The 57,413-nt window shown below is 59.0% G+C and carries 54 protein-coding genes (1 of these 54 running past the window's edge); 26 read left to right on the top strand and 28 right to left on the bottom strand.

All coding sequences use genetic code 11. The features are described from left to right. Together AWM69_RS17860 and AWM69_RS17855 are read left to right on the top strand one after the other, a co-directional pair. A protein-coding gene (locus tag AWM69_RS17860; protein WP_218727797.1) for an aldehyde dehydrogenase (NADP(+)) crosses the window boundary here: on the top strand, positions 1-481 show its end. 1,097 nt of this gene lie to the left of the window's left edge; the window shows 481 of its 1,578 coding nt (coding positions 1,098-1,578); its start codon lies beyond the left edge, outside the window; the stop codon is at positions 479-481. Between the two features lie 4 nt (positions 482-485). Continuing rightward, positions 486-1,772: an FAD-binding oxidoreductase gene (locus AWM69_RS17855; protein WP_218727795.1), complete on the top strand. Its 1,287-nt coding sequence runs from the start codon at positions 486-488 to the stop codon at positions 1,770-1,772. 46 nt (positions 1,773-1,818) lie between these two features. Here the strand turns inward: AWM69_RS17855 and AWM69_RS17850 are convergent, their stop codons facing one another. The 3 genes from AWM69_RS17850 to AWM69_RS17840 all read right to left on the bottom strand — a co-directional run bounded on the left by AWM69_RS17850 (position 1,819) and on the right by AWM69_RS17840 (position 4,326). Continuing rightward, on the bottom strand, positions 1,819-2,127 hold the full coding sequence (locus tag AWM69_RS17850) for a class I SAM-dependent methyltransferase (RefSeq protein WP_131653217.1): 309 nt from the start codon (positions 2,125-2,127) through the stop codon (positions 1,819-1,821). A 243-nt stretch (positions 2,128-2,370) separates the two neighbouring features. After that, entirely contained in the window at positions 2,371-2,805 is a 435-nt protein-coding gene (locus AWM69_RS17845; protein WP_131653218.1) for a DoxX family protein, read from the bottom strand. Positions 2,806-2,907: 102 nt separating this feature from the next. Beyond that, a complete protein-coding gene (locus AWM69_RS17840) occupies positions 2,908-4,326 on the bottom strand; it encodes a transglycosylase SLT domain-containing protein (protein ID WP_218727793.1) in 1,419 nt (472 codons plus the stop codon). Positions 4,327-4,562: 236 nt separating this feature from the next. On the opposite strand from AWM69_RS17840, the gene AWM69_RS17835 reads away from it, so the two are divergent. From AWM69_RS17835 to AWM69_RS17825, 3 genes are all read left to right on the top strand, one after another. After that, a complete protein-coding gene (locus AWM69_RS17835; RefSeq protein ID WP_218727791.1) occupies positions 4,563-5,366 on the top strand; it encodes a TatD family hydrolase in 804 nt (267 codons plus the stop codon). Between the two features lie 218 nt (positions 5,367-5,584). Further along, positions 5,585-6,901, top strand: coding sequence for a methyl-accepting chemotaxis protein (locus tag AWM69_RS17830; protein WP_218727789.1), 1,317 nt, complete (start codon positions 5,585-5,587; stop codon positions 6,899-6,901). 132 nt (positions 6,902-7,033) lie between these two features. Beyond that, positions 7,034-7,300, top strand: a complete 267-nt coding sequence (locus tag AWM69_RS17825; protein ID WP_131653222.1) for a terminase — start codon at positions 7,034-7,036, stop codon at positions 7,298-7,300. On the opposite strand, the gene AWM69_RS17820 is transcribed toward AWM69_RS17825, so the two are convergent. From AWM69_RS17820 to AWM69_RS17810, 3 genes are all read right to left on the bottom strand, one after another. Beyond that, on the bottom strand, positions 7,301-8,098 hold the full coding sequence (locus AWM69_RS17820; RefSeq protein ID WP_218727787.1) for an acyl-CoA thioesterase II: 798 nt from the start codon (positions 8,096-8,098) through the stop codon (positions 7,301-7,303). Positions 8,099-8,177: 79 nt separating this feature from the next. Continuing rightward, on the bottom strand, positions 8,178-8,945 hold the full coding sequence (locus AWM69_RS17815; protein ID WP_218727785.1) for a CHAD domain-containing protein: 768 nt from the start codon (positions 8,943-8,945) through the stop codon (positions 8,178-8,180). Positions 8,946-8,974: 29 nt separating this feature from the next. Continuing rightward, positions 8,975-9,253, bottom strand: a complete 279-nt coding sequence (locus AWM69_RS17810) for a hypothetical protein (protein WP_048382396.1) — start codon at positions 9,251-9,253, stop codon at positions 8,975-8,977. A gap of 169 nt (positions 9,254-9,422) precedes the next feature. On the opposite strand from AWM69_RS17810, the gene AWM69_RS17805 reads away from it, so the two are divergent. Continuing rightward, a complete protein-coding gene (locus AWM69_RS17805) occupies positions 9,423-10,466 on the top strand; it encodes a patatin-like phospholipase family protein (RefSeq protein ID WP_131653225.1) in 1,044 nt (347 codons plus the stop codon). On the opposite strand, the gene AWM69_RS17800 is transcribed toward AWM69_RS17805, so the two are convergent. The 8 genes from AWM69_RS17800 to AWM69_RS17765 form a co-directional block, all read right to left on the bottom strand. Continuing rightward, entirely contained in the window at positions 10,463-11,152 is a 690-nt protein-coding gene (locus AWM69_RS17800) for a response regulator (protein WP_131653226.1), read from the bottom strand. The genes AWM69_RS17805 and AWM69_RS17800 overlap by 4 nt on opposite strands. Before the next feature lie 36 nt (positions 11,153-11,188). Then, positions 11,189-13,855 (bottom strand): sensor histidine kinase KdpD, encoded by a 2,667-nt coding sequence (locus tag AWM69_RS17795; protein ID WP_218727783.1) that lies wholly within the window; start codon positions 13,853-13,855, stop codon positions 11,189-11,191. Between the two features lie 81 nt (positions 13,856-13,936). After that, positions 13,937-14,488 carry a potassium-transporting ATPase subunit KdpC gene (kdpC, locus tag AWM69_RS17790; protein ID WP_218727781.1) on the bottom strand — a complete coding sequence of 184 codons (552 nt, stop codon included), beginning with the start codon at positions 14,486-14,488 and terminating at the stop codon, positions 13,937-13,939. Between the two features lie 18 nt (positions 14,489-14,506). Beyond that, complete coding sequence (kdpB, locus tag AWM69_RS17785) at positions 14,507-16,579, bottom strand: potassium-transporting ATPase subunit KdpB (RefSeq protein ID WP_373274336.1); 2,073 nt, start codon at positions 16,577-16,579, stop codon at positions 14,507-14,509. Between the two features lie 10 nt (positions 16,580-16,589). Beyond that, positions 16,590-18,284: a potassium-transporting ATPase subunit KdpA gene (gene kdpA, locus AWM69_RS17780; protein WP_218727779.1), complete on the bottom strand. Its 1,695-nt coding sequence runs from the start codon at positions 18,282-18,284 to the stop codon at positions 16,590-16,592. 8 nt (positions 18,285-18,292) lie between these two features. Next, positions 18,293-18,382 carry a K(+)-transporting ATPase subunit F gene (gene kdpF / locus AWM69_RS17775; protein ID WP_048382389.1) on the bottom strand — a complete coding sequence of 30 codons (90 nt, stop codon included), beginning with the start codon at positions 18,380-18,382 and terminating at the stop codon, positions 18,293-18,295. A gap of 179 nt (positions 18,383-18,561) precedes the next feature. Continuing rightward, on the bottom strand, positions 18,562-19,806 hold the full coding sequence (locus AWM69_RS17770; protein ID WP_218727777.1) for a hypothetical protein: 1,245 nt from the start codon (positions 19,804-19,806) through the stop codon (positions 18,562-18,564). 28 nt (positions 19,807-19,834) lie between these two features. After that, positions 19,835-20,284 carry a YcgN family cysteine cluster protein gene (locus tag AWM69_RS17765; protein ID WP_048382387.1) on the bottom strand — a complete coding sequence of 150 codons (450 nt, stop codon included), beginning with the start codon at positions 20,282-20,284 and terminating at the stop codon, positions 19,835-19,837. A gap of 167 nt (positions 20,285-20,451) precedes the next feature. Between AWM69_RS17765 and AWM69_RS17760 the strand changes: the two genes are divergently transcribed. Further along, positions 20,452-21,045: a nitroreductase family protein gene (locus tag AWM69_RS17760; protein ID WP_131653232.1), complete on the top strand. Its 594-nt coding sequence runs from the start codon at positions 20,452-20,454 to the stop codon at positions 21,043-21,045. A gap of 242 nt (positions 21,046-21,287) precedes the next feature. On the opposite strand, the gene AWM69_RS17755 is transcribed toward AWM69_RS17760, so the two are convergent. The 3 genes from AWM69_RS17755 to rnd all read right to left on the bottom strand — a co-directional run bounded on the left by AWM69_RS17755 (position 21,288) and on the right by rnd (position 23,768). Continuing rightward, the gene (locus AWM69_RS17755) at positions 21,288-22,220 is read right to left on the bottom strand and encodes a D-2-hydroxyacid dehydrogenase (protein ID WP_131653233.1); all 933 of its coding nucleotides are present in this window, start codon (positions 22,218-22,220) and stop codon (positions 21,288-21,290) included. Between the two features lie 124 nt (positions 22,221-22,344). After that, positions 22,345-22,638, bottom strand: a complete 294-nt coding sequence (locus AWM69_RS17750) for a YcgL domain-containing protein (RefSeq protein ID WP_048382384.1) — start codon at positions 22,636-22,638, stop codon at positions 22,345-22,347. After that, a complete protein-coding gene (gene rnd / locus AWM69_RS17745) occupies positions 22,635-23,768 on the bottom strand; it encodes a ribonuclease D (RefSeq protein ID WP_218727775.1) in 1,134 nt (377 codons plus the stop codon). Before rnd ends, AWM69_RS17750 begins: the two co-directional genes overlap by 4 nt. A 256-nt stretch (positions 23,769-24,024) precedes the next feature. Between rnd and ampC the strand changes: the two genes are divergently transcribed. Next, positions 24,025-25,185 (top strand): class C beta-lactamase, encoded by a 1,161-nt coding sequence (gene ampC, locus AWM69_RS17740; protein ID WP_218727773.1) that lies wholly within the window; start codon positions 24,025-24,027, stop codon positions 25,183-25,185. On the opposite strand, the gene AWM69_RS17735 is transcribed toward ampC, so the two are convergent. After that, positions 25,182-25,829, bottom strand: a complete 648-nt coding sequence (locus AWM69_RS17735) for a class I SAM-dependent methyltransferase (RefSeq protein WP_218727771.1) — start codon at positions 25,827-25,829, stop codon at positions 25,182-25,184. The genes ampC and AWM69_RS17735 overlap by 4 nt on opposite strands. A gap of 210 nt (positions 25,830-26,039) precedes the next feature. Then, entirely contained in the window at positions 26,040-27,419 is a 1,380-nt protein-coding gene (locus AWM69_RS17730; protein ID WP_131653237.1) for a glutamine synthetase family protein, read from the bottom strand. A 550-nt stretch (positions 27,420-27,969) separates the two neighbouring features. Between AWM69_RS17730 and poxB the strand changes: the two genes are divergently transcribed. Continuing rightward, positions 27,970-29,691, top strand: a complete 1,722-nt coding sequence (gene poxB / locus AWM69_RS17725; RefSeq protein WP_218727769.1) for a ubiquinone-dependent pyruvate dehydrogenase — start codon at positions 27,970-27,972, stop codon at positions 29,689-29,691. 60 nt (positions 29,692-29,751) lie between these two features. Here the strand turns inward: poxB and AWM69_RS17720 are convergent, their stop codons facing one another. After that, positions 29,752-30,030: a hypothetical protein gene (locus AWM69_RS17720; RefSeq protein ID WP_131653239.1), complete on the bottom strand. Its 279-nt coding sequence runs from the start codon at positions 30,028-30,030 to the stop codon at positions 29,752-29,754. A 253-nt stretch (positions 30,031-30,283) separates the two neighbouring features. Here AWM69_RS17720 and AWM69_RS17715 point away from each other — a divergent pair, with 253 nt between their 5' ends. The 10 genes from AWM69_RS17715 to AWM69_RS17675 all read left to right on the top strand — a co-directional run bounded on the left by AWM69_RS17715 (position 30,284) and on the right by AWM69_RS17675 (position 41,568). Then, positions 30,284-30,544 carry a ParD-like family protein gene (locus AWM69_RS17715; RefSeq protein WP_131653240.1) on the top strand — a complete coding sequence of 87 codons (261 nt, stop codon included), beginning with the start codon at positions 30,284-30,286 and terminating at the stop codon, positions 30,542-30,544. Beyond that, positions 30,541-31,332, top strand: coding sequence for a type I methionyl aminopeptidase (map, locus tag AWM69_RS17710; RefSeq protein ID WP_131653241.1), 792 nt, complete (start codon positions 30,541-30,543; stop codon positions 31,330-31,332). Before AWM69_RS17715 ends, map begins: the two co-directional genes overlap by 4 nt. Before the next feature lie 211 nt (positions 31,333-31,543). Then, positions 31,544-32,305, top strand: coding sequence for an aldolase/citrate lyase family protein (locus AWM69_RS17705; RefSeq protein ID WP_218727767.1), 762 nt, complete (start codon positions 31,544-31,546; stop codon positions 32,303-32,305). Between the two features lie 26 nt (positions 32,306-32,331). Continuing rightward, on the top strand, positions 32,332-34,440 hold the full coding sequence (locus AWM69_RS17700; RefSeq protein WP_131653242.1) for a TonB-dependent siderophore receptor: 2,109 nt from the start codon (positions 32,332-32,334) through the stop codon (positions 34,438-34,440). A gap of 75 nt (positions 34,441-34,515) precedes the next feature. Further along, positions 34,516-35,715: an acetyl-CoA carboxylase biotin carboxylase subunit family protein gene (locus AWM69_RS17695; RefSeq protein WP_218727765.1), complete on the top strand. Its 1,200-nt coding sequence runs from the start codon at positions 34,516-34,518 to the stop codon at positions 35,713-35,715. Next, a complete protein-coding gene (locus AWM69_RS17690; protein ID WP_218727763.1) occupies positions 35,712-37,493 on the top strand; it encodes an IucA/IucC family protein in 1,782 nt (593 codons plus the stop codon). Before AWM69_RS17695 ends, AWM69_RS17690 begins: the two co-directional genes overlap by 4 nt. Then, positions 37,478-38,620, top strand: coding sequence for an MFS transporter (locus AWM69_RS17685; protein WP_218727761.1), 1,143 nt, complete (start codon positions 37,478-37,480; stop codon positions 38,618-38,620). The genes AWM69_RS17690 and AWM69_RS17685 overlap by 16 nt, the downstream gene beginning before the upstream one ends. Further along, entirely contained in the window at positions 38,617-38,916 is a 300-nt protein-coding gene (locus AWM69_RS22915; protein WP_256930411.1) for a hypothetical protein, read from the top strand. The genes AWM69_RS17685 and AWM69_RS22915 overlap by 4 nt, the downstream gene beginning before the upstream one ends. Further along, positions 38,846-40,387, top strand: coding sequence for an IucA/IucC family siderophore biosynthesis protein (locus AWM69_RS17680; RefSeq protein WP_373274335.1), 1,542 nt, complete (start codon positions 38,846-38,848; stop codon positions 40,385-40,387). Before AWM69_RS22915 ends, AWM69_RS17680 begins: the two co-directional genes overlap by 71 nt. Next, the gene (locus AWM69_RS17675) at positions 40,384-41,568 is read left to right on the top strand and encodes a type III PLP-dependent enzyme (protein WP_218727759.1); all 1,185 of its coding nucleotides are present in this window, start codon (positions 40,384-40,386) and stop codon (positions 41,566-41,568) included. Before AWM69_RS17680 ends, AWM69_RS17675 begins: the two co-directional genes overlap by 4 nt. A 105-nt stretch (positions 41,569-41,673) precedes the next feature. Here AWM69_RS17675 and AWM69_RS17670 read toward each other — a convergent pair whose 3' ends face one another. Next, positions 41,674-42,594, bottom strand: coding sequence for a LysR family transcriptional regulator (locus AWM69_RS17670; RefSeq protein WP_218727758.1), 921 nt, complete (start codon positions 42,592-42,594; stop codon positions 41,674-41,676). Positions 42,595-42,710: 116 nt separating this feature from the next. Here AWM69_RS17670 and AWM69_RS17665 point away from each other — a divergent pair, with 116 nt between their 5' ends. The 3 genes from AWM69_RS17665 (at position 42,711) to AWM69_RS17655 (ending at position 44,573) form a co-directional block, all read left to right on the top strand. Continuing rightward, positions 42,711-42,842, top strand: a complete 132-nt coding sequence (locus tag AWM69_RS17665) for a hypothetical protein (RefSeq protein ID WP_256930410.1) — start codon at positions 42,711-42,713, stop codon at positions 42,840-42,842. A 3-nt stretch (positions 42,843-42,845) separates the two neighbouring features. Then, positions 42,846-43,904: an SDR family oxidoreductase gene (locus tag AWM69_RS17660; RefSeq protein ID WP_218727757.1), complete on the top strand. Its 1,059-nt coding sequence runs from the start codon at positions 42,846-42,848 to the stop codon at positions 43,902-43,904. A 117-nt stretch (positions 43,905-44,021) separates the two neighbouring features. Next, positions 44,022-44,573 (top strand): histidine phosphatase family protein, encoded by a 552-nt coding sequence (locus tag AWM69_RS17655; protein ID WP_218727839.1) that lies wholly within the window; start codon positions 44,022-44,024, stop codon positions 44,571-44,573. A 185-nt stretch (positions 44,574-44,758) separates the two neighbouring features. Here AWM69_RS17655 and AWM69_RS17650 read toward each other — a convergent pair whose 3' ends face one another. Next, the gene (locus AWM69_RS17650) at positions 44,759-45,202 is read right to left on the bottom strand and encodes a GNAT family N-acetyltransferase (protein ID WP_218727756.1); all 444 of its coding nucleotides are present in this window, start codon (positions 45,200-45,202) and stop codon (positions 44,759-44,761) included. 813 nt (positions 45,203-46,015) lie between these two features. Further along, the gene (locus tag AWM69_RS17645) at positions 46,016-48,415 is read right to left on the bottom strand and encodes a membrane-bound PQQ-dependent dehydrogenase, glucose/quinate/shikimate family (protein WP_218727755.1); all 2,400 of its coding nucleotides are present in this window, start codon (positions 48,413-48,415) and stop codon (positions 46,016-46,018) included. Positions 48,416-49,282: 867 nt separating this feature from the next. Here AWM69_RS17645 and AWM69_RS17640 point away from each other — a divergent pair. From AWM69_RS17640 to AWM69_RS17625, 4 genes are all read left to right on the top strand, one after another. Continuing rightward, the gene (locus tag AWM69_RS17640; RefSeq protein WP_218727754.1) at positions 49,283-50,575 is read left to right on the top strand and encodes a carbohydrate porin; all 1,293 of its coding nucleotides are present in this window, start codon (positions 49,283-49,285) and stop codon (positions 50,573-50,575) included. Between the two features lie 1,414 nt (positions 50,576-51,989). Further along, a complete protein-coding gene (locus tag AWM69_RS17635; RefSeq protein ID WP_218727753.1) occupies positions 51,990-52,499 on the top strand; it encodes a hypothetical protein in 510 nt (169 codons plus the stop codon). 10 nt (positions 52,500-52,509) lie between these two features. Continuing rightward, the gene (locus AWM69_RS17630) at positions 52,510-53,040 is read left to right on the top strand and encodes a DUF5384 family protein (protein ID WP_218727752.1); all 531 of its coding nucleotides are present in this window, start codon (positions 52,510-52,512) and stop codon (positions 53,038-53,040) included. A 168-nt stretch (positions 53,041-53,208) separates the two neighbouring features. Next, entirely contained in the window at positions 53,209-53,433 is a 225-nt protein-coding gene (locus AWM69_RS17625; protein WP_256930409.1) for a hypothetical protein, read from the top strand. Positions 53,434-53,736: 303 nt separating this feature from the next. On the opposite strand, the gene AWM69_RS17620 is transcribed toward AWM69_RS17625, so the two are convergent. The 5 genes from AWM69_RS17620 to AWM69_RS17600 form a co-directional block, all read right to left on the bottom strand. Beyond that, on the bottom strand, positions 53,737-54,198 hold the full coding sequence (locus AWM69_RS17620; RefSeq protein WP_218727750.1) for a DUF4234 domain-containing protein: 462 nt from the start codon (positions 54,196-54,198) through the stop codon (positions 53,737-53,739). Positions 54,199-55,039: 841 nt separating this feature from the next. Further along, on the bottom strand, positions 55,040-55,492 hold the full coding sequence (locus tag AWM69_RS17615) for a DUF2514 family protein (RefSeq protein WP_218727748.1): 453 nt from the start codon (positions 55,490-55,492) through the stop codon (positions 55,040-55,042). Positions 55,493-55,530: 38 nt separating this feature from the next. After that, positions 55,531-56,076: a glycoside hydrolase family 19 protein gene (locus AWM69_RS17610; protein ID WP_218727746.1), complete on the bottom strand. Its 546-nt coding sequence runs from the start codon at positions 56,074-56,076 to the stop codon at positions 55,531-55,533. A 42-nt stretch (positions 56,077-56,118) separates the two neighbouring features. Then, on the bottom strand, positions 56,119-57,165 hold the full coding sequence (locus AWM69_RS17605) for a phage late control D family protein (RefSeq protein WP_218727744.1): 1,047 nt from the start codon (positions 57,163-57,165) through the stop codon (positions 56,119-56,121). 68 nt (positions 57,166-57,233) lie between these two features. Continuing rightward, the coding region (locus tag AWM69_RS17600; protein ID WP_218727742.1) for a tail protein X at positions 57,234-57,413 on the bottom strand (180 nt) is incomplete at its 5' end.

Below are 57,413 nucleotides of genomic sequence, written 5' to 3'. Positions count from 1 at the left end.
AGAAGCGCCGAACCAGTGCCAGACCCATCTGTTCATCACCCGCGCCGAGGATTTTCTGGCCGACACTGCCTTGCAGGCTGAAGTGTTCGGGGCTGCGGCGCTGATCGTTCAATGTGCCGACGATGAGCAGATTCGTCAGGTGATCGAGTTCCTGGAAGGTCAACTGACCGCCACCCTGCACCTGGATGACGCTGACGTAGAGGCTGCCCGGACGTTACTGCCAACCCTGGAGCGCAAGGCCGGACGCCTGCTGGTCAACGGTTGGCCAACGGGCGTTGAGGTGTGTGATGCAATGGTCCACGGCGGACCGTTCCCGGCCACCTCCGATCCGCGCACGACCTCGGTCGGCACTGCTGCCATCCAGCGCTTTCTACGTCCGGTGTGCTACCAGGACTTCCCGGACACTCTGCTGCCTGCCGCGCTCAAGCACAGCAATCCGCTGCAGCTGCGTCGCTTGCTCGACGGTCAGAGAGAAGCCTGAAACCATGCCCAATCACCCGACTTCAAACACCCTGCACGACACCCCCGACATAGCCGTGGTCGGCGCCGGCATCATCGGCGTCGCCAGTGCCCTGCAGCTGGCACGCCGGGGGCTACGGGTGGTCGTCATCGATCAGCAAGACCCTGGCCACGGCGCTTCATACGGCAATGCCGGGCATCTGGCCACCGAACAGGTCTTCCCCATTGCCGACCTGTCCATCCTGAAACGGTTGCCCGCCATGCTCATGGACCCGATGGGGCCGCTGCGGCTGGACTGGAAATACATGCCGCGCGCCCTGCCCTGGTTCGCACGCCTGCTGCTGAATCTTCGCCCGGCCCCTTACCAGCGCACGGTGGCCGGTATTCGCGCACTGAATGAAAGCAGCCTGGGCGCCTGGGATCGGTTGCTGAAAGAGATTGCCCGCCCTGATCTGTTGAAAGAAGACGGTTCATTGCTGGTATTCGAGCGCCCCGATTCACAGCAAGCGATCGAAGCGCTGCTGGTTCGCCTGCACGGGCAACAGGTGCCGGTCGACAGGTGGCAGGCCAGTGCCGTGCGCGAGGCAGCACCGCAATTGAGCGAGCAGCTCCAGGGCGGGTTGTTCTTTCCGCGTACCGGACATTTTCTCGACCCTTATCAGGTTGTCTGCGAGCTGGTACACGCCGCCAGGCTCAGCGGTGTGCAGTTTCTCAAGCAGCGGGTTGAAGGCGGGCATCTGGCGCAAGGTGGCGTTTCGCTGATCACCGATCAGGGCCGGGTCATTGCCCGCCAGGTATTAATCGCCTGCGGCGCCCACTCGGCGAAGCTCACCGCTGCCCTGACCGGCAAAAAGGTGCCGCTGGATACCGAGCGCGGGTACCACTTGATGCTGCCCCATGAACATGGGCGATTGCCTTTCGCCGTGACCTCGCTGGAGCGCAAATTCATCATGACGCCGATGAACGATGGCCTGAGGCTGGCTGGCACGGTCGAGTTCGCCGGCCTAGAGCGTGCGCCGAGCATGGAGCGCGCCTGGCAGTTGCACCGGCTAAGCAAGGGCCTGTTCAAACGCGACTTGAACGCAGACGCGGCGACGCCCTGGATGGGGTTCCGCCCGTCTTTGCCAGACTCGTTACCGATCATCGATAAAGTATGCGACGGCAAGGTGCTGCTCGCGTTCGGCCATCAGCATCTGGGGTTGACGCAAGCCGCGGTCACCGCCGAAATCATCGGCCAGTTGGCAGCGCCCGCAACGGCTACCGGTACGCAGGGGTTACCGTCGATCGAAGCCTACCGATTGCAGCGTTTTTGAAGACCACCGGCGGGGGCCAGCGGTCTACCGAGTCCCCGCAGGTGCCTCAGCGCAGGGTAATCAACCCTTGTCGAGAGACCCGGGTCAGGTTGCCAATCACCTGTGCGGCCTGCTCGGCGCTCGGCGACTGGATCACCGCCAGGTCAAAGCTGTCATTGGCAAAACGCGCCAACCCGTCGCCCTGCTCGACAAACTGAATCACAAACGCGGTGGCACGGCCCTTGCGGCGCGGCCAGCCGTCGAGATAACGCAGCAGCGTCGGCTGATGTTTACCGCCCAGAAGGATTTTTGGATTGCGTAACGAATGGCCCGCCGTAATCGGCGCAAGACGTACCAGGGGACGTGGTTGACTCATGTATCGGTTCTCCGCCTCAAGATTCTGCGTGGCAGGTGAGAGGCAACACCGAACCAGCGCTTTAGCGGTATTTCGAGGCCTGCTTCAAGCCTCTTAGGTGATCATTCGATGACCTGGCGCCCCGCAAGTAGCTGTTTAAATCGGCGCAAGAAAACATCCTAGATAAACCGGCTTATAACTGTCAAGAATCTCGTCCAACGAAAAAGGCCCGTACTAGACGGGCCTTTGACAGAACGTAGAAGGTTACTTGCTGATTGCTCCGTCGAAAGAGGCTTTGCCTGCACCTTCAATCAGTACCGCAACCGTGCCGCCCAGCAACGCCAGGGCAAACTCGTAACCGTTGTTGGCCATAAACAGACCATTACTGATGTGCACGGTGAAAATTGCCACCAGCAAGGTGAACGTCAGACCCAGAGCTGCAGGGCGAGCCAGCAAACCGATAATCAGGGCCAGACCGCCAAAGAACTCGGTACCGCCCGACAACAGGGCCATCAGCACGCCGGGGGCAAGGCCAATACTTTCCATCCATTGGGCTGTGCCCGCCAATCCGTTACCACCGAACCATCCAAAGAGCTTTTGCGAGCCGTGAGCAGCAAAAATGATGCCGACGAAAATACGCAGAACAGTCAGGCCATAACCGGCGTGAGTGCCTAGAACGGTTTGGGTCAATTTGCTCATGGTGAAATCCTTTAAGTGATCAGCTGGGAATGGCCGCTATATTAATCAATTTTTAAAATGCTAAAAGTCGAATAAACCTGAAATAACAATCGAATAATTCGATTATTTGCGGGAGACAAGCTTATCCCCGGCAGGCTCCAGCGAGCCGCGCTCGCGGTCGAAAGCCAAGTAGTATTTATTCACACTGTTAACATAGCTGACAGCGCCCATTCCCACCTGCTCCATGGCAATCCGTTCCACCTGAAAGAACCATTGATTGGGATTAAGCCCGCGTCGCCGGGCCTCTGCACGCATCCCCTGAACCCTCTCCGGGCCCATGTTGTAGGCCGCCAGCATAAAAGCCATGCGCTCTCGCTCATTGAGTTTTGGGCTGGAAAAAAACTTGCGACGGATCAATGCCAGGTACCTGACCGCGGCCAGTACATTGTTATCGACATTTTGAATGTTGCTGACCCCCACCCGCCGGGCCGCCGATGGGGTAATTTGCAGCAACCCGGTCGCCCCGCCACCGCCCCTCGCATTGGGGTTCAGCGTGGACTCCTTGAACGCCAGCGCTGCCAGGTTCAGCCAGTCCATGCCCTGCTGCCGGGCGTGCTTCTGCAACACCGGTCTCAGCTTTTCAAGTTTTTGGCGGTCGGCCCGGGCCAACGGGTAATGCACCCGATACAACCGGCGATAAACCCGCTCAAACGCTACATCCTGATCGGCCGGGACCTTATAACGGGTCAGGAACCGGTCAATGCTGGCACGCAACATGGAGGCATCACGCCGCACATACCAGCGCATGGCCGCCGGCTCGCTGATCAGCACCTTGCGCTCGAAGCGCAGTTTCGGCATCAGCTTGGCCCACCGCTCGGCAATGGGTTTTTCAACGATGGTCAGGCGAAAAATGCCGGCCTGCACCATCTCCAGCACATCTTCGACGGCCAGGGTCGGGTCCACCCATTCGATCGTGACCGGGGGTAATTTGCGCAAGGCCAGTTTTTGATTGAGCTGATTGATGGCGGCACCCGCGACACTGCCGGTGGTCAACGCGACGGTGCGACCCGAGAGCTGGTCAAAGCGGGTAAAGCGCTTTCCGCCCTTGCCTCCCACCAGCAGCAAAGGCACCTGGTGAATGATCGGGGCGCTGGCGCTGATGCCGCGACTGACTTTGGCGTCGATCAACTCGCCGGGAGCAACCAGATCGCCCTCTCCACGCGCCAGGGCACCCAGCAACTGATCCTTGGCCTTGGGAATGATTTTCAGGGTGATTTCCTGACCGTCCCGGGCCTGGTCATTGAGGTAGCGCTCAAAGGCGCGCAAACGGTGATATTCAACGCCGATATCCTGACCCTTCACCTCACCCGAACTGTTGCGGCTCTGGTTGACCAGAACACGCAGCACCTGGCTGCTGCGGATTTGCGCCAGATCGCGGACCTGACTCGGTTGACCCGCCTGCAAGGGGCCAGCCACACGCGCCAATACCGGCAATGGCATCAGCATGAGGCACAGCACAATCAATAGCGTCGGTCTCGTCATCCGTTCTCCGGAAGGAATACAGTCCAGCACCGTGGCGGATTACCCGACCACCGGTGCCCTTTTTCAGGGCTAATCACGCTGGAAACAGTGTGCGAACGCGTTGCAACAGCCTCGAACACGCTGGGCATTACGCGGTCGCGGCATTCAAAGACAACCATAACTGCCTGTAGTTCTTGGTTTTTCTTATAAATCTACAGCTCTGATATGCTTCCCGGCCTGTGGCCTGAGGTAGCACCATGCAACTCATCGATATCGGCGTCAACCTGACCAACCCTAGCTTCGACAACAAGCACCAGGCGGTTTTAGACCGTGCTTATGCAGCCGGGGTCAGCCAACTGGTGCTCACGGGCACCAGCGTGGACGGCAGCGAACAGGCCCTGGAACTGTGCCGCGCGCTGGATAAAAGCGCTCAGCAACTGTTCTCCACCGCCGGGATTCACCCCCACTCCGCCAGTGACTGGAACGGCGACAGCGCCCAGCGTTTGCTGGCCCTGCTGAAAGAGCCGACGGTGTGTGCCGTGGGTGAATGCGGCCTGGACTTCAACCGCGACTTCTCGCCCCGGCCTCAACAGGAAAAAGTGCTGGAAGCCCATCTGGCGATGGCGGTGGACTTGCAGCTGCCGGTGTTTTTGCATGAGCGCGATGCCAGCCAGCGCCTGCTTGAGATCCTGCGTGACTACCGTGACCGCCTGCCGGCTGCTGTGGTGCACTGCTTCACCGGCGAAAAACAGGCATTGTTCAGCTACCTCGATCAGGACCTGCACATCGGCATCACCGGCTGGATTTGTGATGAACGTCGCGGCACCCACTTGCACCCACTGGTGCGCGACATTCCCCGTGGCCGCTTGATGCTGGAAAGCGACGCCCCTTATCTACTGCCGCGCACCCTGCGGCCGAAACCGAAAAATGGCCGAAACGAACCGGCCTACCTGACCGAAGTGCTGCGCGAAGTCGCCGTGCATCGGGGTGAAAGCGAGCAAGACCTGGCAGAGCACACCACCGCCTGCGCCCGAGCATTTTTTGGTTTGCCACGAATCTGACGTCGCAGCGGTCGAGCAGAGCGAGCCTGCGTCCGGCATGGCCATCCTGTAGCCGCCGCCGAAGGCTGCAACGGGTTGCGCAGCAACCCTGAAAGCCTGCGGGCAGCGGCTACAGAACCTGTCTCGGGTTGACCCACATCAATCCAGCCTGCCCTCGATGACGGCACAATGATGGCACCTTGCCAATATTGTTTGCGCGACCTCAGAGAAGACCTTCCATGGGTGCCTGGCTTAGCAACATCTCGCTTAAATACAAATTCTGGGCCGTCAACGCGGTGGCCTTTGTCACCACGCTGTTGCTGGTGCTGTACGCCGTGCAGCTTGAGCAACAATCGCGCAGCGCTGCCGCTCAGGCCGGTGCCCAGGCTCAGGCGCAATTACTCCAGGCCTGGCCGGCCGGGCAACCGCTGCCCCAAACCCTTCCGGTTGCGCTTGAGGCGCCCAGCCTGGCCCAGGTGTTTTTCGAGCGCCTGCCCAACTATGCCGTTGCGGTGCTGGTGTTAATGCTCGCCATGCTCGGCGCCTCGCAGTTGCTGATCCGCTTCTTGCTCAGCCAGCTCAACACCCTCAAGGACGTGATGCTGCATGTGGAGCAAAGCGGCGATTTGTCTGCCCGCGTGCCGCTGGCCGGCAATGACGAGGTCGGGCAGATGGCCAGCGCTTTCAATGCCATGCAGGCCGGTTACCAGCGCGTCGTGAACACGGTGGCCGACACCGCCGCGCAGCTGGACGCCGGGGCCGAACGACTGGCCCACAGCATGGATGAAGTGCGTCACGGCATGCTCGGTCAGCAGAGCGAAACCGACCAGGCCGCCACTGCAATCAACGAAATGTCGGCCACGGTCTACCACATTGCCCAGCACGCCAGCGCTACCCGCGATCTTTCACAAACCGCCGACAACCTGGCCGGCAGCGGGCAGCAAGTGGTCAGCCGGGTGCAGGACTCCATTGCCAGCCTCTCCAATGGCGTGCAAACCACGGCACACATGATCCAGCAGCTCGCGCAGGAGAGCCAGAAGATCAATGGCGTGGTCAGTGTGATTCACAGCATTGCCGAGCAAACCAACCTGCTGGCGTTGAATGCCGCCATCGAGGCCGCCCGGGCGGGCGAGCTGGGACGTGGCTTCGCGGTGGTGGCCGATGAAGTGCGGCATTTGGCCAAGCGGGTCCAGACCTCTACAGACCAAATCACCTCGATGGTGTCTGCGTTGCAGACCGGCACCCGGGATGCCGTAGACTTCATGCAGGAAAGCTCATTCAAGGCCGATGACTGCGTGCAACTGGCACAAGAAGCCGGCGTGGCCCTGGCCGAGATCACCCATGCCGTGGCGCAAATGCGTGAAAGCAATACGCAAATTGCCGTGGCTGCCGAGCAGCAAAGCCAAGTGGCGGAAGAGATGAATCGCGCCGTGGTCAGCATCCGTGACGTCACCGAGAATACCGTGCAGCAAACAGTTGACTCCGCCACCACCAGCTATCAACTGGCGACCCTGGCCGGAGAATTGAACCGGGCCATAGGCCAGTTGAGACTGTAGATCCTGGCATTGATAGAGAACGCCCTATCAGGCTTATAGCCAGAGTTGATTCGCCCCCTGAACGCCCCGGGCCTATGCTTTGTTTATCCGGTTCAGACAGCCCTGAACCCCGACAAAACAAGGAGTGCACTCATGGGCAAACGTCACCCCAACCTGCCTGCATGGCAATGGCGCTCGAACCCGCAGAGCCATCAAACCCCTGCACACCAGGCACTGAACATGATCGCAGTGCCAATGATCGTTTTGGCCTTTCTGCTGCTGGTCTCAGGGGTATTCAGCAGCAATGCGCCAAGCGCCATCATCGGCCTGGTCGCATTGGTTGCAGCACTGGGCTTGCAGCATCAGGGCCGCCGGCTCGATGCCCGGTCAGAGAGCAGCCGGCAAAGCAAAACCTTTTAATCAACCGAAGACCGCTACGGTCTGGCGACTGATAGCAATCAGCTCGCCTGCCGGGCCCCACAGGTTGGCCGCCACATGGCCGTAGCCGTCACGCGCATGTTCGATGACCGCCAGGTATTTGCACCACTGCAGCGTGCTGACCGCTGGCAACGGCTGCACAAATTCGATGGTCCAGGTCAGCGTACTGCCGGCTACCGGTTTGCTCAGCAGCGGCAACAAGGCCGGTGGCCAGGCATCCACCAGCGCCAGCAGATGCGTCTCGGTCAGAGCCTCGTCTTTGACCTCGCCGGCAAGGCGCACCCAGCCGCCCATTTCCCGCGTGCCCTTGCCGGTAAACGGCAAGGCACCCACCGCCCACCCCATCGACAGATGACGCATGAACTCCGGGGTGATGCCTTTGATATAGGGCAGTAACGGGCATTCTTCGACGGATTTCATCTCTGGCGCAGGCAACGCTTCGACACTCACCACTGACTCACGCGGTGCGCCAAAACTGCCCTGGACCAGGGTCACGACCTGACCGTTCTGTACGGCCCGCCCCAACACCTGACTGACCGCCTTGCCTTCACGCAGCACGTCAACCTCGAAGCGGACCGGAACGCCCGGCTCGGCAGGGCCGACAAAAGTCACCGCCAGCGACCGCAAGGCACGCTCGCTGGACACGCGCGCCCGCATGGCTTCGTACTGCAAGGCCACCATCAGCCCGCCGAAACTGGCACGCCCCTGCCCCCAGTCCTCACCGATCGTTACATCCAGCGGGTTATTGCGCACCGCTTCAACCAACTCTGAAAACTGCATGAGCACCTCGATACAGAAAAATACCCGAGGGATGGTACCCACACAGCCGAGACTGCGCAGCGCCCATATCGGCCAAATCCTAGGAGTGGAAGCAAGCCGCGCTCAATTTGATCAGCGCTTTGTCAGCCTGTTTTTCCCCGCTGACAAGGGCGGCGCGCCATTGCTCAACGCAAGGTTGCAGGTCGGGCTGCTGCTCGGCCTGGAGCAACCACTGCCACGCATCGTGCCACTGGCCCAAGGCTTTTTGAGCCGTTTTGAGTCGAGTCACCACCTGCTCGGGCAAGTGATCCAGCTCGGGATAGGCTTCGCCCGCGTAACGCACCCGCTTGATCAGCAGGCGGACACGATGCCGGTCATGCCCCGGATCGTTGAGGGCTTTTTCGAGGGCTTGCCACTGTTTATCCAGCACCTTTTCAATGCGCTGACGCAGGCCGCGCAGCATGTCTTCACGCTGTGCGGCACGCAGAAAGCGCGGAAAGACATCGAGGATCAGCAGCAACTGCTCAAGCTGCGCGCTGTCGGCAATGGCCGCATACACGCCGGACAGTTGCTCCCGGCGCCGCGCGGCCAGTTGCCCGTGCCCGTGCTGCTGCAAGTAGGCCGCCATGACCTCCAGGTCTCGCCAGGGCGTGGTCAGGGTGCCGACCTGCGAGGCGGCCATTTCCAGTTGCACCACGCCCGGCAAACCGCGCAAGGGACGCAACAGGCTGCGTAACCGGCGAACCGTGGTGCGCAAGTCATGCAGGGCCTCTGGGTCCGTATTGGCCTGCAAGCGCGCCTGGCAGGCCAGCAACCTGACCTCCAGACGCAAAATGTTCGCCACAATCCGGTCAACCAACACTGACATCCTTATCCTCCCCTCGTCACCGCAATGGCTTAACGCCCTGCACGGGACTCACGAATATAGAAACGCGCCTTCTCGGCTTTTTTGCTGCACCCTTCAAACGCTTCGAACTGCTGCTGGGTTTTGGCCCCGGTCAGCAAAGACAACGCTTTCGAGTAACTGATGGTTCCGGCAAAGCCTTCTGCCTTGGCCAGATCAAGCTCATGCCACGCCGCATCCAATTGCGAGGCGCAACTGTCGCGATAAGCTGTTTTACCCGCACAACCGGCCAGCACGACGGCCATCAACGGCACAAAAATCCAGGCTTTCATGGTGTATTCCTCAAATAAAAAACAGTTCAGTGCAAGATAAGACGGGGAACACGTGCAAAAGTGCCCTGCGACCTGATTAGCCTAGCTGGCGAACCCGGGGTGTGAACCCGGCAGGCGCTAGACTACACAAAAAGGCATGATGAGCACCGGTAAGGCGAAGGATCGACTCATGAAAAAACGTATTGCACTGGTATTGGGCTCGGGTGGGGCACGGGGTTACGCGCACATTGGCGTGATCGAAGAGCTCGAAAGTCGTGGCTATGACATCGCCTGCATCGCCGGTTGTTCGATGGGGGCCGTGGTCGGAGGGGTCTATGCCGCCGGCAAACTCGACCTGTACCGTGACTGGATTCAAAGCCTGGACTACCTCGATGTGTTGCGTCTGGTCGACGTGAGCTTCCGCCTGGGTGCCATTCGCGGCGAAAAGGTGTTCGGGCAGATCCGCAATATCGTGGGCGAAATCAACATCGAAGACCTGCGCATTCCCTACACCGCGGTGGCCACCGACCTGACCCACCAACAGGAAATCTGGTTTCAGGAAGGCTGCCTGCACCAGGCCATGCGGGCCTCGGCGGCGATTCCAAGCCTGTTCACCCCGGTGATGCAAGGCAACCGCATGCTGGTGGACGGCGGCCTGCTCAATCCCTTGCCGATCGTGCCGGTGGTGTCCAGTCATTGCGACCTGATCGTGGCCGTCAATCTCAACTCGACCACCCAGAACCACTACCAGTTGCCGGTGCTACAACGTCCTGCCGCCTTCAAAAGCCGCTTTGATCAGGTCATTAACTCACTGGGGTCGCACATCCCGTTCCGCAACAAACACGCCGAGCAGTTGCTTAACCTCGAACAAGAAATGCTCAACCCGCAGCTCGAAGAGGCGCCGGCCAACCCTTGGCTTGAATCGGCATCACCCAAAGCCCAGCAACCGGCGGCAGCCCCCACCCGCGAAGGCGCGCCGAAATCCGCGACGGGTTCAGTCATCATCGATAACGTCGGCCCGGCTTCGTTGCTGGACCTGATCAACCAGAGCTTCGAGGTGATGCAGACCTCATTGGCGCAGTACAAGATTGCCGGTTATCCGCCGGATATCCTGATCAACGTGCCCAAGCGTGTGTGCCGTTTCTTCGAGTTCTACAAGGCCCCGGAGCTGATCGCCCTGGGCCGTCTGATTGCCAAAGACACCCTGGACCGCTACGAAAGCGAAGAGCACTAAGCCTCCAGCAATCGATACCCCACACCGGCCTCGGTGGCAATAAAACGCGGGTGGGTCGGATCATCCGCCAGCTTTTGTCGTAAATGGCCAATCACAATGCGCAGGTAATGGCTGTTTTCGATGTGGGTCGGGCCCCAGATATCCTTGAGCAGCTGCTGCTGGGTGATGACCCGTCCCGGGTGCCGCGCCAGTTGCGCCAGCACCGCGTATTCCTTGCGGGTCAATGCCACTTCAACGTCCTCAAGCAGGACGCGCCGATAGGCCAGGTCGACCGTTAGCGGGCCGATCTGAACAGACGTCTCCCGGGTTTCTCCCTGGGGCGCCTGGCGCAGCAAGGCTCGAATGCGCGCCAGAAATTCCTGAATCCCGAAAGGCTTGGTGACGTAGTCATTGGCGCCGCTGTCCAGCGCTTGCACCTTTTGGGCTTCGCTGGCGCGCACCGAAAGCACCAGCACCGGTACATTTGACCATTCGCGAAATTCGCGCAGCACCTGCTGGCCGTCCATGTCCGGCAACCCCAGGTCCAGCACCAGCACATCAGGCTGCTGCAACGCAGCCATGCTCAGGCCTTCGGCCCCCGTGGCGGCCTCCAGCACGGTATACCCCTGGGAAACCAGGCTGATGCGCAAGAACTTGCGAATCTGCGGTTCATCATCGATGACCAAAATAGTCGCGCACAGGCTCATGGCATTTCATCGCGAGAAAAGAATGGCCGTAGGGTATCAGCCTTCATGTTCTGACTCTTCACGGTAAGGCTCCGGCTGCTCACGTAGTGGCAGATGGAGCGTGATGCAGGTGCCTTGACCGGCAATCCCTTCGCCCACACTGATTCGCCCGCCATGGGCGCCCACCATGCCCTGGCAAATCGCCAGGCCCAGGCCCGTGCCATGCCCCCCGCGATCCCCTCGGGCGGCGGTGTAGAACATGTCAAAAATCTTGCTGCGCTCTTGCTCGGGAATCCCCGGCCCCTGATCGCTCACGGCAAACCACAGCTCATCCGCTGCGGTACCGGCGCTCAACTGCAAGTGCCCGTGGGGCGGCGAAAAGCGCGCCGCATTCTCCAGTACATTGACCAGTGCCTGCTCGATCAGGGCCGCATGCACATGCAGCAACGGCAATTGCGCGGGGACATCGACCTGCACCTGAAGCGGCGCCAGCACCGCTCGCAAGCGATTCAGGGCGCTGCCAGCAATGTCGGCCGGTGACACCCAGTCGCGTGCCAGCTTCAGCGCGCCGTGGCCCAGACGTGTCATGTCCAGCAAGTTCTGGATATAGCGATCCAGACGCTCAGCTTCGTCGCGGGTGCCTTCGAGCAATTCACGCCGGTCCTCCAGCGGAACGGCCTCACCCAAGGCCAGCAGGGTGTCGATACTGCCGCGCATGCTGGTCAGCGGCGTACGTAAATCATGGGACACCGAGGCCAGCAAGGCACTGCGCAACTGCTCGGTTTCGCCATGCAAGCGCGCGGCTTCAAGGTCCTGGGCCAGACGGGCGCGGGCCAGGGCCTGTGCCAGCGGTTGACTGAGCGCCATCAGCAAGCGCCGACGCTGGCCGCTCAACGTCTGCCCTTCCCGTGCGCGCACGCCAAGCAGGCCCAACGGCCCGCCGTCCACGCTCAAAGGCCACCACCACCAGCGACCTGCGGGCAACGTTCCGGTCCCCATTCCTGCCGACTGATCGTGTGCCCAGGCCCAGTCCGCTGCAGCCCGTTCGGTTTCGCTGAACTGGAGCGGGCCACCGGTTTCGGTATTCCAGTCACCGCTGCTGTCGCGATTGAGCAAACACACGCTGAGCTCTTTCCAGGCACTCAAGTGCTGACTGGCAGCGTTGATCACCGCCTGACGATCAGTGGCCGCCGTGAGTTTGCGCGACAGGTCGAGCAGCTCGGTGGTTTCCTGCTGTGTCTCTCGCAATGCCTGCAACTGCCGGCGCTGGCGAGCCGCAAGCTTTCCGGTCAAGGCCGCCATCAGCAGGAAGAACAACAGTGTCAGCACATCTTCTTCACGCTGGATGCTGAACGAGAAGTTGGGCGGGATAAACAGAAAGTCGTAGGCCAGAAATGACAATGCCGCACAGGCCAGCGACGGTCCGGGACTGCTGCGCACGGCCACCAGCAATACGGCGGCCAGAAACACCAACGAAATATTGGGCAAGGCCAGCACACTGGAGACGCCCCAGGCCAAAGCACTGGCCAGGACCGTGGCGAGCAGCGCCAGCCCATAGTCGAACCACACCCACGAGCGCTCGCTACGCCCCGCTTTGACCTCAAGCGTCGGTTCCTGATCGAGTACGTTGATTTCCAGGCCGTGGGCATCTCGCAGCAATCGTACGGCCAGCCCGCCACCAAATAGCCGGCGCCGCCACCCGGGACGCGACTGCCCGACCAACAGCAAACTGGCGCGCCGTTCCGCCGCGTGCTGAATCAGGGTTTTCGCCACTTCCCCGGCGCGCAGCAGCACCACCTCGCCGCCCAGGCGTTCAGCCAATTGTTGAGCACTTTGCAAGCGCAGACGCGATTGCTCGTCACGTACGGTGCCGTTGTCGACGTGCACCAGACTCCAGGGCAAATGCCGTCGCTCTGCGACCCGGCTGGCGTGGCGTACCAGGCGTTCGGCATGCACATCGCCATCCACGCCCACCAGCAGCCGGCCGCGCAACGCAGGCGCTGCCTGACCGAGCTGGCGATAGCCTTTGTCCAGCTCATCGTCGACATACACGGCCGCCGTCTGCATCGCCAGTTCGCGCAGGGCGTTGAGGTTGGTCTGGGTAAAAAACGCATCGATTGCCGCCCGTGCCTGCTCTGGCACGTAGACCTTGCCTTCGCGCAAGCGCTCCAGCAATTCGCGCGGTGGCAGGTCGATCAACAGCAATTCGTAGGCTTCCTGCACGATCCAGTCCGGCAGGGTTTCACGCACCTGCACCCCGGTGATGCCGCGTACCTGATCGTTGAGGCTTTCCAGGTGCTGGACGTTGACCGTGGTGTAAACATCGATCCCGGCGGCCAATAATTCCTGCACATCCTGCCAGCGCTTGGCATGTCGGCTGCCCGGGGCGTTGCTGTGGGCCAGTTCGTCCACCAGCACCAGCCCTGGGCGGGCTTGCAGCAGGCCATCGAGGTCCATTTCCTCGAGTTGCACCCCGCGATACTCAGAGCGCAGCAAGGGCTGCTGTGCCAGACCGTTGAGCAGCGCCTGAGTCTCGGCACGGCCGTGGGTTTCGACCACTCCCACCAGCACCGCCAGCCCTTGCCGAACCTGGGTGTGAGCGGCCTGAAGCATGGCGTAGGTCTTGCCTACGCCGGGTGCCGCGCCCAGGAACACCTTAAGCCGGCCACGTCCTGCCCGTGGCAAATCAGCTAACAGCGCATCGGCGCGACCGGAATCTGTCATGTCGTTACCTATTCACGTGGATAAAACTTGCCGCTCGCAATCCGTTGCAGCGGTCGAGCAGAGCGCGGCCGCTGCACTGTTTCATTTTTCCAGCTGCGCCAGGGCCTGGTTGAGCAGCAATACGTTCACCACCGGCGGGCCCACCAGCGGCCGCTCGATGTGACGTTGCAGCAACTGCTCCAGCGCTTGCAGCGGCAGACCTCGGGCCGTCGCCACACGGGCTAGTTGATAGCGTATTGCCTCTGGTGGCAAGTGCGGGTCCAGTCCGCTGCCGGAAGTGGTCAGCATCGCCAGCGGTACCGGCCCTTGGCCCGGCACCGCCCATTCGGCGGCGCTGTCCTTGATCCGCGTCGCCAGGGCCGGGTTGCTCGGGGCCAGGTTGCTGGCGGCACTGGAAACAGTGGCGTAGGCGCCCGCCGACGGGCGCGGATGGAACCACGTATCGCCAGTAAAAGGCTGGGCAATCAGCACGGAACCGCTGACCGCTCCCCCGGCATCGCGCACCAGACTGCCATTGGCCTGATCCGGGAACGCCAATTGTGCAATGGCAGTAACGCTCAGCGGATAAATCACACCCGTGATCGCGGTCATCAACAGCATCAGGCACAGGGCCGGACGGAACAAAGTAGCCATGATGTTTTCCTCAGAGGTTTAAACCAGGTGCAGCGCCGTGAGCAGCATGTCGATCAACTTGATGCCCGCAAAAGGCACCACCAGCCCACCCACGCCATAGATCAGCAAGTTGCGCCGCAGCAACTGCGCCGCGCTCGCTGCCTGGACCCGCACCCCGCGCAGCGCCAGCGGGATCAGCACCACGATGATCAGCGCGTTGAACACAATGGCCGACAGGATTGCGCTTTGCGGGCTGCTCAAATGCATCACATTGAGCACACCCAATTGCGGGTAGACCGAGGCGAACAAGGCGGGCAGGATCGCAAAGTACTTGGCCACATCATTGGCAATCGAAAACGTGGTCAGCGCCCCCCGGGTGACCAGCAATTCCTTGCCGATTTGCACCACATCCAGCAGCTTGGTCGGGTCGCTGTCGAGATCAACCATGTTGGCCGCTTCGCGTGCCGCCTGGGTGCCGTCGTTCATCGCCATGCCGACATCTGCCTGAGCCAGTGCCGGCGCGTCATTGGCACCGTCGCCACACATGGCAACCAAGCGGCCATCGTTCTGTTCGTGCCGAATGCGCGCCAGTTTTTTCTCGGGCGTGGCTTCGGCCAGCACGTCATCGACTCCCGCTTCGGCGGCGATGGCGGCAGCGGTCAACGGGTTGTCACCCGTCACCATCACGGTACGGATCCCCAGTTTGCGCAGCTCGGCAAAGCGTTCGCGAATACCGGGCTTGACCACGTCCTTGAGGTGAATCGCGCCCAGCAGGCGGCCCTGGACACACACCAGCAAGGGGGTGCCGCCACTTTGGGCAATGCTGTCGATTTCCCGCGATAACGCCGGGAGGACTTCGCTGCGTTGCAGACCTATAAAGGCCAGCACCGAATCCACGGCCCCTTTGCGGTAGGTCCGTCCCTGATAATCAATACCCGACAAGCGTGTTTCAGCGGTAAACGGCACCGCGTCAAATTCCGCGGCGGCCGGCTCCGTCCAATGACCCTGGGCGCGGATAAACTCGACAATCGACTTGCCTTCGGCCGTCTCATCCGCCAGCGAAGCCCGCAGCGCACCTTCAGCCAACTCAGAGGCGGTGACCCCGGGGGCGGCATACAGCGCGGTGCAGCGCCGGTTACCGAAAGTGATGGTGCCGGTCTTGTCCAGCAACAGCACATGCACATCGCCAGCGGCCTCGACGGCACGCCCGGACTTGGCGATGACGTTCAAGCGCACCAGACGGTCCATGCCGGCAATCCCGATCGCCGACAACAACCCGCCAATGGTGGTTGGAATCAGCGTCACCAGCAGCGCCACCAAAAACACCAACGGCAAGCTGCCGCCGGCAAAGTAAGCGAAGGGCTGCAAGGTCACGACCACGATCAGGAAGATCAGGGTCAAGCCGATCAGCAGGATATCCAGCGCCACTTCGTTGGGGGTTTTCTGCCGTTTGGCGCCTTCAACCAGCGCAATCATGCGGTCCAGCGTCGACTCGCCAGGGTTGCTGCTGATTTGCACCAACAACCAGTCCGACACCAGCCGTGTATTGCCGGTCACCGCCGAGCGGTCGCCGCCCGACTCGCGGATCACCGGTGCCGACTCGCCCGTGATCGCGGCTTCGTTCACGGCGGCAATCCCTTCGATCACCTCACCATCCCCGGGGATCATCTCCCCCGCTTCGACGCGCACCACATCGCCTTTGCGCAGACGGGTTGCGGGGACCACCTCGAAGCTGCCCCCAGCGGTTCGCCGCCGCGCACTCAAGCCCACGCTGCCAGCCTTGAGGCTGTCGGCACGGGCTTTGCCCCGGCCCTCGGCCAAGGCTTCGGCAAAGTTGGCAAACAACACGGTGAACCACAGCCACAAGGCGATTTGCAGCGCGACGCCCGTGGGGACTTCAGGCGTTGGCATCAAGCACAGGACCGTGGTGAACACCGCCGTCAGTTCAACCACCAGCATCACTGGCGATCGCTTGAGCTGACGCGGGTCAAGCTTGACAAACGCACTCAGCAACGCTGGGCGCCAGAGGTCGGCAAATGCGGTTTTCGGTGACTCAAGGAGCTTGGACTCAGGCGTCGGAGTCACACTTGAAACAGGCGCAGGCATTGTCATCATCGTCTCCTCAGAAACCCGGGGTCAGGTGTTCAGCGATTGGGCCCAAGGCCAGGGTCGGCAAAAAGGTCAGGCCGCCTACCAGCAATAAGGTCATGGTCAACAGGGCGACGAACAGCGGTCCGTGGGTCGGGAAACTGTCTTGACCGCTGGGCGCCGATTTTTTAAGCGCCAGGCTGCCCGCGAGCGCCAGAACCGGCAAGATGTAGCCGAAACGGCCAATCAACATGCCCAGGCCCAGCATCAGGTTGTAAAACGGTGTGTTGGCATTCAGGCCAGCGAATGCCGATCCGTTGTTGGCCCCGGCCGAGGTGAAGGCATACAGCAACTGGCTGAAACCATGGCTGCCCGGATTGCTCACTGAAGCCACGGCACTCGGCACACTGGTGGCGATTGAGCTCAGTACCAATACCCCCACCGGCATCACCAGCAAGGTCACCACCAATAACCGGACCTCCGGGGCCTGCAGTTTTTTACCCAGGTATTCGGGGGTTCGACCGATCATCAGGCCCGCGAGGAACACCGCGATCAGGACGTTGAGCAGCATTCCGTAAAGCCCGGCCCCGACACCGCCGAAGATCACCTCGCCGACCATCATATTGACCAGCGCCACCATGCCGGTCAGCGGGTTAAGGCTGTCGTGCATGCCATTCACCGACCCGTTGGAAGCCGCGGTCGTGGTTTCGGTCCACAGCACTGTGCCGGTGGTACCAAAGCGCACTTCCTTGCCTTCCAGCGGTGCCGCATGTTCAACCAGCGAGCTGCTCAGCGCCGGGTTGGGTTGATGTTCTGCATACAACGCGCAGGCACCACCGATTGAAAACAGCAGCAGCATGCAGGCGATGATCGCCCTGCTCTGCCGCAGATCCTTGACGTAATGGCCGAAGGTAAACACCAGCGCCGCCGGGATCATGATGATCGACGCCATCTCGAACAGGTTGCTCCAGGCCGTGGGGTTCTCGAACGGATGCGCTGAGTTCACCCCGAAAAAGCCCCCGCCGTTGGTGCCCAATTGCTTGATGGCAATCTGGCTGGCCGCCGGGCCAAGCGGGATCACCTGCTCTGCGCCTTGCAGGGTGACGGCCTGTACGTAGTGAACGAAGGTTTGCGGCACGCCCTGCCACACCAGCAACAACGCCAGAACCAGGCACAAGGGCAGCAGGCCATAGAGGGTGGCGCGGGTCATGTCGACCCAGAAATTGCCCAGCGTCAGTGCCGAACGCCGGCTGATGCCGCGGCACAGTGCAACCAGTACTGCCAGGCCTGTGGCGGCGCTGACAAAGTTCTGCACGGTCAAGCCGGCCATTTGGCTGAAATAACTGAGACTCGCCTCGCCGCTGTAGCTTTGCCAGTTGGTGTTGGTAACAAAACTCACGGCCGTGTTGAATGCTTGCGTCCACTCCTGGCCCGGCAACTGCTGGGGGTTGAGCGGCAGGTACTGCTGAAACAACAGGATCGAAAACAACAGCACAAAGCCCGCCAGATTAAAGGCCAACAGGGCCAGGGCGTACTTCTGCCAGCTTTGCTCGGTGTTCGGGTCGACCCCGGCCACCCGGTAACAGACCTTTTCGACCGGGCCCAGTAACGGCGTCAGCCAGGTGCGCCGGCCCTCCATGACGTTGTAGTAAAAACGCCCCAGCCACGGAGCCGGCAGCAGCACCAACACCAGGAAAGCCAGGATCAATCCATAATCATAACTGTGCATAGCGGCTCCTAATTCCTATCTGCGCGCAACAGCGCAACCAGCAGATAAATGAACAGCCCTATGGCCAACAGCAGCGACACCCCATCCAGAACGCCCATGCAAACTCTCCGCAAAACGGCAATTGCCGCGTGTGGGGAGAGTGTGCGTAACACAGGCGTAAAGGATCGAGATCGAGACAGAGGCAGGGGCGTAAAGAAGCTGTAAACAATGCGCCAGCGGCTAGCCTGCCAGCGCGAGCGTGCTCGCGTTCAGAATGACGCGGGCACGCTGTGAGGCGTCAGCGCAACAACGGGCTGTCCAGGACGTCCGAAGAGCCGCCCAGTACGCTTTCACTGAGCTGGATAAAGATCGGGGTGTCGACCTTGTCGAGTCGCATCAACGCCTGGCTGACATCGTCCAGCGAGCGCTTGTTGTGGGTCTGCAGGCGAATCTCGCGATCGAGGGCCTGAAGCAACGTGACAGCCCGCGCCACCGTGGCCTGGCTGGCATGCGGGCCACGCAAACGGGTGACGCCTTTGCCTGCGGCACTGAGCTTGTGCTGAAGGGTTTGATAGCGCTCGTCGCTCATGCCGCCGGCACGGCGCATGAGTTCGATGGCGTAGTATTCGCTGATCCCTTCTGTGATCCAGTCGTCACCGGGCGCTTCATTGATGCCGCTGAATACCTGAACCAGTTCACGCAACAACGGGCTGGTGCCGGACTCGCTCACCAGCGGCAAGGCACTGTGAACATAGATCGAGTTGCGCGTGGCGACGCTGCCTTTCCACATGGGATTCCCCGCCCCCACGATCAGCAGTTTTGCCGGGTTACGCGGGAACACCGCTTGCACCTGCGGCCAGACGAAGGTCAGCAGTGTCAGCACATCCATGCGCCGCATCCCCTCCCCTTGCGGCGCGGACACGGTAACGTCGGTTTCACCCAGTGTCGTTCGGCGGCTGCCCAGATTCCCCGCAAGCATCCAGCCGGTGGGCCGATCAAACAGGCGCGCAGCATCATCGATGCGGAAGCGGTTTTTTCCAATACGTGGCCAGGCTGTTTCAACGCTTTTCCAGCCGGTCGGCAGCTCAAATGCAAGGCGCGCCACCAACTCGGTGCCGTCCTGCTGATCGAGGCTGGCCGCAGGCACCAGGCTCTCACCGCGCAACAAGGCCCAGTGAGGAGTGATCAGTGTTTCATGGCCGTTTTTTTTACGCGGCGGGTTCAAGTGCACGCGATAACTCAGGTGGGCCTTGCCCGGTGCCGGATGCCAAAGGCCCCGGCTGTGGGTCGGGTCAGGGGTGAGTTGCCACGCGCCATCGGCCTTGAAATCGCTGTAACTGCCCGGCACGCCCAGATCGAAATCCAGGCTGCGCACGACCGAGCCTTCGGCCAGGGTCAAGCGCACCTCAGCCTGGTTGCTGTGCGGCAACAGCCGAACGTGGTAGTCCAGATCAACTTTTTTGGCGGCCCAAAGCGGGCTGCAGAGCATCAATAGCAGCAGACCCGCGCCCATCTCCCTGGGCAATGTGTAACGCAGCGGCATACGCACTCCTTGGAAACCGCTCCGGCCTTTAGCCGGCGCGGAAAATCAGATGATCTTCCCAGTCTTCTTCCGGCACGCTGCCTTCGGCGAGCATACGGCCTGACTGTGAGATGCGCTCATGGTGCACAGCGTCCGGATCACCGCAGACCAGGTGATGCCACAGCGGCAAATCCTTGCGCTCGCTGACCAGACGGTAGCCGCAGGTCGGTGGCAACCACTTGAACGACTCGGCCTTGCCCGGCGAGAGCTGAATGCAGTCAGGCACTGAGTCCCGACGATTCGGATAGTCGGTGCACTGGCAGGTTTTGAGGTCGAGCAATTTGCAGGCAATGCGCGTGTAGTAGACGCTGTTATCGTCTTCATCTTCGAGCTTTTGCAAGCAGCACAGCCCGCAGCCGTCGCACAGCGACTCCCATTCCTCTTGATCGAGTTGATCGAGGGTTTTGCGGATCCAGAACGGTTCAACTTTTGCGGCCATGGCTCAAACATCAACATCAGGGAGTGGAAAAGGCCGCCAGTCTAGTACCCCGGGCCCTGTGGGCCAAGCGCTTGTGACTGACGGTGCAACAAGACTTGTCACGTAGGGGGCTTAACAGTAGTTTGACAGCCGAAATGGACCGTTAAATTCAAATTCAGGAAACTCGAATGTCTGCGAATCCCCGCATTGCCGATCACACGATTCATGAGCAATTCACCCAGCGCTGGTCGCCGCGCGCCTTCACCGACGCGACCATCGACAAGCCGACACTGATGAGCTTTTTCGAAGCCGCTCGCTGGGCACCATCGGCTTACAACTCGCAGCCGTGGCGCTTCCTGTTCGCCCTGCGTGGCACACCCGACTTTGACCGTTACCTGAGCCTGCTGGTGCCGTTCAACCAGGGCTGGGCGCAGCATGCGGCGGCACTGGTGGTGATTGTTTCGAAAACCACCTACACCTCGCCGGGCACGACCGAGCAAAAACCGTCCCCCACCAACGCTTTCGACACAGGCGCAGCCTGGGGCCATCTGGCCCTGCAAGCGCAACTGAGCGGCTGGCACACGCATGGCATGAGCGGCCTGGATTACGAACGCGCCCACGAAGAACTGAAAATCCCCGAGGGTTATGCAGTTCAAGCCATGGTTGCCATCGGCAAGCTGGGTGACAAGGCCAGCCTGGTGGACTACCTGCAAGCCAAAGAAGTCCCAAGCCAGCGCGAACCATTGAGCAAACTGGTGGCTGAAGGTGATTTCAGCCTGTAACCCGCAAGCCCTGTAGCCGCTGCCGCAGGCTGCGACCGGCGGCAGCGCCGTCGTGAATTCGCGGGTTGCGGGCGTTCAGATGTACCGCGTGCTCTGGCTCTGCGATCGCTTCGCAATCGGACGCAGCCTTCGGCAACGGCTACACAAGCAGCGCTCGGCACAAGCCCTGTAGCAGCTGCCGCAGGCTGCGACCGGCGGCAGCGCCGCCGTGAGTTCGGTGGTTGCGGTGGGTGACGCGACGGTTAATACCCGCGTTCGAAGTCCACTTCGCCGCGCATGGTCTGTTCGGTCTGGTAGGCCCGCAGGTTGTCGACAAACAGTTGCACCATCATGGGCGGGGATGTCGGGGCGGAGCTGTGGCCGGTCAGCAACAAGCCCCAGGCCGTCCAGAACGGGTGCTTGGAAGGCAACGGTTCCTGACGGCAAACGTCAATGATCGCGGCCGCAAGATGCCCCTGGCGCAAGGCTTCGACCAGATCGGCATCCACCACCGCCACACCACGGCCGACGTTGATAAACACACCTTCGGGCTTGAACTGCGCGAACAGCGGTGCATCGTATATATCGTGGGTGTCCGCGGTGTTGGGCAGCAGGTTGATGACGTAATCCATCTGCCCGACCAGGCGCGGCAAATCGCTCAAGGTCGCCACTTCTTTAAACGGTGCCTGTTCGCGTGCCGTATTGGCAATGGCATACAACTCGACGCCAAACGGTTGCAGAAACTGCGCCACGGTCTGACCGATATCCCCGGCCCCGACGATCAGCACCTTACGCCCGACCAGGCTCTGGCCTTTGCGCTCATCCCACTTGCGCTCGACCTGGCTGACCAGCCGCGCCATGACTTCACGCTCGTGGCCGAGCATGTAGGTCAGTACATATTCAGCCATCACCTGGCCAAAGATCCCCACGGCACGGGTCAATCGATACGTGCGCGGCAAACCCTGCGCCAATAACGGCGTAATTCCCGCCCAGGTGGATTGCAGCCACTGCGGCTTGTGCCCCTGGCGCAGCAGGGTGGCCAACAAGTCGGGCTGCCCCAGCCACACAGGGCACTCGGCGGCCATGCGCGACAGTTGCTCGGAGTCGCCGCTGGACTGTATGTCCAGATCGGGCGCTGCTTGTTGCAGAAGTCGGGTGTACAGCGAGTAGTCGTGCTCGGCAATCAGGACGCGCATGCTTGTAGCCTTTTTAAACACTGCCAGCGTCCGCCGCCGAGGTTCACCCCGTTGCGTTCGGCCACCGTCAATCAAAATGAGTCGGTTCAGACAGGCACCCGGAACCGGGTACCTGGCGCTGCATTTACATCGGGTCGTTGCGGCGCAACAACTCTTCGGGCAAGTGCTCGATGTATTCGTCTTCGGCCGGCGGCATTTGCAGGTGATAGCCCTGGGCTTCGAGGTTGTCCAGCACCTGGGTGATGTCTTCACGGGACAGCTTGCGCTCTGGCGAAAGCACCAGGTCAAACGCATGCACCGGCTTGCCGAACGCCAGCATCAGGGTTTCCGGAACGCGTTCCAGGGCATCGGCCTTGAGCACATACAGGTACATGCCATCTCGCTTGGTACTGCGGTAGATCGAACAAATGCGTTTCAAGACGGTTCTCCAGCGGTGGCCAGGCAATCGAGCAAAGCCTGGCCCATCAGCTCACGGCGCCAACCGCGCAATGATTCCGGTAATTGGTAAGGGCCATTGGGGAAGCCACTTTTAAGCAGGGCTTCCAGGGTTTTCTTGCGCAGCATCAGCTCGGGAGCGATGCTCAAACGTTCAGCTTGTGCCTGCCCGATGGCACGCAAGCGCTTGATCAACAGCGCGGCCTCGACCGGTAGCGGCTCGGGCACGGCTGGCGGCCATTGCTCTGGTGGCAGGCTACCGGCACGCTTGATCAGATCAAGCAGAAACTCGCCGTCCTGACGCACGGTACGCGGGTGCATGTCTTCAATGCGCGCCAGCGACACCAGATTGTCCGGCTGAGTCTTGGCCAATAACCAAAGCGCCTGCTCACGTATTACGCGGTTGCGCGGCAAGTCGCGTGCCCGGGCTTCCTGCTCGCGCCAGGCGCAGATTTCACGCAGGACAGCGAGTTGGTCCCGGGAGAGTTTCCAGGCCAGCTTGGCTTCGCGATACACCTCGAAAGGGTCCACTTCACGGCGAAGATTGGCCACCAGTTCGGCACCATCTTCCAATACCCAGCCGTACTTTTCATCCGACAGGCGCGGACGCAGCAACACATACACTTCGGCCAGATGCAGGGCATCTTCGGCCGCGTAGCTGATCTGGGTTTCTGACAAAGGACGTTGCAGCCAGTCGGAGCGGGTCTCGCCCTTGGGCAGGTCGATGTCCAGCACCTCTTTCACCAGGCGCGAGTAGCCCATGGAAAAACCGAGGTTCAGGTAGGCCGCGGCCAACTGGGTGTCGAACAATGGCGCCGGCAGGCTACCGGTCAGGCGCAGTAAAACCTCGAGGTCCTCGCTGCACGCATGCAGCACCTTGACCACCGCCGGGTTTTCCAGCAGCGCCGCAAGCGGCTGCCAGTTATCGATTGTCAGCGGGTCAATCAGGTAGGCTCGCGTCCCATCGCCAATCTGAATCAGACCGGCAATCGGATAAAAGGTGTCGACCCGCATAAACTCGGTGTCGAGAGCTACGAACGGCAAATGTTGCCATTCAAGGCAATGTTGGCTGAGGCTATCGTTGTCGCGAATCCAGTGAATATCGATGGCCACACGGCTCTCCCTTGAAGAATGGCGCGCAGTATATATCGCCGTCAGGGATTTCCGGGCATTGACTCTCAATCTTGCACACGAAAAAACCTACAAATAATCGGTCTACAACCTACATATAGATTCAGCTTTTCGATGTAACTTGCCGGAGCCGCCGAGCGCTTCCAGCTCAAACACCCCCCTTGGGCGGTCAACCGTCCGGGAGCGTTACGTGAGGCCCCGGTTAATGCTGAGCTTGATAAAACACAGGATCACTCGAATGCAGGTGCTGCGAAAACTACCCTTGATCTCTCTTGCACTGATCGGCCTCTGCGCCTCTGCCAGCCTCGCTCAGGCAGCCAGTACAGAGCCCGGAATCGATGCCGTGGTACACACTGCCGCTACCCGGGTCATGCAGGAATATGCCATTCCCGGCCTGGCGATTGCGCTCAGCGTTGAAGGCAAGCCGCGCTTCTATTCCTTCGGTGTCGCCTCAAAGGACACCGCTGCCGGGGTAACGCCCGACACCCTGTTCGAGGTGGGCTCGGTCAGCAAAGTGTTCACCGCCATCCTCGCCGCGCAGGCTCAGGGCCAGGGCCTGCTTTCGCTCACCAACAGCATCGAAACGTACTTGCCTGAACTCCAGGGCACGCCCTTGGGCAAGGTACCGCTCATCCATCTGGCGACCCATACCGCCGGCGGTTTTCCATTGCAGTTGCCCGACAGCGTGCAGAATCCGCGTCAACTGATGGCTTATTTCAAGGAATGGAAGCCGACGTATGCCGCCGGCTCACAAAGAAGCTACGCCAACCCCAGCATCGGCCTGCTCGGCATGATTACCGCCAACCGCATGCAGCAACCCTATGTCCGGGCGGTGGAGCAGCAGCTGTTCCCCGCCTTGGGCCTGAAAAACAGCTACATCGACGTGCCTGCCAGCAAGATGGCGCTGTACGCCCAGGGCTACGACAAAAAGAACCAGCCCGTCCGGCTGAATGCAGGCTTGCTGGGTAACGAAGCCTATGCCGTAAAAACCAGCGCTCGCGACCTGCTCCATTTCACTGAATTGAACATGGGCCTGGGCAACGTTGCCGAACCGCTGCGTCAGGCCATGGCAGACACGCGCACAGGTTACTTCCAGGTGGGGCCCATGACTCAGGACCTGATCTGGGAGCAGTATCCTTACCCGGCTACGCTCAAGGCGCTGGAGGAAGGCAACTCCAACACGATGGCTTATGAGAACAACCCTGCCATCGCCCTCGACCCGCCGCTGCCCCCACAACAAGCGGTGTGGATCAACAAGACCGGTTCAACCAATGGCTTTGGCGCATACGTTGTGTTCGTCCCCGAGCACCGTCAGGCAGTGGTGATCCTGGCCAACAAGAACTACCCCAATGCTGCCCGCGTCGAGCTGGCCCATGCCATTTTCAATGCGTTGAACTAGGTGCCCTTGCGCACGATATAAATGCTGCCCCGCTCACAACCGGGCAGCACATCGTACTGTTTGAGAGGGCTGAACCCCGCCTGCATGAACTGCGTTTCGAGTTCGGCTTTATTAACCACCACCCGCTGAGTGCGATCAAGGTGAGTTGCCGAACGCCCCACACACACGGACAGGATCAAGGTGTCGCGACTGACCCGATGAAACTCGCGCAAGATGGCCAGGCGATGCGCGCTGTCGTGCACATGATGGAACAGCTGCATGCAAAAGATGCTGTCCACCGCGTTCTCGGACATGTCGATAGAGAACACTGAGCTTTTGAATGTCTTGATACGCGTCAGCAAGTGGGCTGAATGGTGGGTCTGCGCATGATCGAGCATGCCCTGGGAGGGGTCGGCGGCCAGAATCACCCGATTTTCGTGCTCCGCCAGCACGGGCCAGAAGCGCCCGGCCCCGCAGGCAAGATCCAGGACCAGACCCGGCTCCCCTGCTACCTTGAGGGCACGGCGAACCAGACACTTTTCGCGCCACACGGCCAACCGCCGGGCAAGCCCTTGCGGGCGCACTTGCCGACAGACACGCGCATGCTCACGGTCATAACGCTCGGCGAATTCAAGCTCAGTGGTGGACGGTAGCTGCGATGACATGGCCCGCGGACTCTGGCGTTTAATGATCTTCGGCACAGAGACTAACGGCACGCCAGTGAAAAAATTGTCAGAAAGGGATGAAAAGTACACATCGTTTTTATACCCCCCTGCCCTTGGCCATTGATGAGTCGATCAAGGCTGCGTCCGGCTGTACGCTTGCCGGAGCATGTCGTTGACGGACGCGGCCTTGCTCGGCTGTGGCGCTGCGCCTTACGCCTGCTGCAGGTACCAGCGCCAATCCTGCTCCCCGACTTCCCCCATGAACTGGCGGTATTCTTCGTTTTTGACCGCCAGGTAAACCTTCAAAAACGCCGGTCCGAAGGCTTCTTTGGCCCATGCCGAGCCTTGCAGCGCGCGCAGGGTGGTCAACCAGTCGGTGGGCAATTTTTCGCTGGCCTGGGCATAGCCGTTGCCTTCAACCGGAGCACCCGGATCCAGCTGCTCGCGGATCCCGCGATGAATCCCGGCCAAAATGGCCGCCGCCGCGAGATAAGGGTTGGCGTCCGCACCACAAATACGGTGTTCGATGTGTCGCGAAAACGCCGGGCCACCCGGCACCCGCAAGCTCACCGTGCGGTTGTCCACGCCCCAGGTCGCCGCCAGTGGCGCATAGCTGTTGCTTTGAAAGCGACGATAAGAGTTGGCATTGGGGCAAAACATCAACAGCGAATCGAGCAACGTACTGAGCATTCCGCCCACCGCGTGCCTGAGCAAGGGCGTACCGTCCGGGGCCTCGCTGGCGAACAGATTATTGCCGTCCTGATCGGCCAGACTCACATGCATGTGCATGCCGGTCCCGGCCAGATCATCAAACGGCTTGGCCATGAAACAGGCCACCATCCCGTGCTTGTGCGCCACGCCCTTGACCAGACGCTTGTAGCGCACGGCTTCATCCATCGCCTGCAAAGCATCGCTGCGATGCTCCAGGGTGATCTCCACCTGCCCCGGTGCGTACTCTGAAATCGCCGTGCGTGCCGGTATCCCCTGCAATTTGCAGGCACTGTACAGGTCCGCCAAAAACGGCTCGATCTGTTCCAGTTCACGCAGGCCATACACTTGGGTGGCACGCGGGCGCTGACCATCGGCGTCACGGGCCGGCTGCGGCCGGCCATTGCTGTCGCGCTGCTGGTCGAGCAAATAGAACTCCAGTTCTGCAGCCATCACCGGGTAATAACCGTCCGCCTTGAGTTCATCAATCACTTTGGCCAGCAAATGCCGGGGGTCGGCCACGGTGGCGGGCATGCCTTGCTGCGGGTGCATGCTGACCTGCACCGCCGCCATTGGCATCAAGCGCCACGGCATGCGCTGCAAACTGCCACTGATCGGGTAGGCCCGGCAGTCAATATCACCCACGTCCCACACCAGCCCGGTGTTTTCGACATCATCGCCCTGGATGCTCAAGCCCAGAATCGTGCTCGGTAACGGCCGTCCACTCTCATATACCGCCAGCAACTCATCACGGTGCAACAACTTGCCCCGGGGCACGCCGTTATTGTCGAGGATGAACAGCTCGAACATCTCGATATCCGGGTTCAGTTGCAGAAAATCCAGGGCTTCTTGCGGCGCAGCAAAAGGAGAAGTGGCACTCATGGGAATACTCGTCATTTCGTATCTGGCAGGCGCACAGGTGCGCCGATTCAGCCGAGACCCTTAGGGGCATCAACCATCAAGACTTAACGGAACAGACCAGAATCCGGCGGGCGGGCGTGACGACAGTGATACAAGGCCCAAAAGGCCAGTTTTGAAGGGAGCGTGTGCAGACTGGAGGCAGGCCGGGTAAAAAATCGATCGGGGGCAAGACACAGCAGAGTGTTCTGCATGTTCCGACGACCGATGATACCCATTCGCCCAACGCCCATGACCCGCAACCGTGCTACCGAAGATCCGGCAGCCTCACACGACCGGCCGGACACATTAAATGCAGAGTTTTCGACCTTTGGATGCCACACGACTAAACATTGAAGCTCATACCCGTTATGGGGACTCCTCCTTAAACGTAGAGATTCGGCCTGCCTCGGGCAGATGAACGCGTATTCATTGAACGTATTTAAAACCGGTGAAGTCGGATCCTGTGTCTATCCTTTTGGGCATCGTTTGCATCGCGAACCTGAAGCATCTTTTTTGACTCTAAGGAGCTCCCATGACCAGAACGGTTGCCGATTTCATCACCGAAACTTTGCAGCAAGCCGGCGTCAAGCGGGTGTATGGCGTGGTCGGTGACTCCTTGAACGGTTTTACCGACTCGCTGCGCCGTCAGGAGCAAATCCAGTGGGTTCATACGCGCAATGAAGAATCTGCCGCCTTTGCAGCCGGGGCCGAAGCACACTTGACCGGTGAACTCGCGGTTTGTGCCGGCAGTTGCGGTCCCGGCAACTTGCATCTGATCAATGGTTTGTTCGACGCCCATCGCAGCGGAGTACCGGTTCTGGCCCTGGCGGCACATATTCCCGGCAGCGAAATCGGGATTGATTATTTTCAGGCAACTCACCCTGAGAGCCTGTTTAGAGAATGCAGCCACTACGTTGAACTGGTGTCTCGAGCCGAGCAGTTACCGCAAATCCTCGAGCGGGCCATGCGGACTGCCATCGCCCTGCGCGGGGTTGCGGTGGTGGTAATTCCGGGAGATGTAGCCCTGCAAGCCTGCGAAGCCAAGGTACCTCACTGGCTTAAACCCACACTGCCACTCATACGACCTGACGACACTGATATCCGCCACCTGGCGTCGTTTCTCAATGATGGCAAAAAAGTCACGCTGCTGTGTGGCGCTGGCTGCGCGGGAGCCCACGACGAAATCCTGGCGCTGGCAGAACGCCTGCAAGCGCCCATCGTGCATGCGCTGCGCGGCAAGGAGCACGTCGAGTATGACAACCCTTACGATGTTGGCATGACCGGACTGATTGGCTTTGCTTCCGGCTATAAGGCGATGATGAATTGCGACACCTTGTTGATGCTCGGTACCAACTTCCCTTATCGCCAGTTTTACCCCGAACACGGCCATATCGCGCAAGTCGATTTGCGTGTGCAAGCGCTGGGCAATCGCTGCCCTCTGGAACTGGGGTTAGTGGGCGATGTAAAGCAAACGCTGCTGGCTGTTCTGCCCCATGTGCTGAAAAATCCTGACCGCGGCCATCTGGATGCCGCGCTCAAGGATTACAAAAAAGCCCGCGAAGACCTCGATGCACTGGCTGAGAGCAGCCCGAACAGCTCGATCATTCACCCGCAGTACCTTAATCGACTGGTCAGTGAACTGGCTGAAGACGATGCCATTTTCACCTGCGATGTCGGCACCCCTACTGCTTGGGCAGCACGCTACCTGAAGATGAATGGCAAGCGGCGATTGGTGGGTTCGTTCAATCATGGGTCAATGGCCAACGCCATGTTGCAAGCGATTGGCGCGCAAGCCGCTTTTCCTGACAGACAGGTGATTTCCATGTCGGGTGATGGTGGCTTCACCATGATGATGGGCGATTTCCTGACGCTGAATCAGGTGGGGTTACCAATTAAAGTCATTGTGCTCAACAACGGCACTCTGGGTTTTGTTGAAATGGAAATGAAAGCCGCCGGATTCCCCGATGTGGGCTGTAACCTGAAAAATCCCAACTTCGCGGCAATGGCCGAAGCCATGGGTGTCAGGGGAATTCGCGTGGAGCATCCGGAAGATTTGGAAGCAGCCCTGCGCGAGGCCTTCAGCCATAACGGCCCGGTATTGGTCGACGTAGTAAGCGCCCGCCAGGAACTGGTCATGCCGCCGACCAAAACATTTGAGCAAGCCAAGGGTTTTAGCCTGTTCATGCTCAAAACCGTAATGGACGGCCGGGCGCGAGAGTTAATTGACCTGGCCAAGGTCAATATGTGGCGCTGACCTCGTCCCGTCTAAATAAGCCCTCGGGCGCCAGCCCAAGGGCTTTGCCCTCTGCGGGTCTCAGCGTGAATGAAAACGCCGGTTCAACGCGATTCTTTTCGCCTCGATGATGCGCGCACGTCGGCGCCGGACAGCCACCACCCCTCCCCAGAGACTGCCCATCAGCAGGAGCACACCCGCTGACCAGAATACGTAAGGCATGGCGTTGAATTGCAACCCAAGCCAGAGTCCTGCCTGCCCGATCAGCGTACCGCTATCGTCTGCCGCCCACACCGGCGACGTACTGAGCAGGCTGCATGCAGCAACGCTCGAAACCCGCCATGACATTCGCTGATTCATGGCTCTGCACCGCCGACACGGGTCGAGGCCAGGACTGATAAACATAATGTTCTGCGCGATATCACTTACATCCCCCTGATCGTTTAAATAAAGGCTCATTGCCCGAAAACAAAGAACCTAGACCTTAAACACATCGGATTGTTGCGTGAAGTGTAAAAAACATCGCGCTGCGATGCAGGTGCCGTCGAGTTTGCGATCGTGCCCCCTCATCGACTAATATACGTTTCATATACATTTCGTATCAGGCCATTCAATGGGTATCGTCAAAATCTCAGACCACCTGCATGAAAACCTGCGGGTCGCCAGCAATGCACTGAGCCGCTCGATCAATGCGCAGGCTGAACACTGGATGCGGATCGGCATGCTGACCGAACTGCACCCCAACCTCGATCACAATCAGATCTGCCGCTTGCTGGTACGTGCCGAGCTGGCAGGCGACCTCGATTTGAAGCAGCTGTGCGAGCTGGCCGAGGTTACCCAAAACGCCCAAAACCCTAGCGGAGCCAAACAATGAGAGCCAACGTCACCCTCAACAGCCCTGCGCAAATCGCCCACTCCAAAGTGGCGGGCAAATTGGCAGCCGAGGTTCTGGCCATGATCGGCCCGCACGTGAAGGCAGGCGTGACCACCGACCAGCTGGATCAGATCTGCCATGACTACATCGTGAATGTGCAGAAGGCCATTCCCGGCAATGTGGGCTATCACGGTTTCCCGAAAACCGTTTGTGCATCGGTCAACGAGGTGGTCTGCCACGGCATTCCGTCGAATCGTGTGCTGAATGACGGCGACATCGTGAATATCGATATCGCCGTGATCAAGGATGGCTGGTACGGCGATACCAGCCGCATGTACTTCGTGGGCGAGCCCGATCCGCAAGCCCGGCATCTGGTCAAGACCACCTACGATGCCATGTGCGCCGGCATCCGTGTGGTCCGCCCCGGCGCAACACTGGGCGACATCGGGCACGCCATCCAGTCGGTGGCAGAAAAACAGGGATTCAGTGTGGTGCGTGAATATTGCGGCCACGGTATCGGCAAGGTGTACCACGACGAACCGCAAGTCCTGCATTACGGCTACCCCGGCCAAGGCATGAAGCTCAAGACCGGCATGATTTTCACCATCGAGCCCATGCTCAACGCCGGTAAGCGTCATGTCAAAACCCTTGCCGACCAGTGGACCGTGGTCACCAAGGATTTGTCCTTGTCAGCCCAGTGGGAACACATGGTGGCGGTCACGGACACCGGCTTTGAAGTCCTGAGCCCGTGGCCTGACAGCGTGGATGACTACCCGGCAATCACCTGACCCGAAAGCGGGCTGCCCGGCGCAGCCCGCCACTGCTCAGTCCGGAGGGGGACTTCAGGTCTACGTTCAACCGTCATCAGATATGGCGTTACGCCATGTACGTATTTTCATGATGCGCGTCACGAATCCTGCGACGAGGGACTTAAAAACATTTACATACGATTGCAAATGATTACTATTAACGCACGTCCGCTCTGAAGGATATGCGTCAGTGATACGAACCTCTCCGGTGTTTTCCCGGCTACAACATGGGGACAACGTCTACGGCCTGCTCAACTCTCTGCCTTCGCCGATGCTGTGCGAAATGCTCGCGTTTGCGGGCTACGATTTCGTCATTCTCGACCTTGAGCACTTGCTGCGTTCTGAAGAAGACCTCATGCATTGTGTCCGTGCCTGTGAGGCCGCAGGCATTTCGCCTTGGCTGCGTATCCCTCAAGTGGATGAAAAGCTGATCGGCCGCGCACTGGATGCCGGTATCGAAGCCATCGTGCTTTCACGCACCGAAAGTGCTGCGCAAGTTCAACGCGCCATCGAAGCAGCCTTCTTTCCTCCCTTGGGAAAACGCGGAATCACCGGTGGCCGCATTACCGGATTCGGGCGCCTGCCCTTGCCCGAGTACATCGCCCTGGCCAACCGTCAAACCCCCATTATTCCCATGATCGAAAGCCGCGCCGGGGTCGACGCGCTTGGCGAAATCCTCAAGCTGCCGGGTGTCGGCATGATCATGGAGGGCGCACTGGACCTGTCCCTGGACCTCGGCCTGGGGCCTGATCCTCTTCATCCTCAAGTCTGGCAAATGCTGCAAGACATGGCTGATGCCTGCCTCAGCGCCGCAATCCCGTTCTGCGCAAACCCGCGTACGGCTGAACAGAACACGCTGTGGCGCGCGCGCGGGATTCAAAGTTTTCTGGCCGGGGAAGACCGCGGCTTGCTGCACAACGCATTGAAAGCCCGCCTGCACTCTCTCCAATAGCAAAAATATGAGCCAACGTCGCCCAAATGAAAATAACAACAACACCCCTGCACTTTTCACTCAGCCTTCTCACCTTGGGCATCTGTCACGCTGCCATCGCTGCTGAACCACCCAGCGAATTGACCACGGCCCCCGCCAGTAGCGTGCAACTGGCGCCCATGACGATTCAGGGCGACGTTCTCGGTACGGCCAGTGACCACGAGGTGCGCACCTATGCCGGCAGCCGTAGCGTTATCGACGCCAGCGAACTGAAAAAAGCCAGTGTCCGCGGCCTGGACGACGCGCTGCAGCGGGTCCCCGGGGTCAAGATTTTTGACGAAACCGGCACAGGCGCATTGCCACAGATTTCAGTACGCGGCTTGTACGAAAGTCGCAGCGGCAGAATCCAGGCGCTATCGGACGGTATTCCACTGGCCCTGGCGCCCTACGGTCAAACCGGCCTGTCACTGTTTCCAATGACCATGGCCACGGTCGACCGCATTGATATCGTGCGTGGGGGGGCGGCGGTGCAATACGGCCCGAACAACGTCGGCGGGGTGATCAACTTCATCAGCAAGCCGATTCCGCATACGTGGGAAACCACGCTGCAGGAGAAAATCACGTTCAACCCCGCTGGCCGCCAGTTGTGGGACAGCTACCTGGGAACCGGCGGCTACCTGACCGACAACTTCGGCCTGCAACTGGACATCAACACCCTGAGTGGTGAATACGGGCGCGAACACTCCGACACCGATGTGCAGAACTACCGCCTGCGCGGTCAGTGGAACATCGATGACGATCGCGATCTGAGCTTCGGTATCCAGCGCTACAAGGCCGACATGGACCTGGCCGGAGCCCTCAGCGTCCAGGACTACAAGCATGATCCGCGACAATCGACGCGCCCGCTGGATCGCTTCGAGGGTGACACCAACCGCGTATGGGGCACCTATACCCAGCGGCTGGGCGCCATGGGGCCGTTCGACTCAGTCGAGTTCAGCTGGACCAACTTCGCCCACGACAGCTACCGCAATTTCGTGGTCGGGCTGCCCTTCACACCTGACGGAACAGCGGCGACCAAACAGGATGGCCCGCGCGACTTTAAAGTCTGGGGGACGGAGCCGCGTATCAGTGCCACCATCGATGGCGACACTGTCGGCCAGACCTGGTTGCTGGGTGCCCGTTATGTCAGCGAAGACATCGACTACAAAGTGAATCGCCAGAACATCACGACCGGCGTCACGGCGCCTTTCCGGGACTGGAAGTTTGATGACGACGCCCGTGCGTTCTACATCAGCAATGCCATCACCTTGCTCGATCATCGCCTGACCATCACCCCGGGCGTGCGCTACGAAAACGCCCGCATGGATTACGCTGACGGTATCACCGGAGCCGCCCGCGAGAACAAATCAGAAGAGTGGCTGCCGGGCCTGACTGTGGGTTATCAGGCGACCGACACCTGGTACGTCTACGCCAACGCCCAGAAGTCCCTGCGTCCACCGCAAGTCACGCAAATCGTCAAGGAAGGCGATGTCGGCGCAGAGCTGGCGTGGAACTATGAGACTGGCGTGCGCTACACCCCTTGGGACGGCCTGCGCGCCGACTTCAACCTGTACCGGATCGATTTCGACGACCAGATCGTCTACAACGCCACCACTGACCGCTTCGACAACCTTGGCAGCACACGTCACCAGGGCTTCGAGACCGAGTTATTCTGGACGCCCGAAGCGCTGCCGGCTCTGGACCTGCATGCCAGCTATGCGTACCTCGATGCCAAACAGCGCAACGGCGCATTCAAGGGCAACGAAGTGCCGTACTCCTCGCGCAACCAGTTCACCATCGACGGTCGCTACCGTTTTGCCGAGCACTGGACCTATAACCTCGACGGTCTGTATATCAGCAGCGCCTATACCGATGCTGACAACTCCAGCGATGAAAACGCCACTGCCAGCGTAGGCAAACTGCCTGCTTACTGGGTGTGGAACACCGCCCTTGAACGTGAGTTCGAGCTGGCCGACAAGAGCCTCCTGACCACGTCAGTGGGCATCAGCAACCTGTTCAACCGCGAATACTACTTCCGCGGTATCGACACCAGCCCTTGGGGTCGTCAACCCGCGCCAGAGCGCTCGCTCACCCTAGGCGTCAACTACCGCTTCTAAACCGCGCACTTGCGCCCCTGCAAACCAGTTGCCCGATTCTCCGGGACGGGCAACTGTTGCCCCCAGGAAACTGCCATGCACCGCCCTTTCGTCATTCTTGCTCACGTCGCCCACCCGGCGATTCTCGAAGGTTTCCTGCCGGCCGCGCACAAACGCGGGCTGCCGATCGTGGTCATCACCGACCACGCTCAGGAACATCGACGCCTGCTCGCCACCTCGCACATATCGCCAGATGAGCTACGCGTTATCGAATGTGATGTGTTCAATCCGCTGGCTGTCATCGAAACACTCAACAGCCTGGGCTTGCGCCCCGCAGCCGTGTTCTCCAACAGTGATCACCTTCAGACCGCGACAGCGATAGTGGCTGAAGCCTTTGAATGCCCAGGCAAGGACTGGCGACTGTGCTATGCGGCAAAGAACAAGGCGGCCATGCGCGAGCGCATGCAACGCCTGGGCTTGCACGGCCCGTGGTTCCAGGTGCTGGCATCTCATTCAAAACTGCCGACCGATGCTCCCTGGCCCGTGGTCGCCAAACCCCGGGAAGGCGTCGCCAGCCTGGACGTCAGGCTGTGCCATAACGCCGCCGAACTGGCCATTTACTGCGAGCAATTCTGGCAGCAACAACCGGGCCGGGCACTGTTGCTGGAGGCGTTCATGGAAGGCCCCTTGTTCACCCTCGAGACACTGGGCGACGGGCGCAGCCTGCAAGCCATCGGTGGCTTCGACGTCACCCTTTCAGCGCCGCCGAATTTCGTAGAACTCGCTGCGCGCTGGAATGGGCAAATCAGCCAGGCCCAACGTGCCGCGGCGCTGGCCCAGGTGGCCGCGTTCGGGGTCAATTTCGGGGTTTGCCACAGCGAATTCATTCTGACGGCCCAAGGCCCGGTCCTGGTTGAAATCAACTACCGCAGCATCGGCGATGGCCGCGAATTCTTGCTGGATCGATTGCTGCCACAGGGCTGGTTTGACCGCATCATTGCCTTGCACCTGGGAGAAAAACTGATCGAGGCGCAACCGGCACGTGCCGAGGCAACCGTTCATTACCTTGTGGCCGACCGCTCGGGACGCCTGAACCAGGCCAGCGCCAGTTTCAACATCGAACGTGAAGGCCATTGGTGCGATTACCGAGCACTTCACAACACGGGCGATACCGTGACGATCAGTCATTCCAACAAGGACTATGTCGGCGTTCTCAGGCTGATTGCGCCTGACGACCTGAGCCTCGAAGCACAATTGAGCTCGACCCTGAACGACCTGAAATGGGTGATGGCATGAACCCGTCCCCGGACAACGCAGATCAGGCGTTCATGACCCGACGCATCATCGATTGCTGCCTGCGTGAAGACATCTGCGGGATCGTCAGCAAGGCCGAAATGTGTCAGCTGCCCCACGGGTTAAGCCACTGCTTGCCACAGCAGCCCGACACACACTGGCTACGCATCACACACCTGGGTGCCGATGAACTCTGGCTGCCGGTGGTCAAGGCGTATCCGCTGCAAGACTGGATCGGTACCGGTGACGCCTGGATTGCAGTGTCATCGCACAGCCACACCGAGGTTGAACGCGGATACCGCACCTGGTTGCAGCGTTTGAGCCACGGTCTGGACGAAGAAAGCCTGACATTGTTCGGCGCTTACCTGAAAGAAGCGGATTGCGCAGCCGAACACCGGACCCTGTGCAATCAGGCATATCGCCAATATGCCCCCGCGTTGAGCGACGTGACCGAGCTGAAGGACTGGTCGCAAAGGCTGCTGAAGATCGACCAGCTGGCGAGCTATCTGGACCATCCGTTCTACCCGACAGCACGCGCCAAAAGCGGTTTCGATGGCGCCGCGCTCAAACGCTACGCACCGGAGTTTGCACCACGCTTCGAACTCAACTGGCTGGCCATTCCCAATGAAGCCCTGACCCTGACGAGCCCTCAGCCAGCGCACTGGCCGGACTTCGAGGACGTCGGCTTGTCGCCGGCCTTGCAAGGCAGCCATTCATTAATGCCCGTTCATCCGCTGACGTGGGAGGTGCTTGATCAGTATGGCCTGCCTGAAGGCACGCTCAGGGCTCCCCGTACCGCCCTGCAGGTCGAACCTACGCTGTCCGTGCGGACCGTGGCCTGCATCCGTCAACCTCAGTGGCACATAAAACTGCCGCTGTTGGTCAGCACCCTCGGCGCACGTAATTTACGCCTGATCAAACCCGGCACCTTGTATGACGGTCATTGTTTTCAGACCCTCCTGCTGGCCCTGACAAAACACGATCCGGCCCTGGCAGCACGCTATCTGCATGTCGACGAAAAACACGGCGGGCATGCCGCCGAAAGTCGCCATCTGGCCTATATCGTGCGCCGTTACCCGGACGGTCTGGAGAACATCACACTGGTACCTGTCGCCGCGCTGGCCAGCCCGCTCGTCGATGGCCGACTGTTCCTTGAACAGCTGGTCGAGCGCTTCCATGCAGGTTCGCTGCAACACTGGCTGGACGCTTATCTCGATCTGCTGTTGCAGGTTCATTTGCGACTATGGCTGAAATACGGCATCGCGCTGGAGGCCAACCAGCAGAATGCCGTGGTGATGTTCGAACACGGCCAGCCCTTGCGCCTGCTGATGAAGGACAACGACGCGGCTCGCCTGTGGCCCCAGCGTTTCGCTTCAGCCTGCCCGGATCTGGCTGATCTGCCGGCAGCCTTGCAGGATGAGCGCATTCGCGTCGACAGCAGCCAACCGTTGGCCGAGATGTTCTGCACCATCACCTTGCAGCTGAACATCGTTGCGATCCTGGAAGCATTGGCAACCGCCGGCCTGGCTACTCGATCCAGCCTGTACGGCACACTGCGCCTGCGACTGGAGGCTTGCCTGCAACAACTCGAAGCAGAAGGCATCGACTGTCACGATGCACGCCGATGGCTGCTCGACAGCCCGAAACTGCCGGTGAAATACCTGCTCAGCGCCGGCAGCCTGTTCAGCAAGAAACACTCCGGCGCCAGCGACATCAACAAGTTCTATGGCTACAGCGCTACAAACTTCCTGCTGGAGGACGCCCCATGCAGCGGCGTTTGATTTCCAGCGTCTTGCTCGGTCACTACCTCTCAGCCTTCACGGCGCTGGGTATTCCCTTGTACCTGCCGCGCATCCTGAGCGACCTGGCACCCGACACACCGGGTTGGGCCATTGGCGTGCTGTTCGTGCTGCCGACGCTATGCACCGCACTGGCGGCCCCGCTCTGGGGACGCTGGGCCGATAACAACGGTTGTCGCCTGTCGTTGCTACGTGCTCATGCCGGGCTGTTCGCCGGTTTTCTGTTGGCAGGGTTCAGCCCCAACCTGACGGTGTTCGTCCTGGCGTTGATCATCCAGGGGACTTTCGGCGGTGCAATGGCCGCCTCCAACGCCTATCTGTCGACTCAGTTCAAGGGCGGCGATTTGTCCCGTGCCCTGAACTGGACCCAGTACTCGGCACGCCTGGCAATGATCAGTGGACCGATCCTGCTGGGAGTGCTGACCGCGCAGGGCTTGGGATTAGACCTGTACCGTTACCTGGCCTGGTTACCGCTGCTGGCCTTCATACTGATCCTGCCGCTGCCCAAGGATGCTCCAAAGCATGTCCTGAAAGCCAAGCAGGCCGAAGGCCTGGGTGAGTTGCCGGAAGACATGCCGCGACTGCTGGCCGTGCAGTTTCTGTTCAGCTTCGCGATGGTCGTGACGTTCCCTTACTTCATGCCCTTCGGCGAGCAACTGGGCATTGGCAACGATGCACTGATCGGCCTGCTTTATAGCCTGCCGCATCTGGTTTACCTGCTCGCGCTGCCCTGGGTGCAGAAGCATCAGGGCAACCTGCTATTGCCGGGGCTGGCGCTGCTGGCAATCAGTAATGCGCTGCAGTTCTGGAGCGTGCAAGCCGAACCGCTGTTCATTTTGCGCTTGCTCAGCGGCGCCGGCATGCTGCTCAGCTTTGTCGGACTGCACCGCTGCCTGAGCCAGCGCAGCCGCAAAGGCAGCGCCGGCCGCCTGTTCGGCTGGTTCGATTCCAGTGGCAAATGGGCCGGTGCCGCAGCCGGTGTCGTCGCGGCGCTGGTCAGTCAGACCTGCGGTATCGCCTCTCCCTTTCTCGTTGCCTGCCTGGCGGCCATGACGGCCATGGTGCTCGCGCGCCCTCTATTGATGACTTCCCGGGAGATTCCGGCATGACGCTCGCTCTCAATACCGCATCGCTGAACACGCTGTCCCTGCAGGATCATGCCCTCGACGGCGAAGCCCAGCGGCATGCCATCGAATGCCTGCTCAATTGTTATTTGCGCGAATACGCATTGCCGCGCAACGAAGCGAACCTGCACGATCAAACCCATGATTTGCCCATGAGCCTGCGTCAGGGCAACGGGCGCTGCATCAGCATTGCCCAGCGGCCGGTTGGTGGTGCGTACCGAGCGCACCAGCCTCCTGGGCCGTTGCCATTACAACAGCGCGCCTTATTTCAAAGGCAATAACCAGAGCTGGCAACCCTTGCAGGCCAACGAACTGGCGCGCCTGCTCTGTACCCCACTCAGTGGTGCCGAGCGCGTGAGCGAGATGCTGCAACAGGTCGCCAATAGCCTGCAAATCACCCGCACCTTCCTGCGTCACTCACGCCCGGCCAATGACGAAGCCGACAGTTTGCTGGCGTCCGAGCAACATCAACTGTGGGGCCATGCCCTGCATCCAACCCCCAAAAGTCGCGAAGGTATCTCCCATGACGATTTGCTGGCCTGCTCACCGGAGGTCGGGGCGTGTTTTCAGTTGTACTGGTTCAAGGTCGATCCCACGCTGCTTCGTCATCAGGGCGAAGACCCGCGCAATACCCTGAGTCAATTGTCAGGACGCGACGATGCCTATCCATGCCACCCCTGGGAAGTGGCGCGGGTACTGGCCGATCCGCTGGTCAAGCGCGCTCAGCAATTGGGTTTGATCCAATACCTCGGCCCTCTGGGTCAGGCCATGTACCCGACATCCTCGGTGCGCACCCTCTACCATCCGCAAATGGCCTATTTCCTGAAGTTCTCCATGCATGTGCGCCTGACCAACTGCGTCCGCAAAAATGCCTGGTATGAGCTGGACAGCGCGGTCGCCCTCACTCGCCTGCTCGGCCCGATCATGAGTGAACTGGCCATACAGCAACCGGGCTTTTTGTTGATGCCCGAGCCCAGCGCCACCAGCCTCGATCTCAGCGCTTTCGGCACCCTGGAAGAGGCCCGCGAAGTCACCGAGTGCTTCGGCATCGTTTACCGGGAGAACCTTACCCTCGCCGACCGCGAACAGTACCGACCGCACGTGGCAATGGCGCTGTTCACCTGGGACCAGCAGGATCGCAGTGTCTGCCGTCAACACGTACAGCGCTATGCCGACAACAAGGGGCTGAGCCTTGAGCAGGCCACACTCAACTGGCTCGACGCGTACGCCGGCCAGATGCTCGGCGGCGTGCTGTATTGCCTGTTCCGCCAGGGCGTGGTGCTGGAACCGCACTTGCAGAACACGGTCATTGGCTTTGCCGAAGACGGGCTGCCCTGCCGGGTCTGGATTCGCGATCTTGAGGGCACCAAGCTGGTCCCTGAAATCTGGCCCGCAGCACGTCTGAGTGCGCTGGATGAGCGCACCCGCAGCTCGGTGTACTACAGCGCGCAGAAAGCCTGGCAGCGCGTTGGGTATTGCGCGCTGGTGAACAACCTCGGCGAAGCGATCTTCCATCTGGCCAACGGCAGCGACACCCTGGAGCAACAATTGTGGGCGCGAATCAGCGACCTGCTGAGGGCGCAATCCACGCGTCTCGGCCATCCGCCAGAGTTGCGTGAACTCTGCGCAGGGGGCCCTTTCCCGAGCAAGGAAAACTTCATGACACGTCTATTGATGCGCGCCGACCGCGAGGCCGGCTACACCTTGCTGCCCAGCCCCTTGGCGACCCCTGAAGAGAAGAAAAGCGCATGAGCCTGCCTGCCTCCGTAACTCGACGCATCGAACAACTCAAGCACCAACACGAAACGCCCTTGTGTGCCTATGTCTACGACCTGCCAGCCCTTGAACGACACGTAAAGGCAATGCGTCAGGTGCTGCCCGAAAACTGCGAACTGTTCTACGCCGCCAAGGCAAACCCGGAAGCCCCGGTTCTGAAAACCCTGGCACCGTGGGTGGACGGTTTCGAGGCAGCCTCGGGGGGCGAACTGACCTGGCTGCATGAGCAGTGCCCCGACCAGCCGCTGATTTTTGGCGGCCCCGGCAAACTCGATCACGAGCTGGACCTTGCCCTGCAATACCGGATTTCAGCGTTTCATGTGGAGAGCGTAACCGAACTGCGCAGCCTGGCACGCATCGCACGCCAACGCGGCGAGCGAGCACCGGTCATGCTCCGGCTTAACCTGAAGCTGGCCCAGGCACCCCAGAGCCGATTGGTCATGGGAGGCAAACCCACACCGTTCGGACTGGATGAAGAAGGCCTCGCAAGCGCCCTTCAATTGTTGCAACAAGAGCCGTCTCTGGAGCTCAAGGGGCTGCACTTTCACTTGCTGTCCCACCAGCTGGACTTCGACGCCCACCTTGAACTGATTCGCAGCTACTTCCTGACGTTCCGCCAGCTATGCGCCGACCATCACCTGCAACTGCCGCTGCTGAATGTTGGCGGAGGCATGGGCATCAACTATCAGGACGCGACACAGTCATTCGACTGGTCACGATTTTGTCAGGGCCTGAAAGTGCTCATCGAAGAGTACGACATGGGCGAGACCCGAGTGCGTTTCGAGATCGGGCGCTTCATTAGCGCAGCATGTGGCTACTACGTCATGCAGGTGCTGGACATAAAAAGCAGCCATGGTGAATTTTTTGCCATTGGACGCGGCGGCACTCATCACTTCCGCACACCGGCGGCCCAAGGCCACGACCATCCATTCACGGTACTGCGAGGTTCTCAGCCAGCACAGCTGCGCGATCAGCCCGTCACACTGGTGGGCCAACTGTGTACGCCAAAGGACGTCCTTGCCAGACAACAACCGGTGGCCCAGCTCGCCATGGGTGACCTGCTGGTGTTCACCCTCGCGGGTGCTTATGCCTGGAACATCTCGCACCAGAACTTCCTGATGCACGAACCCCCGCTGAAGGTTTTCATCACGGACTAACCCTCGCAGTCCATCTCCGGGGCTGTTTGCCCATTGCGTTGCCAGCGCTTCGGGATACACAAACGGCCCTGTCGGGTTGAATGCCTTGATCCATCGTCACAGGGTTCACCGACTGGGCGGACTGAACAGCGATGTCCCCAAGCGATAATCGTCGACAGTCTCAACACTCAGGGCTTCAAGCAGAAGCGGCTCCAGGATGGCAAAGAAACATTTGATGTGAGCCTGCTTCAACGCCTGAGGCCTGGTGACGAGATAGACCTCCATATCCGGCAGTTCAAGATCCGGAAACAACTCACTCAGGCCCCTCGCCAGAATACGGGGCATGACCGCCACCCCCATCCCTCGTCTTACCGCTTCAAGTTGTGCGACGAACGAGTTCACGCTGATCGGCGCACGATCCAGACCCGCCGCCTTGGCCGCACGTACTTGAGGCAACATGTCCAGCGGCGGAAGCAAGCCGATGCTGTCCGCCGTGGCCGGCGTCAACCCGGGAAACCGCTTCAGGTATCCGGCATCCGCAAAGACACCATAGGCGAGCCTGCCTACGGGTCGATAAATCAGCGAGGGCTCGCCCAGATGCGATGTGCGTAGCGCAATGTCTGCCACGCCACGGGCGACCTTGTGAAAGTCGGCGGTCACCAGCAACTCCACGGAGCAAGCCGGGTACAGGGCAGTAAAACGACGCGCGGCTTCCAGCACACAAGAGGAGAACCCTTCCCCTGCACTGACCAGGACATTGCCACACAGCGCTGCTTGCACCCCGGACAAATCAGCCGCCGCTTGACGCCTCAGGCCCGCTTCCGCTGCCAGCGCAACGTCCACCAGAGACTGACCCCTCGAGGTCAGCCAGCACCCTTCAACACCCCGTTCGACGAGAGGTTCGCCCAGTGCCACCTCCAGCTGGGTCAGACGCCGGGATACCGTAGACGCCGCGATACCCAATAACTGGCCAGCCTGCAGAAAGCTGCCACGCCGCGAGACGGCCAATAACAGACGAAGATCGTCCCAGTTTGCTTGCAACGCCATACCTCCCATCCTCCCTGATGTGCAAATGCGCAAAGCCATTATGCAGGAGACGCTGTTTTTCAGGCGCCGTCTCAACGGTATATCTACAGGCCTTCGAAACCACTGGAATGGAATATATGACTACGGGCCCTCAAGCGTTTGCAGAACGCGCCGCGCACTTCACCTTCCGAGACGGGCTGGCGATCCGTAAAGAGGCCATCTTCGGCCTGGCAGTGTTGATACCGCTCACTGAACAGGACAAGGGATAAGCCATGCACAGCACATTCGTTACCGGAGCAACCGGCTTGCTCGGCAACAACCTGGTGCGGGAGTTGGTCGCGCGTGGCTACGCGGTCAAAGCCCTGGTCCGCTCAAGAATTAAAGGTGAGCAGCAATTCAACGATCTGCCGGGTGTGGAACTGGTTGTCGGGGACATGGCTGACATCGAGGCGTTCGCAGCCGCGCTGCAAGGATGCGACACGGTGTTTCATACCGCGGCTTTTTTCCGCGACAACTACAAAGGGGGCAGCCACTGGGAAGCACTCGAAAAAATCAATGTCACCGGCACCCGCGAGCTGATTCATCAGGCCTATCGCGCGGGGATCCGACGGTTTGTCCACACCTCTTCAATTGCCGTACTGGACGGTCCACCTGACACCGTTATCGATGAAACGTGCCTGCGAGCCGAAGCCGACGCGGATAACTATTACCGCAGCAAAATCCTCGCTGACCGTGAGGTTCTGGCGTTTCTTGAAACGCATCCCGAAATGCAGGCCTGCATGGTTCTACCCGGCTGGATGTGGGGACCCGGCGACATTGGACCGACGTCCTCGGGGCAACTGATCAAGGATGTCGTCAACAGAAAATTACCGGGGCTGATTCCCGGTACGTTCTCCCTGGTCGATGCCCGCGATGTGGCACGGGCCCAGATTGCGGCCGCCCAGCACGGCCGCCGAGGAGAGCGTTATCTCGCGGCAGGCCGCAACCTGACCATGCGTCAGATAGTCCCCCTGCTGGGGCGCATCGCAGGGGTCAAGACACCCAATCGGCAACTGCCGATACCCGCGTTGTACATCCTGGCCAGTGTGCAGGAGGCCTACGCACGCCTGACCGGCAAACCCGTTTTACTGAGCATGGCAACCTTGCGCCTGTTGATCCGAGAAGAGCATCGCACCTGTTTTAACCACCGCAAGAGTGAACAAGAACTTGGCCTGACTTTTCGGGGGCTGGAGCAGACAATAACTGACACCATTACCTGGTACCGGGAACATGGCGGGTTTAAAACCACCACCCCCGATGTACCACGCGGGATAGCCACAGAACGCTCGTAATAGACCACTCATGCGCCGAAGATGAGCCTGCCTGAAAATCCCGAAAACACACAGGGTTCACACTCACTGCCACCCGAACAAGGACGAAAACACACGGTGAAAAAGGAAATCATCCTGATGCGTCACGGCCAGCCGACACTGGCGACACCCCTTAAAATCGCCATGTCCGACATGAAAGGATGGATCGAACACTACAACCGATCCGAAATTGCCGATCAAACCGTCCCGGATGCCAGCATGCGACTCGCCGCATCCGCCAGCGTGATTGTTTCAAGCAGCGCCCCCCGTGCGCTGACCTCTGTCCAGGCCCTCGGCCTGAAACCAGCGGTGGTCGACGCACTGTTCTGCGAAGCACAACTGCCTTATGGTCATTGGCGATTTCCGCGGCTATCACCCTTTACGTGGGCATTTATCTTCCGCGTCTTGTGGCTGTGCGGCTACTCGCGCGACGCCGAACCCGTCAAAGCGGCGAAACTGCGCGCCAACACGGCCGCACAACGACTGCAATCCCTGGCCAGCGAAGGACCGGTCCTGCTGCTCGGCCATGGCGTAATGAATCGACTGATTGCCCGACAACTGCTGGCAGACGGATGGACCCGCCAACAGCAGAACGGCAGCCAGTACTGGAGCACAGCGGTCTATCAATATGACGGTTGCTACGGGGACTGAGTCGCCAGATACCAAAAACGAAAAAGCCCCACAGACGTTAATCTGCGGGGCTTTTCTGCGGAAAAATGACCAAGAAAGTATGCAACCCGGGATAAAGATCAATTTTAGAAAATGCAAACCAGGCGTCGGCCGAACATACCTTGCACGAAGCCCTGGCTGAGCGGATACGCCGGGGTCACAGATCTCTAATTATCATTCAGGCTCTTTTCAAAGCGAACATCACCCTGCGCCAATCTCTCCACGGGCTGCCAGCCGAGGCTTCGGTAGAAGCCACTCGCACGGCTTGCTTCAGCGGTTTCCAGCCATATCGTCTGATGGCGCTGAAAAAGGAACGCTTCTGCTCTATCCATAAGACTGCGCCCCAATCCGTGCCCCTCGTACTCGGGTAGAACGAACGCAGCAAACACACATCCATCCTCCACATCGGCCATGGAAAAACCTGCAGGAACACCGTCGACTTCGGCGATCCAGGCGCACGGAGCCTCCAGAATTGCCTGTTGTATCGTTTCGGGCGTAATCCCCATCTCTGTTAACTGATCACGGGATAAGTGATTTTCCTGAACGCTGGTTCGAATATCAAAAATGGCATTGATATCGGCTGGAGTGGCGAGTCTGATTGTTTTTTCCATAAAACAGCCCTTTAAGTTCTGTACGAAAAGTAATCCCATAAACATCACATCGAGACCCTCGCCGCACAACATTTCGCGAGTGTGTCGAAGCGCGTAACGATGCGCCGGCCCTCCTTCAGCCAGGCAAACAGATACGCGACACAACGCTTCGGCGCCTCAGTTGGGTGTCAGCTTCTCCCCATACGCCGATAGCGTGGTGCAGGATGTCACAGAAGGCGGACTCATCCACAGGAACGGACGATCCAGAGGTGATCACCGAGCCTGCAAACGTCCTCAAATTCGCGTTAACGGAGGCTGGTTGACAGACATGCGAAGAATTGAAAGCCGTATCGCCTAAGCGGCATGATTTGAGCCGATCAACCGGAAAACAAAAAGCCCCGCAGACGTTAATCTGCGGGGCTTTCATTTGTATGGCGGAGAGATAGGGATTCGAACGTTTTCTGTATTCGCCGTATACCGCTCGGGGCCCTGAGTACGGGCTGTTTCATCGGTTCAAGAAAGTCTAAAGCGGTCACAAGCGGACTGTAATTTGCCCTAGCTTTGCCCTAATTACCGGAAACATCTTATCCGGTTGACAGCTCCCAAGCCCCCCTTAATGTGAATAGCCCCAGGTTTCGTGGACATCTTTGATGTCTCCACCTCTGGCCGAAAGCAGACTACCGGACCTATGAGATCAATCGAAGCCCTCTCCTCGTAACAATGACCAAATTTAAGGCGTTAGGTAGGCCGAAGCCTAACAACAACTGGTATAGCACAAAAAAGCCCGCCTGCTGGGGAGCAGGCGGGCCATTTCAGTTAACGTCAATCAAGGCGTTATTTCTGGGTGATGCTGTCGGGCAATGCGTAGGCAATGATGTAGTCACCGACATCAGGCGAGTGGCTCATGCCACCTGCGGAGATGACCACGTATTGCTTCCCGGTAGTGGGGGATTTGTAGATCAGCGGGGCTGCAACCGCACCAACCGGCAGGCGGGCTTTCCAGACTTCTTTGCCGGTGGCTGAATCCAGCGCTCGCAGGTAGTAGTCCTGGGTACCGGCAAAGAACACCAGGCCAGATGCCGTTGAGGTCGGGCCACCCAGTGTTGGCATGCCCAGCGGGATTGGCATGTGCGTTTTGATCCCCAGCGGGCCGGTGTCCTGGACGGTGCCCAATGGAACCTGCCAGACCAGTTTCTGGGTGTTGAGGTCAATGGCGCTCATGCTGCCGAAGGGTGGCGTGTTGCACGGTACGCCCAGTGGCGACTGCAGAATGTCGATTTTCACACCGCCATAGATGCCGGCGACTTGTGGGCGAATGGTTCCCATGAAACCCGGGACTTCATCGGTCGACACGTTGAACTTCTTGGTGTCTTCCTTCTTGACCAGTGACATCCGCAGCGGCATACGCATGTCATTGACGAACATCATGCCGGTGTTTTCGTCGATGGAGATGCCACCCCAGTTCATACCGCCCAGCAAGCCAGGCCATTCGATGTACGGTTTTTCACTTGGCGGTGTAAAGGGACCCAGGTAGACGGAGTCTTTGAACATGATCCGGCAATACAGTTGGTCGAAAGTCGTCACGCCCCACATCGACTTTTCGGTCAGCGGGTCGACACCAATGGTCGGCATCCCGACCGAGAACGGTTGGGTAGGCGACAGGTGCTCGCCTTCTGCGGCTGGAGAGGTAGGAACCGCGCGTTCTTCAACTTCTGTAACCGGCTTGCCGGTACGACGATCCAGCACAAAGATGTTGCCGGTCTTGCTGGTCTGGATCAAGACCGGCGTCTTTTCGCCCTGGGCGTTTTTGATGTCATAGAGGACAGGCTGCGAAGGCAGGTCATAGTCCCAGACGTCGTGGTGAACGATCTGATACACCCATTTGGCTTTACCGGTTGATGCATCGACTGCAACGACGGCCGTGCCAAACTTCTCTTTAACCTGGTTGCGATCACCACCCCAGTAATCGGGCGGGCCATTGCCCGTAGGCAGGTAGACCAGATTCAACTCTTTATCGTAGGTCGGAATTGTCCAGACGTTAGGCGTCTCCAGAGCGAACTGATGATCGTCTGCCGCTGTGTTCTTGCCCTCTGGAGCACCGACGTCCCATGCCCACACCAACGCACCTGTCAGAACGTCGAATGCGCGCACGGCACCGGAAGGTTCGCCCGCCACAATGTCCCGTACCCAGCCACCGACCACGGTAAGGTGGCCCATGACAACCGGCAGTGAGGTCGGGTGATAGCGCTTGCTGTTTTCAGTCGGGCCCATGCCTTTTTTGAGATCGACATAACCGTTGTCACCAAAGCTCGGGCACAGGGTGCCGGTATGCGCATCAAGCGCAAACAAACGGGCATCTACAGACGACACCAGAATACGCTGGCGGCACTGCTGTTCATTGCTATATGACGCCTTGACCTCAGCGCTCAGGCTGTCGTCTTTATCGATGTCGTAATAGCCCACGCCGCGGCAAGTCACGTGCTCTTCGCTTTTGGCTTTGGGATCGAATTTCCAGAGCGGGGTCCCGGTATCACCGTCCAGGGCGGTAATCAGGTTCTCCGGTGTGCACGAGTACAGAACGTTGCCGATCTGCAACGGCGTGTTTTCGTCTACACCCGCGCCGGCACCCGTGGTGCGGCGGCCTGTTCTGTAGGTCCAGGCAACCTGCAGGTCCTTGACGTTGTCCGGGGTGATTTGGGTGTAAGGAGCAAACCGTGTTCCCGAGGCATTACGCCCAAAGAACTCCCAGTTTTCAGGGGCGTTGGAGGGCTCTTCGGCCTTGGGTGCGTCAGTGGCTGCGATCGGGTTCGAGATCCCGCCGTGGGGGTAGAACGCAGCAATGAATGTCGCGACCAGCGCCAGGAATACGGCAAATCCGAACCGGTTAGCGACGCGCCGGGTGCTCAGGGACGTGTCCGGCAACGCGGCGCCGACCCACAGACTGAGTGTCAGGATGATGGCCGGAATGACCAGGCGTGGCAGCAGTTCCCAATAGCTGAACTGACCCACTTCATAAAAGGCCCAGGCACAGGTTGCAAGGAATATGGCAACGGAGAGCGTGAGACCAATGCGCTTGCGCAACAGAAAGAGCGCCGCCAGAACCAGATAAGCCAAGCCCGCGATCAAGTAATAACTTGACCCGCCCAGCGCCACCAGTTTGATCCCGCCATAAATCAAAGCCAGTGCCACGGCAAATACAAACAGGGAAAACAGCACCCTCGCGATAGTACTCATTGAGCGTCTTGCAGTTTGAGATGGTTTGTCATTCGTCATTTTCGTGAATGCTCTGTGGGTGAATACAAAACTGCCCGCACGGTGTGCGAACAGCTGGATCGAATGTTCAGTCCGAGCCGTAATGGGCTGGGCATGGCACGTGTCGGAATCCGGGCTGCTGTCGTGCCGGCAGCAAGCGAGCACTGGATATCAGCGTAGCAGGTTGCTGCACTCGCAATGATACGCCGAAGGCTCTACGAAACGCGGGGGAGGTGTTTGTCTGGGCACTGCTGGCTCGACGTTCCGAGATTGGGCTGGAGACGCAGAGTCAGTTTATACGGGTGCTTTTTTTGATAAATCCAGGGAATTGAGAAACATTGTTGGTGAAATAGTAATAATCCATGGCAACGCTGGGATTGCTGCCCCCCTCATGTTTTCTCTTCTTTTGACGTGCTAGTGACCTCAAAAGCAATGAGCGATGAAAAATAACGATCGTCGCTTCTGGAAGCGAAATTCCGGATATCGCCACCGAATTATTACTGTATCACCAACAATGTTTCTCAATTCCCTGGATTTATCCAAAAAAACATCGGCATAAACTTAGCCTTACGGCTCCCACCGGACGACATTCATCAGCCCTGTCACTTTCAGGCCCTGTTAGTCGTGTGAGGCGAGGATCCGAACGGCTTCGAGCACCTGCAATCCCGTCAGAAACCCGATCATGGACACCCCCTTGTACACCCAAGGAGGGACCAGCTCGGCCCGGAATCAGGTGCTGACACTGCAGTTCTCACGACGGTATCAGGCCAGAAAAGCAAGAGCTGGCCAGTTTCCTGCCAGCGTGTAGCTGAGCGCTGCACCAACATTTTTGCAACGGAGCACTCCCCAATGTTTTTTTCTTTCCGCGCGCTGCTGACCACCAGCCTGTGCAGCGGTTTGTCGCTGTGTATCTTGAGCCCGTCCTCAGCACTGGCTGACTCATCCGATCTGATGAGTCGTTCGACACTTACTGGCGATTGGGGCGGTGAGCGCCAAAAACTGGCTGACAAGGGCATCACGCTGACCGGTGACTACAGCTCTGAAACGATCTCCAACCTGCATGGCGGGATCAAGCGCGGTACGCGTTACGCGCAACAAATACGCGTGGGTGCCAGGTTTGATCTGAGTAAATTGCTCGACACCCCGGACGCCGGATTTGTGCAAATTCTGGTTAACGACCGTCGCGGCCATAGCGCCACGGAAGACTTGCTCGGCAACCGCCTGTCTGCGCAAGAAAACTACGGTGGCGAATACACGCGACTGACCGAGTTCAGTTACCAGCGCAATCTGTTTTCTGCGGACGTGTCTGCCAAAATCGGTTACATGGTGATGGGTACCGATTTTGGTGGCATGCCGATCCTGACCAACTTTGTGAGCGCCGGCTTTTGTGCGCACCCATTGACCATGTCCAGCGGCAGCGGGTGGGGCAACTACCCGACGGCTCACTGGGGTGGAGAGTTGCGTTACGACGTCAACGATTCACTGACGCTGCAAACCGCGGTATTCCAGGTCAACCCGGAGCACAACAGCCTTCCCTCCGAAGCGTTTTCCATGCCCAGCCACGACTCCACCGGGGCCATTCTGCCGCTGGAAGCCATCTTCAATAACAGCGCCTTTCTCAATGGCCAATACAAGGTCGGCTGGTACTACGACAGCTCTGACTCGCCAAAAATTGGCAGCACAGAAAAAAGCAGCAACCGCACCGGGGCCTACGTGTTGATGGACCAGGCAATCTGGAGGGATGAGCAAGACCCTGAAAGCGTGCTGCGTCTGTTCGGCCAGGCGGCCACCAGCAACGCCGCCACCTCGCCAATGCGCCGCTGGTACTCGGTAGGGTTGGTCAAGCAAAAGCCTTTTGCCAGCCGCCCGCATGACAGCATTTCCTTTGGTTACGGCCGAGCCGTACTCAACTCGCGTACGCGGGATGTGCAAGAAGCGGCGGCGACCAGCTTCGGCGAATCCGAGATGATCGCCAACCTCGACAATGGCGAGCAGATGATTGAGCTTAACTATGGCGCGCAGGTCACCCCTTGGCTGCTGCTGCGTCCTGACCTGCAGTATTACATTGAGCCTGGTGCGTTCTCCGGCAAAAAAAGAGACAACGCATTGGCCGTGGGCTTACAGATCAAAGCGACGTTTTAAACAGAGGGATTGTGTGTGGTTTCAGCAAGAGCCTGCAGAGATTCACAATATCTCTATCTTAACTTCAAGACTCCATGACCAAGTACCCCCATCCATGATCGAAGCAGGTGATCGCCTGCCAGATCCATAAGTCATCTCAACACATAAATAAGTAACTGGGTTATCGCAATCACCGGATATTGGCCGACCACAGCAGCAGCGCCTTGACGCGTGCCGTGATACATCGTTCATGACTAGGTATAAGCTTTCAATCTCTACCGATTTAAGCATCTTATCGCTCTGGTTTAGCGACGGTTAATCCAATGGGTTGATGGAACGAATCTGCCCCACTCGGTACAGGATCACCAGGTCACCGCTGATGTCGTTAAGCACCTCGACCGATGCTGGGCCCTCTCCGCTTTGTGCACGGATTAGGAGCCTTGACTGGGCTTGCAGGACAGATCTGCCTGTTTGGTGGCCGGGCTGGATATTGGCGCATCCTGCTTCGGCCGCTCCTTTTACTTCGTGTCAGATACTTCTTTACCCTAGGCCTGAAAGGCCTGCATCGCAATCAATCCTTAGTCCCCATCTCCGGTAATTCCCATAGTGCGTTGAGCATGTAATGGGGCAAGTCAAACGAACATAATCGCCCCCATCGCAGCAATGACCAATCAATACATCTCTGGTAGTCTCGGCGCCACGTTCGTCCGACATGAAGGGATGGAGGCGAAAATAGAAGCCCTGGAACCGCGAACTTCCGGGGCTTTGCTTTTTGATTACTCGGCCAGTGCGCACAGGGTCAATGAAAAAGCCGTGATCCAGAGAGCGGTCATCAACACTGACATCCAAATGATGTTCCTGATCCATTGCTCTTTCTTGTGCAAGGCTTTATTTCAATGGTTTGACGTTAGCCCATGACGGCATGCCGGGATTTATCGAGGTTTTAGAGACCAACCTCAACAAATCCCCGGACGCCCCCCAGTCCTCCCCGCACCATTCGCCCTAGAATTGGTCCACACACTCGAGAAGCGATCACTCTGGCACCACGCGGAAGGGCCACCCAAGGTGGCCTCCTCACATACAACGGTTGCGATCTATTGATACCCCCGTCGCGGCCACTGTGCTTTACCCAAATAGCAAACCATGTCGCGCTACGCACCTGCTGCTGGCCTACCGCCTGCAGGTGATCCAGCAACTGCGCCCCCCAGATTGGCGAACGTCACCGTTAACACTGCGACTGCAGACCCAAGGTGATGCGCTCCGCCAGCGCGGCGGTAGCGGGGAGACATGGCGTAAATCGCGCAAAGCTCGCTCATAGTCCTAAAAGTTTTCTTAGCCTTACCTTCTCGAGTTTGATTAGAATGATGGCACTTCGCCTTCAAATCACGATAGATTATCCCATTCGGGATTTCTTACGCTCATAGAGATATTAGAAATGATGATGCTAAAACGCTGCTTGGTGCTTTCTACTTTTGCCGTTCTTGCTGGCTGCCAATCCACCGGCGAGGAGTATCAAGCAGATGTATTTGATGCCTCTCAGGTAAACACTCAGCAGGAAGCTAAAACCGTAAAAATCATTACGATTTCCCCAAGCAAAATTAAAGTCAGCAATGAGAAGAATAAGAACGCAGCCATGATGGCAGGAGGGGTACTGGGTCTTATCGGTGGTGCTGCGCTGGGCAATACGAAAAACACTGACACGGCCCTAGTTGGCGGTGTCGCGGGTGGCGCTGCTGGTGCGATGGCTGGATCGTTAGTCAATGGCACCACCTTAGTTCCAGGCGTACTAATTGGTTATTCCGAAAACGGCAAGATCTTCACTTCTGCACAAGTCGGTCGACCTTGTGAATTCAAGGTTGGCGAAATATCTCTGATGGTAATGACGCTCTCCAACGAAACACGTATTCAGCCGAATGCGACATGTCCAGAACCAAAGAAAAGCTAAGGGGCCGAATATGAAACACATTGCTCTGGGCTCCGTCCTAGCACTGCTCACCATGCCTACATTGGCAAACCAATTCGATAACCTGCACAAAATCGAACTGCAAACCAAACAGGCTGAGGCGGCCTCTGAAGCGGAACGTAGTCGCCAAGCCGCAGAGCTACGGTCCCGCGCCGAAGCCCGCAGCGCTGCGGAGCGTCGGCAACGTGCAGTAGCGCAGCAAGCAGCGCAGCAAAAGGCCTATGAGCAGCGCAAGACACAAGAGATCGAGCATAAGCGTGTTCAAACTCGTGAAGAAAGCTTCGAAGACGAGCAACGAGCACTGGATCTAGAAGAACGCCGTCTAGCAATACAAGCCAAGCGAGCCCGTGCTGCACGCACAAACGATTACATCGATGCAGAACTGCGTAATGAAGCTGCACGTACCGATGTGATCCAAGCCGAAGCTGACTCAGCACGTAATATAACTTCCGGCACTAAGTCCCTACTGGAAGATGCCGGAAAAGCTGAGGTCAATCGCTCTAGCCGCTTATTCGGCAAGTAATCTTCCTATCTATCGCCCCCGGACCAAGGTCCGGGGACCCCCGCTATCAGAGATAAATCCATCATGCTACGTTTATTTTCGCTAGTTGCCGTAGGCCTCCTCTTAAGCTCTTGCTCCAAAGAAGACCCTAAAAAACAGTTATCGACCGTCGACTTACACGGGAGCCTGGTGATTGACCAAGAAATGACGTCCAGCCGTCAGTCCCAAGGAATAAACGGTGAATATTACAAGCGTATCCTCACCGTTAATGGTCAAGAAATGATACTGGCTGACTTCATCAAACAATATTGCCCTGATGCCAATACTCGCAACGAAACTTGCGTGAAAGCCTACCGCATCAAGAAAATCGATGATGTCAGCGGAGCAACCAAATTCCTCCCTAGTGGGCTCTAACATCCATATTTGATCAAGCCACAATAAACGATCTGAGAATTCCCTCCTCTCGCCTCCAGCAAGGCCCCAATTCATTGGGCAACACCTCATCAGCAAACCCAGTCCCCAGATAAGAGCGTTGCGTTATTGGTTTTGTTGGAAGGTTTCTGATTCGACAGGCTAAGCAGTTAGCCATGCTGTGGAAGCACGGCGAAGGCTCAGAGGCGTTCAAACGATTGACAGTAGGCCCCTTAAGGTTCCTAGTAAACGATTGCCAAGCGAACAGCTGGCAATCGTGTTGAGACTGCCAGCCTGTCGAGCAAATCAGATCTGAGTGGTTTGACCACGCAGGATCTGTTGCTTGCGTTGCTCTTCTGGCAGGTCGTTGATGCAGTAATTGATGTAGAAGACGTTCAGAAAGAAAGTGTAGAACGCGTTCATGCGCAGATCGATTTTATGCTCGCGAAGGGCGTATTCCGACAAAGCGTTTTTGGCTTTAAACGCCCAGACGATATACAGGGCGTTTGCCGCAATAATCAGAATGCCGGATAACGCATCGAACAGGGCCTCACCCACATTAGATAAAGCGCCACTCCAGCCAAGGCAGACGGCCAGCCAGATGATGTAGGTGTTATCGACCAGTTTGATCTTAGCTGTTTCGCTGATTTTCTGATTGGCTCTGACAAGCCACAGCAACAGGTACAGCCCGAGGGTTGCAGTCGACAGCAATACCATATTCAAGGTTTTGGTATTGATCTTGTCTTTTAGCTCATTGATGTCAGGCATAGCGATTCCATGTTCAGGATAGGGGGGTGTCGTACATGAAGGGGTTAAAGTGGAGGCATTGTTCTACGGAATGGGGTAATGCACTCATTCCCTTTGCTATCTCTAGCCTGTGGCGATTGATTAGAAACGGGGTTCTGAATCAATGCTGACCATCTTCCCTGAAAATGATAGCACAATGATGTCACATTAAGTTCGACCGAGATCCTCACTTGGATGATTAATGAGCAAGTAGGCGCGCAGGCCGTAGGCAGCTGCGTGAAGGCGCGAAGTAATCGTACGCAGACTTTGAACCAGTGCCGCTGCTGGGAGGCGCACGATTTTTGATCAGCTAACGGTGCCTGTACTTACCTAACCAGCTTCGACCGCTCCTTTTATTTCGTGCCTGACACTTCTTGGGCGTAGGCCTGACAGCCCTACAGCGAGATCAGTACTTGGTCGCCATCGCCGGTAATTCCGATAGTGCGTTGTGCATGTACTGGGGCAAATCAAACGAACACAATCCCCCCATCGCAGCAATGACCAATCAATACATCGCTGGTAGTCTCACTAGCACGTTCGTCCGACATTAAGGGATGGAGGCGAAAATAGAAGCCCTGGAGCCGCGAAACTCCGGGGCTTTGCTTTTTGGCTATTGAGCTATCGCGTACGCGACCAATGCCACAGCAGCGATGCAGAAAGACATTAGTAAAACTGACATCCAGATGACTGTCATATCCATGATAATTGCCACTCCTTATGCAAAGCTTGGACTCAAGGTAAAGATTTTAGTCCCATTAGCTGCGCCCACAATTAAATTTGCCTTGCGCGTCATCTCCAGCATGCATCCCCCCCGTAGCCCCTTTCAGTGTTGCATAGCTACGGCGTCGTAGGATCGTTCGCAGACGAACCCGGCCCGACGACTTTCTGTAAGCGCTGCCGCCAGTTCACCCGCATATCCATCAGCTTCTGATCGCAGCTCGGCGAGCAGATCGACAAGGTCGCTGATTGTCTTGCCTCGCTCGGCAATGCGGCTATTAAGATCGGCCTTGTCGGCAAGTAACCTTCGGGTTTGATCGCGCAGGCTGTCATGGTCAGCGCGCTGCTGAGCAGCAAGAGCATCATCTTTCTGTTTTTGATCCGCCGCATTGTCGCGCACCTGGTCGATGTTTCGTTGGAGTTTCTGCTCGGCTAACCGGGCATCCTCGCTCGCGTTTGCTGCAGCCGTGGCCGTGCCTGACCTGTAACTGGCGTAATCCGCGCGAACTTCCATTACCTGAAAGGTCTGGTAGCCCAGGCCAGCGAGCAGAGCAATCATTGTCCATACCCAAACTGGAACAAGCCTGAACGTAGCTATCACGCCAACACCTTGAGCGCCCGGGCATATAGCGCCTGACGATCCGCTGCGCCGTTCTGCCCGCCATTGATGCGCCGAGTGATCGTGTCGAACTTGCCCGCATCAGCCAAGGTGTTCAGGCCTCGAGTCGCCCAAAACCACGCAGCGGACATACTGGCGTGTTGCGGTTTCTCCAGCAGCTCAGGGTGATTGACCAGGTCAAGGCCCAGGGCTTCGCCACACTCGACGTAGTTGGCCCGGCCGGTGATCTGGATCAGGCCACGGCCGCGATACTTCTGACCGTCACCATCAGCCTCTGGTGTGTTCCCCAAGCGCTTGGCGAGTGAGCCTGTGTCGTACTTACTGAGGTACTGGTTGTTGCCCAGCTCGCGCACATAACGGAACTGGCCGGACTCATGGCCGACCTGAGCAATAAACGCCGCTACGCGCTTCAGGCCAACGATCTGGTAGTGGTTCATGGCCGTGTTGAGGGCGGACACAAAAACGCCGGCTGATTGGCCGGCGTTCGGGAGGATCTGCAGCAGTTGCTGCGTAGTGATGGACATTGGGTATCTCCAGACAAAAAACCCGCACAAGGCGGGCTGGGGTTAATTGGAGTTGAGATCAACGACTTTCAGTGTCTTCGCGGGCTTCTTGCCTTTAGCCTTGGCCTTGCCCTTCTTGCCAGCATTGCACTCGATGGTGGTCGACCAGCCCGACTGGGTGAACACCTGCTCCCGGGAATCCACCAGGTACTCGCCATCGAGCCCGTCCTTGAACCCTTGAGCGTTGATCATCCGCTCCGCGAATAGGTCAGAACGGCCGGGCATTTCCAGCCGTACGCCTGCAGTCGAGCGGTTGAATGCGGCCAAGCGTGCCTTGGCGGCCTGCTCGGCGGCTGTCTTGTTCGGGTGGACATGCCGATCGGTATGCACCGGAGGCAGTCCGTCCGGAGAGTCGTCGTTGTTCAGGTTCACCACCGCCAGTTTGCCGGTGGCCTTGTTCTGGTACTTGGTGCTGACGGCCTTGTGTGTCGAACGATCGCCCAACCGAAAGCTGTAGCGGCTGACGTCTGATTTGTTGATGGTGACGACGCCCAGTGTCTTGCCGCTGGCCGTAACGCTGCCCTGTCGCGGCATGACGATCAGCTTGCCGTCAGCGACCTTGGCGGTGCAGTCGTGCTGTCGAGCCAGTCGGGTGATGAAATTAAAGTCCGACTCACCCAACTGGTCAGCCCGGGGCACGATCGTGGCTACCGTACAGGCCGGCTCCCATCCATTACGCCGGGCCACTGTGCTGACGATGGTGGCCAAGCTGTCGCCTTCCCAGCTACCGCTGCGCGTGGTCTTGCCACTGCCGCGCATGTCGCTGGCCTTGCCGCGAATCACCAGCGTGTCCGGAGGACCGGACACCTCGACCTCATCAACCACATAGCGGCCCTCCCGGGACAAGGTCGACCCGGCATAGCCCAGATAGATTTCGATGCCGGCACCCCGTGCCGGCAGCGTGACGGCGCCGTCACGGTCATCAATGCGCAACTCAAACTCGTCCGACTCCATCCCGGGCTTATCCGAGGTGCGCAATAGCAACAGCCGGTCATTGATCATGCGGGTGATATCGCTGCCATCGGCGACGATGCGAAAAACGGGCGTCATATCCAGCTCCAACAAAAAGCCCCGCACAAAGGCGGGGCTCAGGTTTTAAGGCGCGTTACGCGTAACAATCAGCTCCAGAGCTGGACGGCCTGCTCATCGCTGGCCAGCGCCAAGTCCGGCAACACGATCAGCACGCCGCCGCGATACGGCTCAGGCTTGGCGGCCAGCCCGGGGTTGGCCTCCAGCACCGCCTCCACGCTGCCGTTGAGGTGGCCATAGGCGTTGTGACAAATGGTGTAGAGCTTGTC

Source organism: Pseudomonas sp. D1HM, assembly GCF_019266105.1.
In the GTDB taxonomy this organism is placed as follows: domain Bacteria; phylum Pseudomonadota; class Gammaproteobacteria; order Pseudomonadales; family Pseudomonadaceae; genus Aquipseudomonas; species Aquipseudomonas taetrolens.
The sequence above is the reverse complement of the archived record's forward strand: the minus strand, read 5'-3'. Positions and strand labels throughout refer to the sequence as shown.

Bases quoted from the DNA above. Each gene is read 5' to 3' on its own strand.
- AWM69_RS17855 (WP_218727795.1), top strand. From the start codon at position 486: ATGCCCAATCACCCGACTTCAAACACCCTGCACGACACCCCCGACATA.
- AWM69_RS17850 (WP_131653217.1), bottom strand. From the start codon at position 2,127: ATGAGTCAACCACGTCCCCTGGTACGTCTTGCGCCGATTACGGCGGGC.
- AWM69_RS17845 (WP_131653218.1), bottom strand. From the start codon at position 2,805: ATGAGCAAATTGACCCAAACCGTTCTAGGCACTCACGCCGGTTATGGC.
- AWM69_RS17840 (WP_218727793.1), bottom strand. From the start codon at position 4,326: ATGACGAGACCGACGCTATTGATTGTGCTGTGCCTCATGCTGATGCCA.
- AWM69_RS17835 (WP_218727791.1), top strand. From the start codon at position 4,563: ATGCAACTCATCGATATCGGCGTCAACCTGACCAACCCTAGCTTCGAC.
- AWM69_RS17830 (WP_218727789.1), top strand. From the start codon at position 5,585: ATGGGTGCCTGGCTTAGCAACATCTCGCTTAAATACAAATTCTGGGCC.
- AWM69_RS17825 (WP_131653222.1), top strand. From the start codon at position 7,034: ATGGGCAAACGTCACCCCAACCTGCCTGCATGGCAATGGCGCTCGAAC.
- AWM69_RS17820 (WP_218727787.1), bottom strand. From the start codon at position 8,098: ATGCAGTTTTCAGAGTTGGTTGAAGCGGTGCGCAATAACCCGCTGGAT.
- AWM69_RS17815 (WP_218727785.1), bottom strand. From the start codon at position 8,945: ATGTCAGTGTTGGTTGACCGGATTGTGGCGAACATTTTGCGTCTGGAG.
- AWM69_RS17810 (WP_048382396.1), bottom strand. From the start codon at position 9,253: ATGAAAGCCTGGATTTTTGTGCCGTTGATGGCCGTCGTGCTGGCCGGT.
- AWM69_RS17805 (WP_131653225.1), top strand. From the start codon at position 9,423: ATGAAAAAACGTATTGCACTGGTATTGGGCTCGGGTGGGGCACGGGGT.
- AWM69_RS17800 (WP_131653226.1), bottom strand. From the start codon at position 11,152: ATGAGCCTGTGCGCGACTATTTTGGTCATCGATGATGAACCGCAGATT.
- AWM69_RS17795 (WP_218727783.1), bottom strand. From the start codon at position 13,855: ATGACAGATTCCGGTCGCGCCGATGCGCTGTTAGCTGATTTGCCACGG.
- kdpC (WP_218727781.1), bottom strand. From the start codon at position 14,488: ATGGCTACTTTGTTCCGTCCGGCCCTGTGCCTGATGCTGTTGATGACC.
- kdpB (WP_373274336.1), bottom strand. From the start codon at position 16,579: ATGACAATGCCTGCGCCTGTTTCAAGTGTGACTCCGACGCCTGAGTCC.
- kdpA (WP_218727779.1), bottom strand. From the start codon at position 18,284: ATGCACAGTTATGATTATGGATTGATCCTGGCTTTCCTGGTGTTGGTG.
- kdpF (WP_048382389.1), bottom strand. From the start codon at position 18,382: ATGGGCGTTCTGGATGGGGTGTCGCTGCTGTTGGCCATAGGGCTGTTC.
- AWM69_RS17770 (WP_218727777.1), bottom strand. From the start codon at position 19,806: ATGCCGCTGCGTTACACATTGCCCAGGGAGATGGGCGCGGGTCTGCTG.
- AWM69_RS17765 (WP_048382387.1), bottom strand. From the start codon at position 20,284: ATGGCCGCAAAAGTTGAACCGTTCTGGATCCGCAAAACCCTCGATCAA.
- AWM69_RS17760 (WP_131653232.1), top strand. From the start codon at position 20,452: ATGTCTGCGAATCCCCGCATTGCCGATCACACGATTCATGAGCAATTC.
- AWM69_RS17755 (WP_131653233.1), bottom strand. From the start codon at position 22,220: ATGCGCGTCCTGATTGCCGAGCACGACTACTCGCTGTACACCCGACTT.
- ampC (WP_218727773.1), top strand. From the start codon at position 24,025: ATGCAGGTGCTGCGAAAACTACCCTTGATCTCTCTTGCACTGATCGGC.
- AWM69_RS17735 (WP_218727771.1), bottom strand. From the start codon at position 25,829: ATGTCATCGCAGCTACCGTCCACCACTGAGCTTGAATTCGCCGAGCGT.
- AWM69_RS17730 (WP_131653237.1), bottom strand. From the start codon at position 27,419: ATGAGTGCCACTTCTCCTTTTGCTGCGCCGCAAGAAGCCCTGGATTTT.
- poxB (WP_218727769.1), top strand. From the start codon at position 27,970: ATGACCAGAACGGTTGCCGATTTCATCACCGAAACTTTGCAGCAAGCC.
- AWM69_RS17720 (WP_131653239.1), bottom strand. From the start codon at position 30,030: ATGAATCAGCGAATGTCATGGCGGGTTTCGAGCGTTGCTGCATGCAGC.
- AWM69_RS17715 (WP_131653240.1), top strand. From the start codon at position 30,284: ATGGGTATCGTCAAAATCTCAGACCACCTGCATGAAAACCTGCGGGTC.
- map (WP_131653241.1), top strand. From the start codon at position 30,541: ATGAGAGCCAACGTCACCCTCAACAGCCCTGCGCAAATCGCCCACTCC.
- AWM69_RS17700 (WP_131653242.1), top strand. From the start codon at position 32,332: ATGAAAATAACAACAACACCCCTGCACTTTTCACTCAGCCTTCTCACC.
- AWM69_RS17695 (WP_218727765.1), top strand. From the start codon at position 34,516: ATGCACCGCCCTTTCGTCATTCTTGCTCACGTCGCCCACCCGGCGATT.
- AWM69_RS17690 (WP_218727763.1), top strand. From the start codon at position 35,712: ATGAACCCGTCCCCGGACAACGCAGATCAGGCGTTCATGACCCGACGC.
- AWM69_RS17685 (WP_218727761.1), top strand. From the start codon at position 37,478: ATGCAGCGGCGTTTGATTTCCAGCGTCTTGCTCGGTCACTACCTCTCA.
- AWM69_RS22915 (WP_256930411.1), top strand. From the start codon at position 38,617: ATGACGCTCGCTCTCAATACCGCATCGCTGAACACGCTGTCCCTGCAG.
- AWM69_RS17675 (WP_218727759.1), top strand. From the start codon at position 40,384: ATGAGCCTGCCTGCCTCCGTAACTCGACGCATCGAACAACTCAAGCAC.
- AWM69_RS17670 (WP_218727758.1), bottom strand. From the start codon at position 42,594: ATGGCGTTGCAAGCAAACTGGGACGATCTTCGTCTGTTATTGGCCGTC.
- AWM69_RS17665 (WP_256930410.1), top strand. From the start codon at position 42,711: ATGACTACGGGCCCTCAAGCGTTTGCAGAACGCGCCGCGCACTTCACC.
- AWM69_RS17660 (WP_218727757.1), top strand. From the start codon at position 42,846: ATGCACAGCACATTCGTTACCGGAGCAACCGGCTTGCTCGGCAACAAC.
- AWM69_RS17655 (WP_218727839.1), top strand. From the start codon at position 44,022: ATGCGTCACGGCCAGCCGACACTGGCGACACCCCTTAAAATCGCCATG.
- AWM69_RS17650 (WP_218727756.1), bottom strand. From the start codon at position 45,202: ATGGAAAAAACAATCAGACTCGCCACTCCAGCCGATATCAATGCCATT.
- AWM69_RS17645 (WP_218727755.1), bottom strand. From the start codon at position 48,415: ATGAGTACTATCGCGAGGGTGCTGTTTTCCCTGTTTGTATTTGCCGTG.
- AWM69_RS17640 (WP_218727754.1), top strand. From the start codon at position 49,283: ATGTTTTTTTCTTTCCGCGCGCTGCTGACCACCAGCCTGTGCAGCGGT.
- AWM69_RS17635 (WP_218727753.1), top strand. From the start codon at position 51,990: ATGATGATGCTAAAACGCTGCTTGGTGCTTTCTACTTTTGCCGTTCTT.
- AWM69_RS17630 (WP_218727752.1), top strand. From the start codon at position 52,510: ATGAAACACATTGCTCTGGGCTCCGTCCTAGCACTGCTCACCATGCCT.
- AWM69_RS17620 (WP_218727750.1), bottom strand. From the start codon at position 54,198: ATGCCTGACATCAATGAGCTAAAAGACAAGATCAATACCAAAACCTTG.
- AWM69_RS17615 (WP_218727748.1), bottom strand. From the start codon at position 55,492: ATGATTGCTCTGCTCGCTGGCCTGGGCTACCAGACCTTTCAGGTAATG.
- AWM69_RS17610 (WP_218727746.1), bottom strand. From the start codon at position 56,076: ATGTCCATCACTACGCAGCAACTGCTGCAGATCCTCCCGAACGCCGGC.
- AWM69_RS17605 (WP_218727744.1), bottom strand. From the start codon at position 57,165: ATGACGCCCGTTTTTCGCATCGTCGCCGATGGCAGCGATATCACCCGC.